Origin of the sequence: Pseudomonas brassicacearum (assembly GCF_918698105.1) — a bacterium.
In the GTDB taxonomy this organism is placed as follows: Bacteria; Pseudomonadota; Gammaproteobacteria; order Pseudomonadales; family Pseudomonadaceae; genus Aquipseudomonas; species Aquipseudomonas brassicacearum_F.
Genome location: NZ_CAKKMI010000047.1, coordinates 1 through 54,000 on the forward strand (window position 1 = coordinate 1; position 54,000 = coordinate 54,000).

42 protein-coding genes are annotated in these 54,000 nt (G+C 60.3%); all 42 read left to right on the plus strand.

Annotated elements, in window-relative coordinates; translation table 11 throughout:
- Positions 1-104: 104 nt before the first annotated feature.
- The 42 genes from LQ215_RS18515 to LQ215_RS18720 all read left to right on the plus strand — a co-directional run bounded on the left by LQ215_RS18515 (position 105) and on the right by LQ215_RS18720 (position 53,912).
- Complete coding sequence (locus LQ215_RS18515; RefSeq protein ID WP_230151970.1) at positions 105-1,667, plus strand: sigma-54-dependent transcriptional regulator; 1,563 nt, start codon at positions 105-107, stop codon at positions 1,665-1,667.
- A 219-nt stretch (positions 1,668-1,886) separates the two neighbouring features.
- Entirely contained in the window at positions 1,887-2,624 is a 738-nt protein-coding gene (locus tag LQ215_RS18520; RefSeq protein WP_060738660.1) for a flagellar basal body rod protein FlgF, read from the plus strand.
- Positions 2,625-2,673: 49 nt separating this feature from the next.
- Positions 2,674-3,459 carry a flagellar basal-body rod protein FlgG gene (gene flgG, locus LQ215_RS18525; RefSeq protein ID WP_003199045.1) on the plus strand — a complete coding sequence of 262 codons (786 nt, stop codon included), beginning with the start codon at positions 2,674-2,676 and terminating at the stop codon, positions 3,457-3,459.
- Positions 3,460-3,531: 72 nt separating this feature from the next.
- Positions 3,532-4,227 (plus strand): flagellar basal body L-ring protein FlgH, encoded by a 696-nt coding sequence (gene flgH / locus LQ215_RS18530; protein WP_230151971.1) that lies wholly within the window; start codon positions 3,532-3,534, stop codon positions 4,225-4,227.
- A gap of 45 nt (positions 4,228-4,272) precedes the next feature.
- Entirely contained in the window at positions 4,273-5,343 is a 1,071-nt protein-coding gene (locus tag LQ215_RS18535; RefSeq protein ID WP_230152013.1) for a flagellar basal body P-ring protein FlgI, read from the plus strand.
- 10 nt (positions 5,344-5,353) lie between these two features.
- The gene (flgJ, locus tag LQ215_RS18540; RefSeq protein WP_003199053.1) at positions 5,354-6,658 is read left to right on the plus strand and encodes a flagellar assembly peptidoglycan hydrolase FlgJ; all 1,305 of its coding nucleotides are present in this window, start codon (positions 5,354-5,356) and stop codon (positions 6,656-6,658) included.
- Positions 6,659-6,668: 10 nt separating this feature from the next.
- A complete protein-coding gene (gene flgK / locus LQ215_RS18545) occupies positions 6,669-8,735 on the plus strand; it encodes a flagellar hook-associated protein FlgK (protein WP_003199056.1) in 2,067 nt (688 codons plus the stop codon).
- Between the two features lie 13 nt (positions 8,736-8,748).
- On the plus strand, positions 8,749-10,314 hold the full coding sequence (locus tag LQ215_RS18550; RefSeq protein WP_230151973.1) for a flagellar hook-associated protein 3: 1,566 nt from the start codon (positions 8,749-8,751) through the stop codon (positions 10,312-10,314).
- Positions 10,315-10,421: 107 nt separating this feature from the next.
- Complete coding sequence (locus LQ215_RS18555; protein ID WP_230151975.1) at positions 10,422-14,000, plus strand: glycosyltransferase; 3,579 nt, start codon at positions 10,422-10,424, stop codon at positions 13,998-14,000.
- A gap of 116 nt (positions 14,001-14,116) precedes the next feature.
- Positions 14,117-17,038 carry a glycosyltransferase family 2 protein gene (locus LQ215_RS18560; protein ID WP_230151977.1) on the plus strand — a complete coding sequence of 974 codons (2,922 nt, stop codon included), beginning with the start codon at positions 14,117-14,119 and terminating at the stop codon, positions 17,036-17,038.
- Positions 17,039-17,449: 411 nt separating this feature from the next.
- Positions 17,450-18,220, plus strand: a complete 771-nt coding sequence (gene rfbF / locus LQ215_RS18565; RefSeq protein ID WP_230151979.1) for a glucose-1-phosphate cytidylyltransferase — start codon at positions 17,450-17,452, stop codon at positions 18,218-18,220.
- On the plus strand, positions 18,202-19,275 hold the full coding sequence (gene rfbG / locus LQ215_RS18570; RefSeq protein WP_230151980.1) for a CDP-glucose 4,6-dehydratase: 1,074 nt from the start codon (positions 18,202-18,204) through the stop codon (positions 19,273-19,275). The genes rfbF and rfbG overlap by 19 nt, the downstream gene beginning before the upstream one ends.
- Positions 19,268-20,587, plus strand: coding sequence for a lipopolysaccharide biosynthesis protein RfbH (gene rfbH, locus LQ215_RS18575; protein ID WP_230151981.1), 1,320 nt, complete (start codon positions 19,268-19,270; stop codon positions 20,585-20,587). The genes rfbG and rfbH overlap by 8 nt, the downstream gene beginning before the upstream one ends.
- Positions 20,587-21,282 (plus strand): sugar phosphate nucleotidyltransferase, encoded by a 696-nt coding sequence (locus tag LQ215_RS18580; protein ID WP_230151982.1) that lies wholly within the window; start codon positions 20,587-20,589, stop codon positions 21,280-21,282. The genes rfbH and LQ215_RS18580 overlap by 1 nt, the downstream gene beginning before the upstream one ends.
- A complete protein-coding gene (locus tag LQ215_RS18585; protein WP_230151983.1) occupies positions 21,279-22,646 on the plus strand; it encodes a GHMP family kinase ATP-binding protein in 1,368 nt (455 codons plus the stop codon). The genes LQ215_RS18580 and LQ215_RS18585 overlap by 4 nt, the downstream gene beginning before the upstream one ends.
- Positions 22,643-24,544 (plus strand): N-acetylneuraminate synthase family protein, encoded by a 1,902-nt coding sequence (locus LQ215_RS18590; protein WP_230151984.1) that lies wholly within the window; start codon positions 22,643-22,645, stop codon positions 24,542-24,544. The genes LQ215_RS18585 and LQ215_RS18590 overlap by 4 nt, the downstream gene beginning before the upstream one ends.
- Positions 24,545-24,576: 32 nt before the next feature.
- Entirely contained in the window at positions 24,577-26,376 is a 1,800-nt protein-coding gene (locus tag LQ215_RS18595) for a thiamine pyrophosphate-binding protein (protein WP_230151985.1), read from the plus strand.
- 1 nt (position 26,377) lies between these two features.
- Entirely contained in the window at positions 26,378-27,139 is a 762-nt protein-coding gene (locus LQ215_RS18600; RefSeq protein ID WP_230151987.1) for a TylF/MycF/NovP-related O-methyltransferase, read from the plus strand.
- Entirely contained in the window at positions 27,132-28,196 is a 1,065-nt protein-coding gene (locus LQ215_RS18605) for an FkbM family methyltransferase (RefSeq protein WP_230151989.1), read from the plus strand. Before LQ215_RS18600 ends, LQ215_RS18605 begins: the two co-directional genes overlap by 8 nt.
- Complete coding sequence (locus LQ215_RS18610; RefSeq protein WP_230151991.1) at positions 28,193-28,825, plus strand: class I SAM-dependent methyltransferase; 633 nt, start codon at positions 28,193-28,195, stop codon at positions 28,823-28,825. Before LQ215_RS18605 ends, LQ215_RS18610 begins: the two co-directional genes overlap by 4 nt.
- A gap of 38 nt (positions 28,826-28,863) precedes the next feature.
- A complete protein-coding gene (locus LQ215_RS18615; RefSeq protein ID WP_230151993.1) occupies positions 28,864-29,784 on the plus strand; it encodes a nucleoside-diphosphate sugar epimerase/dehydratase in 921 nt (306 codons plus the stop codon).
- A gap of 150 nt (positions 29,785-29,934) precedes the next feature.
- Positions 29,935-33,444, plus strand: coding sequence for a glycosyltransferase (locus LQ215_RS18620; RefSeq protein WP_230151995.1), 3,510 nt, complete (start codon positions 29,935-29,937; stop codon positions 33,442-33,444).
- A 2-nt stretch (positions 33,445-33,446) separates the two neighbouring features.
- The gene (locus LQ215_RS18625; protein WP_230151996.1) at positions 33,447-34,493 is read left to right on the plus strand and encodes an NAD-dependent epimerase/dehydratase family protein; all 1,047 of its coding nucleotides are present in this window, start codon (positions 33,447-33,449) and stop codon (positions 34,491-34,493) included.
- Positions 34,494-34,734: 241 nt separating this feature from the next.
- Entirely contained in the window at positions 34,735-35,661 is a 927-nt protein-coding gene (locus LQ215_RS18630; RefSeq protein ID WP_230151997.1) for a ketoacyl-ACP synthase III, read from the plus strand.
- A 275-nt stretch (positions 35,662-35,936) separates the two neighbouring features.
- On the plus strand, positions 35,937-36,785 hold the full coding sequence (locus LQ215_RS18635) for a flagellin domain-containing protein (RefSeq protein WP_230151998.1): 849 nt from the start codon (positions 35,937-35,939) through the stop codon (positions 36,783-36,785).
- 72 nt (positions 36,786-36,857) lie between these two features.
- A complete protein-coding gene (locus LQ215_RS18640; RefSeq protein ID WP_230151999.1) occupies positions 36,858-37,223 on the plus strand; it encodes a flagellar protein FlaG in 366 nt (121 codons plus the stop codon).
- Between the two features lie 82 nt (positions 37,224-37,305).
- Entirely contained in the window at positions 37,306-38,736 is a 1,431-nt protein-coding gene (gene fliD / locus LQ215_RS18645) for a flagellar filament capping protein FliD (RefSeq protein WP_230152000.1), read from the plus strand.
- A 131-nt stretch (positions 38,737-38,867) separates the two neighbouring features.
- Complete coding sequence (gene fliS, locus LQ215_RS18650) at positions 38,868-39,263, plus strand: flagellar export chaperone FliS (protein WP_230152001.1); 396 nt, start codon at positions 38,868-38,870, stop codon at positions 39,261-39,263.
- A 10-nt stretch (positions 39,264-39,273) separates the two neighbouring features.
- Complete coding sequence (locus LQ215_RS18655) at positions 39,274-39,570, plus strand: hypothetical protein (protein WP_063322407.1); 297 nt, start codon at positions 39,274-39,276, stop codon at positions 39,568-39,570.
- Between the two features lie 169 nt (positions 39,571-39,739).
- Positions 39,740-41,215 (plus strand): sigma-54 dependent transcriptional regulator, encoded by a 1,476-nt coding sequence (locus LQ215_RS18660; protein WP_207966020.1) that lies wholly within the window; start codon positions 39,740-39,742, stop codon positions 41,213-41,215.
- A gap of 110 nt (positions 41,216-41,325) precedes the next feature.
- On the plus strand, positions 41,326-42,534 hold the full coding sequence (locus LQ215_RS18665) for a sensor histidine kinase (RefSeq protein WP_436839588.1): 1,209 nt from the start codon (positions 41,326-41,328) through the stop codon (positions 42,532-42,534).
- A 5-nt stretch (positions 42,535-42,539) separates the two neighbouring features.
- Positions 42,540-43,934 carry a sigma-54-dependent response regulator transcription factor FleR gene (gene fleR / locus LQ215_RS18670; protein WP_230152003.1) on the plus strand — a complete coding sequence of 465 codons (1,395 nt, stop codon included), beginning with the start codon at positions 42,540-42,542 and terminating at the stop codon, positions 43,932-43,934.
- 223 nt (positions 43,935-44,157) lie between these two features.
- Positions 44,158-44,484, plus strand: coding sequence for a flagellar hook-basal body complex protein FliE (gene fliE / locus LQ215_RS18675; RefSeq protein WP_003184044.1), 327 nt, complete (start codon positions 44,158-44,160; stop codon positions 44,482-44,484).
- A gap of 16 nt (positions 44,485-44,500) precedes the next feature.
- Positions 44,501-46,285 (plus strand): flagellar basal-body MS-ring/collar protein FliF, encoded by a 1,785-nt coding sequence (gene fliF / locus LQ215_RS18680; RefSeq protein WP_230152004.1) that lies wholly within the window; start codon positions 44,501-44,503, stop codon positions 46,283-46,285.
- Positions 46,278-47,297, plus strand: a complete 1,020-nt coding sequence (fliG, locus tag LQ215_RS18685; RefSeq protein ID WP_003199086.1) for a flagellar motor switch protein FliG — start codon at positions 46,278-46,280, stop codon at positions 47,295-47,297. Before fliF ends, fliG begins: the two co-directional genes overlap by 8 nt.
- Positions 47,298-47,304: 7 nt before the next feature.
- Positions 47,305-48,150, plus strand: a complete 846-nt coding sequence (gene fliH / locus LQ215_RS18690) for a flagellar assembly protein FliH (protein ID WP_230152006.1) — start codon at positions 47,305-47,307, stop codon at positions 48,148-48,150.
- The gene (fliI, locus tag LQ215_RS18695; RefSeq protein ID WP_230152007.1) at positions 48,140-49,498 is read left to right on the plus strand and encodes a flagellar protein export ATPase FliI; all 1,359 of its coding nucleotides are present in this window, start codon (positions 48,140-48,142) and stop codon (positions 49,496-49,498) included. Before fliH ends, fliI begins: the two co-directional genes overlap by 11 nt.
- A 6-nt stretch (positions 49,499-49,504) precedes the next feature.
- Positions 49,505-49,954 carry a flagellar export protein FliJ gene (gene fliJ / locus LQ215_RS18700; protein ID WP_003199091.1) on the plus strand — a complete coding sequence of 150 codons (450 nt, stop codon included), beginning with the start codon at positions 49,505-49,507 and terminating at the stop codon, positions 49,952-49,954.
- Positions 49,955-50,056: 102 nt separating this feature from the next.
- Entirely contained in the window at positions 50,057-50,362 is a 306-nt protein-coding gene (locus tag LQ215_RS18705) for an STAS domain-containing protein (RefSeq protein ID WP_053182985.1), read from the plus strand.
- A gap of 5 nt (positions 50,363-50,367) precedes the next feature.
- A complete protein-coding gene (locus LQ215_RS18710; protein WP_230152009.1) occupies positions 50,368-52,074 on the plus strand; it encodes an ATP-binding SpoIIE family protein phosphatase in 1,707 nt (568 codons plus the stop codon).
- Between the two features lie 31 nt (positions 52,075-52,105).
- Positions 52,106-52,450, plus strand: coding sequence for an Hpt domain-containing protein (locus LQ215_RS18715; RefSeq protein WP_230152011.1), 345 nt, complete (start codon positions 52,106-52,108; stop codon positions 52,448-52,450).
- An 88-nt stretch (positions 52,451-52,538) separates the two neighbouring features.
- The gene (locus LQ215_RS18720; RefSeq protein ID WP_230152012.1) at positions 52,539-53,912 is read left to right on the plus strand and encodes a flagellar hook-length control protein FliK; all 1,374 of its coding nucleotides are present in this window, start codon (positions 52,539-52,541) and stop codon (positions 53,910-53,912) included.
- The last annotated feature ends 88 nt before the right edge of the window (positions 53,913-54,000 follow it).

A 54,000-nucleotide genomic window follows, 5' to 3' on the forward strand; every position in this document is an offset into this window, starting at 1 on the left:
GCCCCAAAAACAGGGCCGCTTCGCGCCCCAGCGGGAGCAAGCTCCCTCGCCACAGGGGACTTGAATGGCGCGCCTTTCTATTCCATACGCACCCGGGCCTTTTCATGCGCATCAAAGTCCATTGCCAGAACCGCATCGGCATCCTGCGGGACATTCTCAACCTGTTGGTGGAGTACGGCATCAACGTCGCCCGGGGGGAGGTCGGTGGTGAGCATGGCAACGCGATCTACCTACACTGCCCGAACCTGATCAACATCCAGTTCCAGGCGTTGCGTCCGAAATTCGAAGGCATTGCCGGGGTATTTGGCGTCAAGCGTGTAGGCCTGATGCCCAGCGAGCGTCGGCACATGGAACTCAACGCCTTGCTCGGCGCCTTGGAATTCCCGGTGCTGTCCATCGACATGGGCGGCTCCATCGTTGCGGCCAACCGGGCGGCGGCGCAGTTGCTCGGGGTGCGTGTCGATGAGGTGCCGGGGATCCCCTTGTCCCGCTACGCCGAGGATTTCGACTTGCCGGAACTGGTGCGCGCCAACCAGTCGCGCATCAACGGCCTGCGGGTCAAGGTCAAGGGTGATGTGTTCCTGGCGGACATCGCGCCACTGCAATCGGAACACGACGACAGCGAAGCCATGGCCGGTGCGGTGCTGACGCTGCACCGGGCCGACCGCGTGGGCGAACGTATCTATAACGTGCGCAAGCAGGAGTTGCGCGGCTTCGACAGTATTTTCCAGAGTTCGAAGGTGATGGCGGCGGTGGTGCGCGAGGCCCGGCGCATGGCCCCGCTGGACGCGCCGCTACTAATAGAAGGCGAAACCGGCACCGGCAAGGAACTGCTGGCCCGCGCCTGTCACTTGGCGAGCCCGCGCGGCCAGTCGCCATTGATGGCACTCAACTGTGCCGGGCTGCCGGAGTCCATGGCCGAGACCGAACTGTTCGGCTATGGCCCGGGGGCCTTCGAAGGGGCTCGGGCCGAAGGCAAGCTCGGCCTGCTGGAACTGACCGCCGGGGGGACGCTGTTCCTCGATGGGGTTGGAGAGATGAGCCCGCGCCTGCAAGTGAAATTGCTGCGCTTCCTGCAGGACGGTTGCTTCCGGCGTGTCGGCAGCGACGAAGAGGTGTACCTGGACGTCAGGGTCATCTGCGCCACCCAGGTCGATTTGTCCGAACTCTGCGCCCGGGGCGAATTCCGTCAGGATCTGTACCACCGCTTGAACGTGCTTTCCTTGCACATCCCCCCGCTGCGCGAATGCCTCGATGGCTTGGCGCCGCTGGTGGAACATTTCCTCGACCAGGCCAGCCGCCAGATCGGCTGCGCCTTGCCCAAGCTGGCCCCGGCGGCGATGGACCGTCTCAGTCACTACCACTGGCCGGGCAACGTCCGGCAGTTGGAAAACGTGCTGTTCCAGGCCGTTTCCCTGTGTGACGGCGGCACGGTGAAGGCCGAGCATATCCGCCTGCCGGATTACGGGGTGCGCCAGCCCCTTGGCGATTTTTCCCTTGAAGGTGGGTTGAACGAGATCGTTGGGCGTTTCGAGAAAGCGGTGCTGGAGCGCTTGTACTCCGAGCACCCCAGCAGCCGGCAATTGGGCAAGCGGCTGGGGGTTTCCCATACGACCATTGCCAACAAGTTGCGCGAATATGAAGTTGGCAAGGAGCCTGGAGCGTAATCAAATGGGGTGCAGTTGCCGGATGGGTAAACCTTTGCCTTGCACCGGCACGACACCGCCGGTTTTTCGTCTTCGATACATTTGCACAATCCCTTCCTGTGTCTCCAAGCCCTTTGTTTACCGGGCCTATCAGCGCCAGAAAAAAGTTGGTCTGCAAATTGCTTGAGGCTGTGCAACACAGCAGTGGGCGGCAAACGTCCGGCATGCAGAGGAACGACAGTGGACAAGTACCTTTATGTGGCAATGACCGGCGCCAGCCAGAACGCACTGGCGCAGCGGGCCCATGCCAACAACCTGGCGAACATCTCCACCAACGGATTTCAGAAAGACCTGGAACAGGCGCGCTCGATGCCGGTATTCGGCGACAGCTTTCCGGCGCGGGCGTTTGCCCTGTCCGAACGGCCTGCCACGGACTTCACTCCGGGTGCACTGGTGGAAACCGGTCGTGACCTCGACGTGGCGGTCAGTGGGCCGGGCTGGATGGCCGTGCAGAACCCCGATGGCGGTGAAAGCTACGTGCGCACCGGTAGCCTCAATGTCGACGCCCTGGGCGTGCTGCGGGCCGGCAACGGCATGCCGGTGATGGGCAACGGCGGTCCGATCGCCGTGCCGCCAGAGCAGAAAATCGAAATCGGCCAGGACGGCACCATCAGCATCCGCGCCATGGGCGAAGGCCCGCGAGTGATGGCTGAAGTGGACCGCATCAAGCTGGTCAACCCGGACCTCAAGAACATGACCAAGGGCCTGGACGGTTCGATCCGGACCAAGGACGGCCAGCCGGCGCCCATCGATGCCAACGTGCAGTTGGTGTCGGGTTTCCAGGAAGCGAGCAACGTCAATGCCGTGGATGAAATGACCTCGGTGCTGGCCCTGGCCAAGCAGTTCGAGCTTCACGTCAAGATGATGAACACCGCCAAAGAAGGCGATGAAGCCATGGCTCGGGTCTTGCAGATCTAACTATTAATTACAGCGCTGCGCCGAAAAACAGGCGTACGAGGAGAATCGAATGCTTCCGGCTCTATGGGTTGCCAAAACAGGTCTGTCCGCCCAGGACACCAACCTGACGACCATTTCCAACAACCTGGCGAACGTTTCGACCACGGGTTTCAAACGTGATCGTGCCGAGTTCCAGGACCTGCTGTATCAAGTAAAACGCCAGCCTGGCGCCCAATCGACCCAGGACAGCGAACTGCCGTCGGGCCTGCAAGTGGGTACCGGTGTGCGCATTGTCGGCACCCAGAAAAACTTCACTGCCGGCAGCCTGCAAACCACCGAGCAGCCGCTGGACATGGCCATCGACGGTCGCGGTTTCTTCCAGATCCTGCAGCCGGACGGCACCACGTCCTACACCCGTGACGGTACGTTCCACCTCGACTCCAACGGCCAGATCGTCAACGCCAGCGGTTTCGCCCTGGAGCCGGCCATCATCATCCCGAACGATGCCCAGACCTTCACCGTGGGCCGCGACGGCACCGTGTCCATCACCGTGGCGGGCAACCCGGCCTCCCAGGTGATCGGCAACCTGCAGACCGCCGACTTCATCAACCCGGCCGGCCTGCAAGCAGTGGGCAATAACCTGTTCCTGGAAACCGCCGCCAGTGGCGCGCCGCAAGTCGGCACTCCCGGCCTGAACGGTTTCGGTACCACGCTGCAGAACACCCTGGAAACGTCGAACGTGAGCACCGTGGAGGAGATGGTCAACATGATCACCACCCAGCGCGCCTACGAGATGAACTCCAAGGTGATCTCCACTGCCGACCAGATGCTCTCGTTCGTTACGCAGAATCTGTAATCACGTCGCAACGTCCGTCATTACGTAGACAGGGCGGCCCCAGGGGCGCCTGCAACACCAAGAGGTAGGGTCATGAAACGCTTCGTATCTATTCTGGCACTGAGTGGGATCACCGCACTCGCGGGCTGTGTCGCGCCGACACCCAGGCCCAATGACCCGTATTACGCCCCGGTGTTGCCGCGCACGCCGTTGCCGGCTGCGGCCAACAATGGCTCGATCTACCAGGCTGGCTTCGAGCAGAACCTGTACAGCGATCGCAAGGCTTTCCGGGTCGGTGACATCATCACCATCACCCTGAACGAGCGGACCCAGGCCAGCAAGAATGCCAACTCGCAACTGGACAAGACCAGCAAGACCAGCGTTGGCCTGACCTCGCTGTTCGGCTCCGGCCTGACCGCCAATAACCCGATCGGTGGCGGCGACTTGAGCCTCAACGCCGGCTATGGCTCCGACCGTGCCACCAAGGGCGACAGCAAATCCGGGCAGAGCAACAGCCTGACCGGCTCGATTACCGTGACCGTCGCCGATGTGCTGCCCAACGGCATCATCGTCGTGCGTGGCGAGAAGTGGCTGACCCTCAACACCGGTGACGAACTGGTGCGCATCGCCGGCATGGTTCGCGCCGATGACATCGCCACCGACAACACGGTTTCCTCGACTCGGGTGGCCGATGCACGCATCACCTACTCGGGCACCGGTGCCTTTGCCGATGCGAGCCAGCCAGGTTGGTTCGACCGTTTCTTCCTCAGCCCGAAGTTCCCTTTCTAGGTGGCCCAGTTGAATCTTAAGCAGCTGTTGCTCGGTGCCCTGGTAATGTCGGCAGCCTTTACCGCTCAAGCCGAGCGTCTGAAGGACATTGCCAGCATTTCCGGCGTGCGTTCCAACCAGTTGATCGGCTACGGCCTGGTCGTGGGCCTGAACGGCACCGGTGACCAGACCACCCAGACCCCGTTCACCTTGCAGACCTTCAACAACATGTTGTCGCAGTTCGGCATCAAGGTGCCGGCCGGTTCCGGCAACGTCCAGTTGAAAAACGTCGCGGCGGTGTCGATCAGTGCCGATCTGCCGGCGTTCGCCAAGCCCGGCCAACTGGTGGATATCACCGTCTCGTCCATTGGTAACTCCAAGAGCCTGCGTGGCGGCACCCTGCTGCTGACGCCGCTCAAGGGTATCGACGGCAATGTCTACGCCATCGCCCAGGGCAACCTGGTGGTGGGCGGTTTCGATGCTGAAGGGCGCGACGGTTCGAAGATCACCGTCAACGTTCCGTCGGCCGGTCGCATCCCTGGCGGTGCGTCGGTGGAACGTGCAGTGCCGAGCGGTTTCAATCAGGGCAACAGCCTGACGCTGAACCTCAACCGTTCCGACTTCACCACCGCCAAGCGTATCGTCGACAAGATCAATGACATGCTCGGCCCAGGCGTGGCCCAGGCCCTCGACGGCGGCTCGATCCGCGTCACCGCGCCACTGGATCCGAGCCAGCGGGTCGATTACCTGTCGATCCTGGAAAACCTCGAGGTCGACCCGGGCCAGGCGGTGGCGAAAGTCATCATCAACTCGCGCACCGGCACTATCGTGATCGGCCAGAACGTCAAGGTGTCTCCGGCCGCCGTGACCCACGGCAGCCTGACCGTGACCATCACCGAAGACCCGATCGTCAGCCAGCCTGGTCCGTTGTCCAACGGCCAGACAGCCGTGGTCCCCCGTTCGCGGGTCAATGCCGAGCAAGAAGCCAAGCCGATGTTCAAGTTCGGCCCGGGCACTACCCTGGATGAAATCGTCCGGGCGGTGAACCAGGTCGGCGCGGCGCCAGGCGACTTGATGGCGATTCTCGAAGCCTTGAAACAGGCCGGCGCGTTGCAAGCCGACCTGATCGTGATTTGAGGACCGGTCCATGGACATGCGCAAGGGCACTTTGATCAGCGGGGATTCGGGCTCCTACTCGGACTTGAACCGACTGAACCAACTCAAGGTTGGCGACAAGAACAGCGACGGCAACCTGCGTAAAGTGGCTCAGGAATTCGAGTCGCTGTTCCTTGGCGAAATGCTCAAGTCCATGCGTTCGGCCACCGATGCGCTGGGCAAGGACAATCCGATGAACACGCCGGAAGCCAAGCAGTACCAGGAAATGTACGACCAGCAGTTGGCCGTCTCCATGTCCCGAGAAGGCGGTGGTATCGGCCTGGCCGATGTGCTGCTGCGCCAGATGTCCAAGAACAAACCGCTGGCGCCAGGCGAGGCGGCAAGCTTGTCGGCCGCCAAGCAGCAAGAGGCGCTGGACAAGGTCGCCAAGGCAGCGGTGCCAACGCCAGTGGCCGCCGGCACGCTGCCCGACGGTCCTCTTTCACGCTCCAACGGCCAGCGTCCGCTGTGGGCTTCCCGGGCGGTGAACGTGCCGCAAGGGGCGGGCGAGGGTACTCATCGCAATGACATGGAGCTGATCAACCAGCGCCGCCTGGCCTTGCCGCCGAAACTGGCTGACCGCCTGCTTGCCGGGCTGGTGCCTTCGGCCGCGGCCAACGCCGATGTGCCTGCACAGAACGTCCTGACGGATCGCGCCATCGCCGCCGTCAAGCCGGCGACTGGCGAATTGGCCAATGGCGACTGGTTGGCCGCACTCAAGGCCGCCGAGCCGAAAGGCGACATGCAGGTCTATGGCCGCGCCGTGGCCCAGCCACCGCTGGCACCGGCACGCAAGGCCTTCCGCGATGCCGACGAATTCGTCAACGCCATGTTGCCAATGGCCAAGGAAGCGGCCGACCGCATCGGTGTCGACCCGCGTTACCTGGTGGCCCAGGCCGCTCTGGAAACCGGTTGGGGCAAATCGGTCATGCGCCAGCCCGATGGCAGCAGCAGTCACAACCTGTTCGGTATCAAGGCCAGCGCCAATTGGAAGGGCGATTCGGCCCGGGCGATCACCAGCGAATTCCGCAATGGCGCGATGGTCAAGGAGACGGCCGAGTTCCGTTCCTACGCCTCGTACCGCGACAGTTTCCACGACTTGGTCAACCTGCTGCAAAGCAACAGTCGCTATCAAGATGTGCTGAAGTCTGCCGATAACCCGGAACAGTTTGTACGCGAGTTGCAAAAGGCCGGTTACGCCACCGATCCGCACTACGCCAGCAAGATTTCGAACATAGCCCGGCAGATGACGAGTTACCAAAACTACGCTTCTGCAGGCGCCACCACGACTTTATAAGGTCTGAACCATGAGTTTGCTCAATATAGGGATGTCGGGTCTGTCAGCAAGCCAGACTGCGTTGGTGACCACGGGCAACAACATCGCCAACGTCGATACCGCCGGTTATTCGCGCCAGCAGACCGTACAGACCACCAAGGCTTCGAACCAGTACGGCAACGTGTTCATTGGTTCCGGCACGACCCTGGCCGATGTGCGCCGGGTGTATAACGCCTTCCTTGAAGCACAACTGAAAACCACCACGTCGCTCAACAGTGACGCGGCGGCCTATCAGGGCCAGATCACTCCGCTCGACTCCCTGTTGTCGGACAGCGGCACCGGTCTCAATGGTGCCCTGACCAAGTTTTTCGCCTCGGTGCAGAACGTCAACGCCAAGCCGGGTGACGATGCATCCCGTCAGTTGCTGCTCAGCGACGCCCAGGCCTTGAGTAACCGTTTCAATTCGGTTGCCAACCAGTTGACGGAGCAGAGCCAGAACATCAACGGCAACCTGTCGAACATGGTCGACCAGGTCAATAACCTGGCGGCTACCGTTGCGCAGTTGAACAAGAAAATCGCCGAAGTCTCCAACGCCGGCGGCGCGCCCAATGACCTGCTCGATGCCCGCAGCGAAACCATTCGCCAACTCTCGACGTTCACTGGCACGCAGGTCGTCGAGAACGGCAGCAGCCTGGACATCTACCTGGGCTCCGGCCAACCGTTGGTGATGGGCAACATCGTCAATACCCTGCAAGCGGTGCCGGACAAGAACGATCCGGGGCGCATAGGTATCCAGCTCAACAGCGGTTCCAGTTCCATGGACCTGACGTCGGTGCTCACCGGCGGCGAGATCGGTGGCCTGATGCGCTACCGCAGCACCGTGCTCGATCCGGCCATGAACGAGCTGGGCCGCGTGGCCCTGGTGGTCGCCGACCAGATGAACAGCATCCAGGCCTCGGGCATCGACATGAACGGGGCCTTCGGCTCCAACCTGTTCACTAACATCAACAGCGCCGCGCAGATCAGCCAGCGCAGCGTTGCGTCGTTGAACAACAGCGCCGGCTCCGGCAACTTCAACATCGCCATCAAAGACTCCGGCAAGCTGACCACCAACGACTACAAGGTAACGTTCACCAGCGGTACGGACTACACCGTCCAGCGCCTGCCCGACGGCACCTCGATGGGCGCGTTCAACACCGCGACCACGCCGCCGCCGGTGATTGACGGTTTCTCGATGACCTTCGCCAACGGCACCGCGGCCGCCGGCGATACATTCAAACTCACGCCGACCCGCAACGAGGCGGCCAATATCAAGACCGAGATGACCGACTCCAAGCGGCTGGCGATTGCCGCGCCGTTGGGTGCCGCCATCGTGCCAGGGGGCAGCGGTACGCTGACCATTCCGGCCAACGGCCAGCCGAGCATGACCACCAAGCTGGACATCTACGACGCCGCCACCACGACCATCGTCCAGAACGGCATCAAGAACTCCATGCCGGTCAAGGTGGTGTTCGGCGCGACGTCCGCCGATGGCACCAGCCAGGCTTATCAGTTGCTCGATGCCAAGGGCGTTCAGATCAGCAATGGCACGATCAAACCTGGGGAAAGCAACACCCTGAGCTTGAGTGTTCCGCTCAAGGATGCCAGTGGCGCCCCGATCATGGATTCGTCCGTGCCACCGGTACAACGCACCGTCACGTTCGACATGTCCATTGCCGGTGCTCCGTCCAACGGAGCGTCCATCAATGTCAGCCTCAGCCAGCCCGGCAGCCTGGACAACCGTAACGGTACTGTCCTGGCCGGCTTGCAGACCGCCAAGACCGTGGACACCGGTTCCTCCAGCAAGGGTATTTCCCTGAACGATGCCTACGGCAAGCTGGTGGAAGGCGTCGGCGCCAAGGCCGCCCAGGGCAAGCTCGACAGTGCCGCCACTGGTGCGATCCTGGACAATGCCAAGACCGCCCGCGATTCGCTGTCGGGCGTGGACCTGGATGAAGAAACCGGCAACCTGGTCAAGTTCCAGCAGTACTACACCGCGTCTTCGCAGATCATCAAGGCGGCGCAGCAAATCTTCAGCACTTTGATCAACAGTCTTTAAGGAGCCGTAGCCCATGCGCATTTCTACTTCTCAGTTTTACGAAAGCACGGCTGCGAACTACCAGAAAAACTTCGCCAAGGTGGTCAAGACCAGCGAAGAAGCCAGCAGCCTGGTACGTGTGAACACCGCCGCCGATGATCCGGTGGGCGCTTCGCGTCTGTTGCAGTTGGGCAACCAGGCTTCGATGCTTTCCCAATATGAAGCCAACGTCACCACCATCAAGGCGACCCTGGGCACGACCGAAGCGGTCATGACCAGCATCGGCAACGTGCTGCAGCGCGCCAAGGAATTGGCCGTCAGTGCCGGCAACGCCGCCTACACCGACGCGGACCGTAAAGCCGTTGCCTCGGAGTTGGGGTCGATCGAAGATCAGTTGCTGAGCCTGATGAACACCAAGGATGAAAACGGCAAATACATCTTTTCCGGTTCCAAGGGCGATGTCGTACCGTTCACCCGCAACGACGATGGTACCTACAGTTACAACGGCGACCAGGTGACCCTGGACCTGCCGATCGGCGACACCATGTCGATGGCCACCAACAGCACTGGCTGGGAAGTGTTCCAGCAAGCCGTCAACACCAGTCGCAGCCAGGTCACCATGACCGCGCCGGCGGTGGATGATGGTCGCGTGGTGTTGACCAACGGCCAAGTGTCGTCCAGCGTGACCTACAACAGCCAGTTCCGCAGTGGCGAGCCGTACACAGTGGAATTTGTCAGCGGCACCCAGTTGAAAATCACCGATTCGGGCGGCAATGATGTGACCGCCGAAGCCAGCAAGGGCGGGGTCATAGACCCCAGCTCCCAGGCAGGGCAGAGCGTGGTCTTTCGCGGCGTCGACCTGACCTTGAACGTGAACCTGAAAACCGGTGACGCGGCGGGCACGGTATTGCCCGGCCATACCTTCACCCTGGCCGCCAAACCCGATACGTTCACTCCGGCTCGTGCACCGGGCAACGCCACCGCGACCCAGATCACCGGTAGCTCAATCACTGATCCAGCGGCCTACCACGCCAGCTTTCCGACGGGCTCGGCGGTGCTGAAATTTACCAATGCCACGGACTTCGACCTGTACGCCGCGCCACTGACCGCTGACAGCAAACCGGTGTCCAGCGGCACCCTGGCGGGCAACGTCGCCACCGCATCGGGGGTCAGTTTCACCCTCAATGGCGCTCCGGCGGCTGACGATCAGTTCAGTATTTCGGTCAACACCCACGAAACCCAGAACATCTTGGACACCATTAATCAGTTGCGGAGCGCGCTGAACCAACCAGTCGATGGCAACGCGATCGCCGGGCAGAAACTGAACGCGGCATTGGCTTCGGGCGTTGGTAACCTGGCCAGCGGCACCGACCAATTGACCAGCGCGTTGAGTTCGGTCGGCGGGCGCGGCCAGTCGCTCGACACCCAGAGCGATACCAACCAGAGCTTTGTCCTGGCCAACTCACAGACTCAGTCGGCCATTCGCGATTCCGATCCAGCCGAGGTGATGACACGTTTGACCCTGCAACAAACGATGTTGCAAGCGTCGCAACTTGCGTTCAGCAAAATCGGTCAATTAGGCCTGTTCAACAAGATCTGATGGGCTTGGGGTTATGTCTGAATGAGGTAACCCCCCAGCCTCTTTTTTTACGGCTCAGGAGGTCGACTCTCGTGTGAGGCGGCACCGGCCAGCCGAGAGTCTTTCGCGTGAAACCAACTCCTCTTGTCAGCATCGTCATCCCCGCGTTCAACCCTCGCTTTTTCCGCGAGGCGCTCAAGAGTGCCCTGGATCAGGATTACGAAAACCTGGAAGTTATCGTGTGCGATGACTGCCTGGGTGACGATATCCGCCAGATCGTCGACTCGTTGCAGGATGATTCGAAGATCACCGTGCGCTATCTGTGCAATCCCCAGCGGCTGGGCTTCCAGCAGAACCTGTTGCGTTGCCTGGAGGAAGCGGGTGGGGAATACATCAAATTCTTGTGTGATGACGATAAGTTGTTCCAATCCTGCGTGCGTCAACAGGCACAGGTCCTCGCAGCGCATGACGACGTTCAGTTGGTCATCAGCAAGCGTCACTTTATCGATGCTGACGGTTACGTGCTGCCGATTCGCCTGGAAAACGTCGGCATCGCCTTGTTCGAAGGGCTATACAAGGGTGAAGACCTGCTGGCGTCCGTCGAGGATACGCCGAGAAATATCTTTGGTGGTTTCAGCGGTGCCCTGATGCGTCGGGCGGACATTGTGTCGTTGCTGCCCGCCTTGGCCCAGGTCGGCCAAGGATTTGTCGCGCTGCTTGATCTTGCATTGTTCATTTGCCTGTTAAGGCGCGGCAACCTGGTGGAGCTGTGCAGCCTTGGCAGCCTTGAACGGTTGTACCCGCAAAGGTTGTCTCACCGTCCCGACATCGTCGATGCCTCGATTGTCGAGTGGACCTGGTTGGCCCAGATGTTGGCCCAGCGCAGTGGCGAGCCGGCACCCGCGTCGGGTTGGGTGCGTTATCTGAACCTGGATCAGGTCAAGCCGAACCAGCCCCACGAGTGGGAAGAGTTGAACCTGTATTCGTTGATGGCCAGTCGGCAAGCCATTGTCGCCTATCAGGTCGGCACCGACGCCGAGAGTTACGACGAAGTCTACCGGCAGTGGCTGGAGTATCGACAGTTCGAAAAGGCGCGCCAACGGGTGGTCCTGCGGCAAGTCGAACTCTGGGCACAACGCCCGGGCATTGTGCCGGTGGTGTTCGACTTCGATGGGGACGCCGAGGCGGTGGCATTGACGCTGGACAGTATTGCCTCGCAGATTTACACCAGCGAACCGGTGGTGCTGTTTTCCAATGGCCGGGGTGCGATCGAAGGCAATGTGATGCGTTTGGCGCTGCAACCCGACTGGGTTCGTGCGCTCAATGAGTTGTTGCCACGTCTGGACGGCGCCCATTGGTTCTATCTGCTGCGTGCCGGTGATCGCTTGAGAACCTCGGCGCTGTTGGTGTTGGCCGAACGAGTCAATGCGATGCCTGGCATTGCCTGTGTCTACAGCGACGAAGGTGCGCTGAAAGACGGCAAATCGCTGGAACCGATCTTCAAGCCTGATTTCAATCTCGACCTGATGCGTGCCTACCCTTATGTGGGCCGGGTCCTGGCCTTCTCGCGCCAGCGCGTGCTGGAACTGGGTGGCTTTGACGCGGACCTGGGCGAACTGGCGCCCCATGATCTGATCTGGCGCCTGGTGGAAACCGATGGCCCGCAGACCATCGAGCACTTGGCGGAGATCCAGGTGGAGTCGACCCAGGCTTTCGCCCAATGGCTTTCGCTACCGCAGGTGATCGAGCAGGGGCCTCGTCTGCTGACGACCCACTTGCAGCGCATTGGTGTGGAGCATCAGTTGCATCCTGGACCGTTGCCGTTGATCCCGCGGATCGAGTACCTGCATCCGGAGCGTCCGCTGGTCTCGATCATCATCAGCGTCAAGGATCAACTGGCAGCGCTGGAAAGTTGCATCAACAGTTTGTTGACCACCACCGACTATGGGCATTACGAAGTCATCATCGTCGACAATGGCAGCGAAACCGATGACATGCGCAACTGGCTGGAGGCCATGGCCGAGTTGGGCAGCGACAAGTTGCGAATAGTGGTCGCTGACGAGCAGGGCAACGAAGCGCAGGTGAGGAATTGCGCGGCCCGGCAGGCTCGCGGTGATTACCTGCTGTTGCTCAGTCCATTTTGTGTGATTCACGACGCGGCCTGGTTGGACGAATTATTGAATCATGCCCAGCGTCCTGAAGTGGCCATCGTTGGCCCGCGAACCCTGAACTTGCAGGGCCAGGTGATCGACACCGGCCTGGTGCTCGGGCTCGATGGCCTGGCCGGTCGGCCGTTTGCCAACGAGCAACCCACTGCCGGCGGCTACATGCAGCGTTTGCAGGTCGTGCAGAATTGGAGCGCGGTGAGTGGTCATTGCCTGCTGGTGCGCAGGGCCGTGTTCGATAGCGTGGGAGGCTTGTCGCCTGCCATCGACACGCCAGGCATCAATGTCCTTGAACTGTGCCTGGAAATTGGCAAGCAAGGTTATCTGGTGGTGACGACCCCCTATGCGAACGTGATCCTGAAGCCTTCCGTCGGGGTTGCCCGCGAGGCGTCCTGGAAGCAGCGCGTGGAGCAGGAGCAAGAGTCGTTTTATCAGCGCTGGTTACCCAAAATCGCCAATGACCCGGCCTACAACCGCAACCTTAGCCTGACCGGTAACAGCTTCATCCTGGCACCGGGCCAGCGCACTGGATGGAACCCCCTCTGCAGCCAGCCGCTGCCGTCCATCCTGGGCCTGGCCCTCAACAGTTCAGCCATCGGCCACTATCGCATCAGCCAGCCGCTGATTGAATTGCATAACGCTGGACGGATCGTCGGACGGGTGTCCTATGAAATGCCATCGATCATCGAAATCGAGCGCGAAGCGCCGGATGTGGTTGTGTTCCAGGGGCGCTACAACAACAGTAAGTTCAATGACCTCGTCCAGGTGAAAACCTATTCGAACGCCATGCGCATCTACGAACTCGATGACTATGTGGCGCGGATCCCCGTAAAGAACGATCACACTCGCAACATGCCGGACAATATCCAGGATCTGTTGGAACGCGGTATCGCCTTGTGCGATCGGGTGGTGGTTTCGACGTTTCCGCTGGCTGACGCGTTGTCGAACCTGCATCACGATATTCGCGTGGTGCCGAACATGCTGGCGCCTCACCTGTGGAACGGCATCTCCAGCCGGCGTCGCACCTCGATCAAGCCTCGGGTCGGTTGGGGCGGCGGCACCAGCCACCGGGGCGATCTGGAAGTCATCGCCGAGGTGGTACGCGAGCTGGCCGACGAAGTCGAATGGGTTTTTTTCGGTATGTGTCCGGATTCGCTCAGGCCCTATGTGCACGAATACCATGGCGGCGTCGCGCTCTCTTCGTACCCGGCCAAGCTGGCGGGCCTGAACCTGGACCTGGCCCTGGCACCGCTGGAGCAGCATATTTTCAATGACTGCAAAAGCAACCTTAGGTTGTTGGAATACGGTGCTTGCGGCTATCCGGTCATTTGTACCGAAACCGAAGCCTACCGCGGTCATCTACCCTGTACCCAGGTGAAGACCAACAGCACGCAGGAGTGGCTGGAGGCGATTCGCATGCATCTGTCAGACCCGCAGGCCAGTTATCGAATGGGTGATCAGCTACGTGAGATGGTGCTGCGCGATTTCATGCTGCGCGGCGATAACCTGCGCTACTGGGCCGATGGCTGGCTGCCGGATTGATTGACAGTATCCGTGCGCGGCCTAGTCTGACCGACAGAACGACGACCGGATTTCGAACCGGGACGCCATGAACATGATGCCGCCGACCAGGCGACTCGCTCGTTATAGGAATTCATATGCAACGCAGTACTGCCAATGATTCATCCGCTCCGTTGAACGAGCGTTTCACCTTGGTGCTTTTGGCCCATGAGCAACCTGAAGCCTTGCGCAGGGCGTTGCGTTACTACGCAGCTTACCCCTGCGCTGTGCTCGTCCTCGATTCGTCTGCCGAACCGGATGCCGACAGTGTGGCAACATTGTCCGGCGTGCGTTATGTGCATCGGCCCGACACCGGTCACTTCGCTGGCAAGCTGCGTCAGGGGCTGGAGCTCGTTGCGACGCCGTACCTGGCCATGGTCGATGTCGATGCCTTCCTGCTGCCCGAAGCGCTTGATCAGTCGTTGGAGTTCCTGGCTGCCCACAGCGATTATTCGGCCTGCCAAGGTTACGCGCTGACCTTCGAGGCCCACGCCGCTCGTGTCGATTATTACCGCCGTGACCGCAAGGGCGTCGAGGATTTTGCCGAGTCTTGTGCCCTGGAACGCTTGGCGACGTACGCCAGCCACTGCCCGTCGTTGATCAATGCTGTCATTCGGACCGAGACCGTGCGGCGCTGGTACGCCGTATTACCTGCGGATTTCGACCTGACCTGGCAAGAGCTTGGTCATGGTTGTGCGCTGATGGCAGCCGCGAAGGTGCGTATCCTGCCGATTCCTTACGCGGTACACGCGTTGCAAATCCCTTCGACACTTGAAGCAGGCCAACTGGCGGCCATGCTGAGCTATCGCGATGCGACCACAGCGGGGATCCGTGAGCGCCTTGTGGCGATGCTGGGTTCGATTTTCGAGATGGATCAGGACGAGTCATCGCAGGCCGTCGAGAGCCTGGTGGGGATGGGCGATTATTTGAGTCAGCGCGCCGCTTTCGCTCGGGCCAAGCTGTTCGAGTCGGGCTGGCTTTCGCAGTTGGAAGGACCGGTCTGCCGTTTCGAGCCGACGCAGTTTGTCGAGTTGCCGTTTTATAATCAGCCGTTTTTCGAATGCCTGTCCAGGCTCGAGTTCCTGATGCATGCGATGCCTGCCGGACGCGTGCAACTGCAAGAGCTGGAAGCGGTGCTGCTCAAGCAAAAAGAACTGACGCGACCACAGCGCAACACCGGCGCCGAACCGCTTAACGAACGCTTGCTCAAGGCTTTCGAACTCAACGCTTTCAACCTCGATGTGGTGCAACAGTTGGCCGCCATCCTCGAAGAAGGCGGTGCCGAAGCAGTGAGCCTGAAGTTGAAGGAATGGGCGCAGCGTCTCCAGGACGTCATGGTGCAAGATCATGCCAGTCTTTTCGAAACCATGCGGTCCGGCCAGTTGCTACGCTGGCTGGATGGGCGTGAGCCGAGCGCGGGCCAGGTCAAGGACATCACCCGCTACCTGGCTCGCCATCAGGGCGGACCGACGTTCGGCCTCCTGTTGCTGGACCTGGAGGCGGATTTCACCCGCCTGCAGACCACCTTCGACAGTGTGATCAACGGGGCTTGCAGGGCATTCAAGATCATTGTGTTCACGACCGGTGACCTGCCGGCCGAAACGACCCTCCAGAACACCCTGCATTTCGTCAAGGTCAATGAAAGCAACTATGTGGATCGGATCAACCAGGTCATCAGCCAGAGCGATTGCGACTGGGTGGTCCTGGCCGAGGCGGGAGATGAGCTGACGCCATCCGGTCTGTTGCATGCCAGCCTGGAACTGCTTGACGCACCGCAATGCCGGGCGGTGGCCATGGATGAATTCCAGCGCCAGCCCGATGAAACCCTGAGCGATGTGTTCCGTCCCGGCTTCAATCTCGATTTGTTGTTGAGCGTACCTTCGTTGATGGCGCGACACTGGTTGGTACGGCGAGAGGTGCTGGTGCAGGCCGGGGGGTATTCGCGCGATTTCAAGGACGCCTTGGAGTTCGAATTGCTCCTGCGGTTGATCGAACAGGGTGGCATGGGCGGCCTGGCGCATCTGGACGAACCGCTGCTGATTTGCCAGGCGCAGTCGGACAGCGACAACGCCGACGAGCGCAAGGCCCTGCTTCGTCACCTCGCGGCACGGGGCTACAAGGCTGACGTCAGTTCGGCGGTACCGGGTGTCTACAAGATCGACTACCGCTTTATCGAACGTCCGCTGGTGTCGATTATCCTGCATGGCGACGGCGACCTGGTCACCCTGCAGCGATGCATCATCAACGTGCTGCAGCGTACCCGCTACCAGCGCTTCGAACTGCTGGTGGCCGAACATCCGGTCCACGGCGCAGCATTGAAGGACTGGCTCCGCAGCCAGGGTCATCAGGCCAGTCGTGTGCGGTTCATCGATGTCGAGCCGGGGCTTGCCACGGCGGTCCTGATCAACCAGGCCAGCCAGCAGGCCAAGGGTGAGTATCTGCTCACCTTGGCGGTGGACAGCGAAGTGGTGAACGTCAACTGGATCGAACTCCTGCTCAACCAGGCCCAACGTCCGGAAGTCGGCGTGGTCGGTGCCAGATTGATCGACCGTCAGGGACGTACGACCCAGGCGGGCCTGATGCTTGGGTTCAACGGCGTGGTGGGCTCGGCGTTCGTCGGTGAGGCGGCGGATGCGCGGGGCTACATGAACCGCCTGGTGGCCGAACAGGATTGCTCTGCGGTGTCCTTTGCTTGCCTGATGGTCTCCGCGCAGCTGTTCCAGGCGGCGGATGGCGTGGATGACGCCTTGTTCGCCAAGGGGCTGGGTGACGTGGACCTGTGCCTGCGAATCGCACAGGCCGGTTATCTCACGGTGTGGACGCCGTACGTTCAGGTCGTCAATCCGGGCATCCTGTCGTCTTCGGACGAAGCCCGCCAGGCCCTGGTCGGGAAATGGCAGGACGCGCTGTCCCATGATCCGAACTACAACGCCAACCTGGCGACGACCGGTCCCGGTTTTATCCTTGGACCGGTGGTACCGGTGCCGTGGTCGAAGCTCATTGGCCGGGCAGGCGCGTAGGAGCCCAGGCTTATCGCTGAACCACCGCTAGCGCGAGCAAGTCCGCTCGCGATAGCGGTGGTTCAGCTCATGGGGAAGGTGACTATGTTGCCGTCATCGCGAGCAAGCTTGCTCCCCCGCTTATTCTCCCCTGCGGACGCAACATCCGCGCTTGTTACCCTCTCTGTACACATCAGCCAATCCTGAAATCCTAGCGAAACGAAGCCCAAAAAAACGGCGCTTTCTCTCTCCAGAGCGAGCGTCGTTTTTTCTTCAAGGCCCAGTAAATACAGGCTTCCAGCCAGTGGCACCATAATTGCTTTCTAGGTATCAGCGCCTGTATTACCGGCGGGGACGCCGAATAATTGGCGTCTCTTGTGAGTAGTCCGAGCGTCTTTGACGCTGATGCGGTTCACCTTTTGAGAGAGATATATGAAGGCAGTAATTCTGGCTGGAGGATTGGGCACTCGCATCAGTGAGGAGTCGCATCTCAAGCCCAAGCCGATGATTGAAATTGGTGGCAAGCCCATCATCTGGCACATCATGAAAATCTACTCTCACTATGGCATCAACGACTTCGTGATCTGCCTTGGCTACAAGGGCTACGTCATCAAAGAGTATTTCGCCAACTACTTCCTGCACATGTCGGATGTCACGTTCGACCTGGCTGAAAACAGCATGCATATCCATCAGGGCAAGGCCGAGCCATGGCGCGTGACCCTGGTGGACACGGGTGAAGTCACCGGCACCGGTGGACGACTCAAGCGCGTGCGCAACTACCTGGGCGACGAGACGTTCTGCCTGACCTATGGCGATGGCGTGTCCAACGTCAACATCCGTGAGCTGGTGGCCTTCCATCAACAGCACGGCAAGCTGGCGACGGTCACGAGCGTCCAGCCACCGGGCCGCTTTGGCGCGATGGAACTCGAAGGCGCTTGCGTCAGGGGGTTTCAAGAAAAACCCCAAGGCGATGGCGGTTGGATCAACGGTGGCTTTTTCGTGCTGGAGCCCGCGGCGCTCGATGGCATTGAAGATGACACGACGACCTGGGAATACGAGCCGATGCGCAACCTGGCCCGGCAAGGTCAATTGATGAGCCACTTGCACCATGGCTTCTGGCAACCGATGGACACGCTACGTGACCGTGTATTGCTCGAAGAGCGCTGGAGCAGCGGCCAAGCCGAATGGAAACTCTGGTCGTGAATGCATTCTGGGCGGGTAAAAAAGTTTTCCTGACTGGCCATACCGGCTTCAAGGGCGGCTGGCTGGCGTTGTGGTTGCGTCAGTTGGGGGCCGAGGTCCGTGGCTTTGCCTTGCCGGCCGACACCACGCCAGCCTTCTGGTCTGTCGCTGGGCTGGAGGGCCTGGTTCCGGGGGATCTGGCGGACATTTGCGACGGTGCGGCGTTGTCCTCGGCGCTCCAGGCATTCCAGCCGGACGTGGTCCTGCACCTGGCCGCACAGGCGTTGGTTCGCGAGGCCTACCGCAACCCTGCCCAGACCTATGCCACCAACGTCATGGGGACCGTCAATCTGCTTGAAGCCGTTCGTCATTGCCCTGGCGTGCGGGCAGTGGTGGTGGTGACGACCGATAAGTGCTACGAGAACCGCGAATGGGTCTTGCCTTATCGCGAGTATGACGCCCTGGGCGGGTTCGACCCCTATAGCAACAGCAAGGCCTGTGTCGAGTTGCTCTGTGCTTCTTACCGCAACTCGTTCCTGAACGAGTCTGGCGTGGCACTGGCGACCGCTCGGGCAGGCAATGTCATCGGTGGCGGCGACTGGTCGCCGGAGCGCCTTGTGCCGGATATTTTTCGCGCCTGGCAACACAACGAAGAAGTGGTCCTGCGTTATCCCCAGGCGACCCGTCCATGGCAACACGCGCTCGAGCCGTTGATGGGCTACCTGATGCTGGCCCGGGCGCTGGTGGAAGAGGGCGAACGTCACGTCGGCGCCTGGAACTTCGGCCCTGAGAGCGGCAACGTCGCTTCGGTGGAAACCATCGTCGGCCTGCTCGCCGAGCAATGGCCGGTACCGGTGCGCTGGTCGGTGGATCCGCAAGCGCAACCCCACGAGGCTGGTTTATTGGCACTCGATTCCAATAAGGCACGCGAAGAGCTTGGCTGGAGGCCGCGCTGGTCGCTGGCAACCAGCCTTGAACGCACGCTGGCCTGGCACCTGGCCTGGCAGAACGGCCAGGACATGCACACCTTTACCCGCAACCAGATCGCGGATTACCAAGGCGATATCCATGAGTGAAAGTACTACGCAGTTGCGCCAACAAATTGTCGAGCTGGTGGGGCGCTACGCGCAGTCGGCGCTCGCTCCGCAGGTATTCGTTGCCGGCCAGAGCAGCGTACCGCCGGCTGGCAAGGTAATCGGCGCCGCTGAGTTGCAATCGATGACCGAGGCGGTGCTGGACGGTTGGTTGACCACCGGACGGTTCAACGAGGCCTTTGAAAAACGCCTGGGCAAGTACTTGGGGCGGCGCTGTGTGCTGACCACCAATTCGGGGTCGTCGGCCAACCTGCTGGCATTTTCTGCCTTGACCTCCCCGCGCCTGGGCGATCGCGCGATCAAGCCCGGCGATGAAGTGATCGGTGTTGCCGCTGGCTTCCCGACCACCGTCAATCCGATCCTGCAGTTCGGCGCCGTCCCGGTGTTCGTCGACGTCCAGATGGGCACCTACAACATCGACCCGGCCAAGATCGAAGCGGCGATCGGGCCGAAGACCAAGGCCATCATGTTGGCGCACACCCTGGGCAACCCCTATGACCTGGGTGTCGTGCGAGCGCTGTGCGACAAATACAAGCTGTGGCTGATCGAAGACTGCTGCGATGCCCTGGGCTCGACCTACAAGGGCCAGATGGTCGGCACGTTCGGCGACATCGGCACCCTGAGCTTTTACCCGGCGCACCACATCACCATGGGCGAGGGCGGGGCGGTGTTCACCGACAGCCCGCTGCTCAAGCGCATCATGGAGTCCTTCCGTGACTGGGGCCGCGATTGCTACTGCGAGCCTGGCCAGGACAACACCTGCAAGCAGCGCTTTTGCAAGCAGATGGGCGAACTGCCTGAGGGTTACGACCACAAGTACACCTATTCGCACTTGGGCTATAACCTGAAGATTACCGACATGCAGGCTGCCTGTGCCCTGGCGCAGATGGACCGTGTGGAAGACTTCACGGTTGCGCGCAAGCGCAACTTCCGCTGGCTCAGCGAGCGCCTGGCCAATTGCGCCGATTTCCTCATCCTGCCCGAGGCGACTGCGGACAGCGACCCCTCGTGGTTTGGTTTTCCCGTGACCCTGCGCGACGGCTGCGGCATCCAGCGTGTCGAGCTGTTGCGTTACCTGGATAGCCAGAACGTTGGCACCCGCTTGCTGTTCGCCGGCAACCTGGTGCGTCAACCCTACATGCTGGGCCGCAACTTCCGCATCAGTGGCGAGTTGACGGTCACCGACAAGATCATGAACGACACCTTCTGGATCGGCGTCTGGCCGGGCCTGGGTGAAGAGCACCTGGGCCACGCGGCACGTTGCCTGGAACACTTTTTCGGGCTGGATCGCTGATGCGCGCCTATGTCCTCTGTGGAGGTTTCGGTACTCGCCTGAGTGCCGTGCTTCAAGGCTCGCAGAAAGCCGTCGTGGATATTCACGGCCGGCCATTCCTGGCGCTGGTGCTGGCTGAGCTCAAGCAGGCGGGCATCACGCAGGCGGTTTTGTGCGCACATTATCGGGCCGATCAATTGGCCGAGCTGCTGCCGTCGCTGATGGCCGAAACCGGGCTGGACCTGCAGATTGTGGTGGAAAAACAACCCATGGGCACCGGTGGCGCGGTCCTGCACGCCTTGCATCAAATGCCCCCCGAAGGTCGCTTCCTGGTACTCAACGCCGATACCTGGCTCGACCGCCAGGCCTATCGGTTGGCCATGGCCGCCACCGGCGACGTGCTGGTGGGGGTGCAGGTGGAGGATCGTTCCCGCTACGGCAGCCTGGACTGCTCCGAGGATCTGCGATTGCTGGCGCTCAACGAAAAGGGGCTGAGCGGACCAGGCCGGGTCAATGCTGGTGTCTATGCCTTCGCCGCCGACTCTTTGCAGGCATGCACCGTCCAGGCCTGCTCGATGGAGCAGGACATCCTGCCGATGCTTATCCGCCGGCAGTCACTCAAGGTCTGTGCCTACACCGGGCCCTTTATCGATATTGGAACGCCTGACGCCTTGAGCGCATTCAAGTCGGGGTTCAAGGAGGCCGTCAACTCATGAATCAATTGGCCAGAACACAAACGGTCTACCTGAACCAGACCATTCTCGATGCCGTCGAGTGCATCGAGACGGGCGATTTGCAAATCGTCTTCGTGGTCAACGAGCAGTGGCGCCTGGAAGGCGTGTTGACCAACGGCGACTTGCGTCGTTACCTGCTCCAGGGCGGGGCGACGAACGTGCCGGTCACCGAGTGCATGAACACCGCTTACCGTTCGGTAAAAGTGGGTGCATCGCGCGAAGAAATGCTCAAGATCTTCGACCTGAGCTACAACGCCATTCCGGTCGTGGACGATTCCGGCTGCCTGGTGGATGTCGTCACGCCCGCACGGCTGGCGGCCAACCAGGAAGTGCCGGTGCTGGCCCGGGCGCGGGCGCCGGTGCGCATGAGCTTCAGTGGCGGTGGTTCGGACCTGACCTATTACTTCGTGGAAAACCCGGCCGCTGTGCTCAGTTGCACGGTCGGGCTGTATTCCCACGCGACGTTGATCCCGCGTACCGACAATGTGATCCGGATTTTCTCCGAAGACCTGTGCACCCGCGAGTCCTATGAGTCCTTGGATGACCTCATGGACCATGCCGACAAGGGGCTGCTGGCGACCATCGTTTCGGTCATCCAACCCAACTACGGGCTGGATCTGTACATGCGTTCCGATTTTCCGGTGGGCTCTGGGCTGGGTGGCTCGTCGGCGGTCGCCACGGCGATCATTGCCGCGTTCAATGAACTGCGCCGCGATCGCTGGAGCACCTATGAGGTCGCGGAGCTGGCATTCCAGGCCGAGCGCCTGTGCTTTGGCATCGCCGGTGGCTGGCAGGACCAGTACGCTTCGGCGTTCGGTGGTTTCAACCTGATCGAGTTCAAGGAAGGTCGCAACCTGGTGCACCCGATCCGCCTTGAAGATTCGATTTGCAACGAGCTGGAAGAGTGCCTGGTGCTCTGCGATACCCGCATCTCCCATGACTCCGGCAAGCTCCACGTCCAGCAACGCGAAGAAATGAGCAGCAAGGGCCAGCAAAGCCTGCTGCTGACAGAAAGCGTGTCGCTGTGCCGCCGCATGCACCATCACTTGATCCGGGGCGAGCTGCATGATTTCGGGCGCTGCCTGCACGACGGCTGGATGCTCAAGAAACAGTTTTCCCAAGCCGTGAGCGATGGCGTGCTCGACCAGATCTATGAGTGCGCCCTTAACGCGGGCGCCCTGGGTGGCAAGTTGCTGGGCGCCGGTGGCGGTGGTTTCTTCCTGTTTTTCGTACAACCCCAGCACCGTCAAGCCGTGACCGAAAAGGTCAGAGCGCTTGGCTGCCGAACCACCGATTTCCGTTTTGAATCCAGCGGTGTCACTTCCTGGCGGACCAAAATTCAATGAGCAAGCAGATATTCAGCATCGATGGGATCACCATTGGTGAGGACCACACTTTTGTCATCGCGGAAGTGGGCAACAACCATAACGGCTCGGTGGAGCTGGCCCGGCAACTGGTGGACGCCTCCATCGAGGCGGGCGCCGACTGCGTGAAGTTCCAGCTGCGCAACCGCGAAGCCCTGTACCGGCGCAAGGCCGATGGCTCGCGCGCTGAAGACTTGGGTGTGGAATACATTCAAGACCTGTTGGATAAAGTCGAACTGAGCGTGGATGAACATCGGCTGATTCGCGACTACTGCGCGCAAAAGGGCATCAGTTATATCTGCACCCCTTGGGACGAGCCGAGTGTGGACGTGCTGGCCGGTTTCGACGTGCCAGCGCTGAAAATCGCCTCCGCCGACCTCTGCAACCCTTACCTGATCGCCAAGGCCGCGTCCCTGGGCAAGCCGTTGATCCTGTCGACCGGCATGTCCCTGGAGCATGAGATCGAGCGCGCCATCGAGCAGTTGAACGGTTTGGGCGTACCGTTCGCATTGCTGCATTGCAACAGCACCTACCCGGCACCGGAAACCGATATCCAACTCGGTTACCTGGCACGTCTGCGCGAGCTGCACGGCCTGATCGGTTACTCCGGTCACGAACGTGGCACTGCCATCAGCATCGCGGCCGTGGCGCTGGGCGCCAAGCTGATCGAGCGCCACATCACCCTCGATCGCGGCATGGAAGGTCCGGACCACCTCGCCAGCCTGGAACCCGAAGAATTCCGTCAACTGGTCGAAGGCATCCGCCAGGTCGAGAAAGCGTTGCCGTGGACCGGACCGGGGCGCCACGCCAGCCAGGGCGAATTGCTCAACCGCGAAAACCTCGGCAAAAGCGTGATCGCCGCCCGCGCCATCGAGCCTGGCGAAACGTTCACCCAGGACATGCTGCGTGTCGCCAGTCCGGGCCAGGGCCTGCCGCCGTATCGATTGGCCGATCTGCTGGGCAAGCAAGCCGGACGGGCCATTGCCCAGGGCGATTTCCTGTTCGACAGCGACCTGCTTGCCCAGCAAGTGATCCGTCGCGAATACGCCATGCCGATTCTCTGGGGCGTGCCGGTTCGTTATCACGACTTTTTGCAATACGACCAGTGGATCAAGCCCGACCTGTTCGAATTCCATTTGTCCTACCGCGACCTCAGTATGGCGCCACACGCGTACCTGCGAACCGTGGAATGCTCGCGCCTGGTGGTCCATGCGCCCGAGTTGTTCGAAAACAGCGAACTGCTGGACCTGGTGGCCGATGACCTGGAATACCGTCAGCGCTCCATTGCCAACCTGCAACGGGTGGTGGATGCGACCTTGCAGATCGCCGAGTTCTTTCCCAGCGCCGATTCGCTGCTGATCGTGGCGAACATCGGTGGCTTCTCGGCTGACGAACCCTTCCCGGTCAGTCATCGGGCCGAGCTGTATCGACGCTTTCGCGAGTCCTGCGCCCAGATCGATTTTGGCCGTACCGAACTGATCCCGCAAAACATGGCGCCGTTCCCGTGGCACTTCGGCGGGCAGCGCCACCAGAACATTTTCATGATGCCGCAGGAGCTGGCCGAGCAGGCCAAGGCCATGAACATGCGCCTGTGCCTGGACCTCTCGCATCTGCAAATGGCCTGTTTCCACTTCGGCCTGGACTTCCAGGCGGCGCTGGCCCTGTTGCTGCCGCATTCGGCGCACCTGCATGTGGCGGATGCCAAGGGCAGTAACGGCGAAGGTGTCCTGATGGGCACCGGGGACGTGGACTGGCCGGCCACTTGGGCGCAGCTCAAGGATTATCCACAGGTGAGTTTTATTCCCGAAGTGTGGCAAGGCCACAAGGACCACGGTGCCGGATTCTGGTCGGCGCTTGAATTCCTGAACGAATTGAATTGAGCCGAGCGCTCGGCGAACTGAGGTTTTGAACGATGAGTACCAAAATGCGTGTAGCTGACTACATCATGAATCGACTGGCGGGACTGGGCATCAAGCAGGTGTATTTTCTGCCAGGTGGCGGCGCCATGCATTTGAACGATGCCCTGGGACGTCATCCCGACCTGGAGCCGATCCTCTGCCTGCATGAGCAGGCCGCCGGCATCGCCGCCGAAGCGGCGGGCAAGCTGACCGGGGGGCCGAGTGCCTGCATGACCACGTGCGGTCCGGGCGCTACCAACGCGGTCACCGCGACCCTGGGCGCCTGGCTCGACTCCACGCCGGTATTTTTTATCTCCGGCCAGGTCAAGACCGCCGACTTGAAGGCCGGCACCGGCTTGCGCATGTTGGGCGTGCAGGAGGCCGACATCGTCTCCATCGTTTCCTCGATTACCAAGGGCGCCGTGACCCTGACCGACCCACTGGCGGTCGCTGAAGTGTTCGATGAACTTGAACATGCCGCGCTGACTGGCCGTCGAGGTCCGGTCTGGCTCGACGTACCGCTGGATGTACAAGCGGTCCAGATCGATCCTGCTCAATTGCGCCGTGCCAAATTGCCACCGGTTGCCGCCGCCGTCGACGTCAGCGAGTCGGTGAACCGCACGCTAGAGTTGCTCAAGACCGCCAAACGTCCGGGCATCATTGCCGGCAGCGGTATTCGCATGGCCGGCGCGGTCGAGGCCTTCAACGCACTGATCGAGAGTGCGGGCGTCCCCGTCATGCCGACGTGGTTGTCCATGGACCTGATCGAAGATGATCACCCACTCTTCGGCGGTCGTCCTGGCTCGATCGCGCCGCGCTGGGCGAACTTCACCCTGCAGAATTGCGACCTGTTGATTGTGTTGGGCTCGCGCCTGGACATGGCGCTCACTGCCTACAATCATGCGCATTTCGCACCCTATGCCAGGAAGGTCGTGGTCGATATCGACCCGGCGGAAATCGCCAAGCTGCAAATGCCGGTTGAAGTCAAAGTCGTGGCTGACGTCAAGCCGTTCATCGAAGGGCTCGTGGCGGGCATCAAGGCCGCCGCACTGCCCGATTATTCCGCCTGGCGTTCCCAGATCGCGGCCTGGCGCGAGCGTTATCCATTGCTGCAACCTGAGCACGCCGACGACAGCGAAGGCGTGAGCATGTATCACTTTACCGATCGCCTGTCGGACCTGCTGAGCGAAGGCGATGTGATCGCCCCGGGCAGTTCCGGTTTCGCCTCGGAATTGTTCCTGCTCAATCTGCGCTTGAAGAAGGATCAGCGCTGCTTCCACAACCGCGGCACCGGCTCGATGGGCTTCGGCGTGCCGTCGGCTATCGGTGCGTGTCTTGCCTCAGGTCGCAAGCAGACGATCTGTGTGGAAGGCGATGGCGGCGTGCAGCTCAATATCCAGGAGTTGGCAACGCTGGCCGCGCAGAACCTGCCGATCAAGTGCTTCGTGATCAACAACCAGGGCTACGCCTCCATCCGTACGTCGCAGAACATGCACTTCAAACTGCTGGTCGGCGCCGATGACACCAGCGGCCTGAAACTTCCCGACCTGCAGCAATTGTCCGCCGCCTATGGCGTGGGCTATGCACGCATTGACGCCCATGAGGGGCTGGACGCCGCGTTGAGTGAAGTACTCGCGCGCAGTGGTCCGGTGATCTGCGAGGTGCTGGTCCAGGTCGAAGAGGCCCGGGTGCCGCGTGTGATGACCCGTATCAACGAACAGGGCAAGCCGGAGACCGGCGCGCTGGAAGACCTTTACCCATTCCTGCCGCGCGACGAATTCAATGCGCAGATGGCGATTTCGGAGCGCAACTGAAATGGCCTGGCTGAAGAAAAAATTGACCGGTCTCAGCTACCGCTATCTGCGCGGTACGGTTTCCTGGGCGCATGCCAAGTCACCTGAAATTCGCCATGAGCGGTTGTTGCCGTATTCGAGCTATGCGCCGTGGTGCCAGGACCCATCATTCGAGCAGGCCCTGGGCCTGGTCGAGCGCAACACGCTGGTGGATAAATACCGGCTGTTCGAACTTTGGTCCCTGGCTCGGCAACTGGATGACCTGGAAGGCGACTTTCTGGAAGTGGGGGTCTGGCGCGGTGGTTCGGGCTGCTTGTTGGCACTGGCAAGTCAACGATCTGGACGCAAAGTGTTTTTGGCCGATACGTTCACCGGTGTGGTGAAAGCCAGCCATCTGGATACCGGCTACAGCGGCGGTGAGCACAGCGACACCGATATCCAGCGAGTCCAGGCGTTGGCTGAGCGCTGTGGCGTAGTCGACAGCGTGCACATACTCCAGGGCATGTTCCCCGAGCATAATGCAGAGCACGTCAGCCAGCGGCTGGCGCTGTTGCACATCGACGTGGATGTTTACGAGTCGGCCCGCAGTGTCTTGCATTGGGCGTTGCCACGCTTGGCGATAGGCGCCGTGGTGGTGTTTGACGATTATGGTTTTTATGGTTGCGAAGGCGTGACCCGACTGGTCAACGAGTTCATGGTGGACAACCGGGACTTCCGTTTTGTGCACAACCTCAATGGTCACGCCGTATTGATACGGGTGGCCTCGGGAGACCAGCATGTTTGAGGGCCAGCGCTTCGATCATGTGCTGGTCTACGGTGCACGGTTGGCCGGCCAGCGGGTCCAGGCTTACCTGGAGGATCAAGAGATCAGGGTCAGCGCCTTTTTGGACCGTGATACGTCCCTGAATCAGGTCGATGGCATCTCTGTCGCCAGTGCCCAGGACTGGGCGACCCGCCATGATCCGGCAACTGCTTGCGTGGTCATTGGGCTGTTCAACAATTATGTGGATGTCGGCGAAGTCGTGACCCAGTTGCAGCAATTGGGTTATGGCTATGTGGTCAGCCTTGTCGAGTTCGTTCGTCATTTTCCCGAAGGGCAGCCGTTTCGTTACTGGTTGGTGGACCCGCGTTATTACGAGGCGAATGCTGATCGGATAGCCCACCTGCGTGAAAACCTTGCCGATGAAACCAGTCGGGAGCTGCTGGATCGCATCGTTGATTTTCGGATCTCGGGTGATTATTCGCGGTTGCCTGCGCCTTCGCCCCGACAGTATTTTCCTGAAGACCTGCCGACCTGGCCGCAGCCGCTGCGTTTTGTCGACTGCGGTGCCTATACGGGAGACACCGTGCAGGAGATGCGCGCTGCAGGACTGGCGTTCGAAGCCGTAGCCACCTTTGAACCCAACCTTGAGAACTACGCCGTACTTGTCCCCACCCTGAGTGATCTTCACGCGGTGAATTTCCCTTGTGGCGTTTCCGACGGCAATCGGCGAATAGGATTCGATGGCGCGCTGGGCGCAGGCGGTCACCTCGTCGAGTCGGGAGGGGACACAGTGACCTGCGTGCGCCTGGATGATGCCTTGCCAGGCTTCGCCCCGAACCTGATCAAAATGGACATCGAAGGCGAAGAGCCCGCGGCGTTGGAAGGTGCCAGGAACATGCTGAGTCAATACAGGCCGAACCTGGCCATCAGCATCTATCACCGGGCAGAGCATCTATGGAGCATCTTCGAGCAGTTGCAAGGTTATGGCCTGCCATACCGCTACTACCTGCGCTGCCATGCCCACAGCAGCTTCGACACCGTGTTGTACGCCGTGAACAGCCTTGAGGTCACACCATGAGCCAAGCAGAAACATCGAGCTACTGGGATTCGTTCTATAGCAGCCGAAAAAAAGGTGCGCCGGCTTATCCGTCGCAATTCGCGGCCTTCGCCGTCAACGAGTTGACCGATGTAGACGGTGTGATCGAGTTCGGTTGTGGCAATGGCCGCGACAGTGAGTTTTTCGCGACCTGCGGGTTCGATCTCCTGGGACTCGATGCGTCGGTAGAAGCGATCGAATTGTGTCGCTCCAGAAGTGCCCATGAACACACTCGTTATGTGCAATGCCTCGCTGGTGCGGCCAAAGACGAGATCAAGGGGTTCCTGGTCAACAAGCGCAAGGTAGCCGTCTATGCGCGGTTTTTCCTGCATGCAATCGATGAAAACGAAGCCAATGCATTCCTGGACTTGCTCAGCGTGCTATTGCCGCCGCAGAGCCAGGTGTTTTTCGAATACCGCACGATCGATGATGCCGACCAGGACAAAACCTTCGGAACCGACCATTACCGGCGATATGTGAACCATCAGGACATGCTGGCGAACATCGAGCGTGCCGGCTTTCGCGTGACCTACCAGATCGAGGGCCGTGGTCTGGCGAAATTTCGTGACGAAGACGCCAAGGTCGGCCGCTGCGTCGCATTGAAAAATTAGAATCGTTGATGCGCATGGGCGCGTCCGGGGAAGGCATCATGCAGGATCTGCAAGGCAAAAAACTCGTGCTGTTCGGCGCAGGCAAGAGCGGGGGGCTGTTTATCGAACAAAACCGCGACCTGAACATTCTCGCTATCGTGGATAACGACCCGCAAAAGCAGGGGCAGGCATTCTTTGGTTATCCGGTTATCGCTGCCGATCAGATCGTCGCCAGTGGGTGTGAGGTGATCGTCATCACCAGCGTCTGGTCGCAAAGCATCCTGGCTCAGCTTGAAACGCTGGGCTTGGGAGACATACCTACCGTCATTCCGGGTAAGCGTGAGATGAAGGGCATGCGCGATGTGCACCCGTTCTCCCATCCGCAAACCAAGGCAGTTGCCCGCGAGTTGGTCGTGACGCTGGGCGCGCTGACGGACGCTGCCGGGATTGACCTCTACCTCGACTTCGGTACATTGCTGGGTGCGCTACGTGAAGGTGACTTCATTCCTTGGGATGACGACATTGACTTCTCAGTGAACGATGCTCAATTCGAGGCCCTTGTTGCGCTGGTACGTAGCAACAAGCACCGCCTGCCGCAACGCGACGGCGTGGTGTGGAATGTCGAACTGATCGCCACCCATGGGTTTGATTTTGCCATCAGGATTACTTGCGAGAACGCCGAAGGGGTCGACCAGATCATTCCGTTCGAAACCGACATTGCCCGTCGTGTCCGGCGTGATGGATCGGCGGTAGTGATTGGCGCCATGCCTGAATGGTTTTGCCCGCAAGCGCATTTCGAAGGCTTCGACGACCTCCAATTGTTCGGCGCGTCGTTGAAAGCGCCCAATGATGCTTTCGGCTATCTCGACTTCGTGTATGGCGATTGGCGTGTGCCCAAAAAAGACATGTCGTTTGCCGACTACAACCACTCCGGAGAAGTGGTATTCGAGCACTACGACAACTCCATCAGACAGCTCTGATGGCCGCCGTGGAGTGACGTGTCGGTCCTGCCGACGTCACGACAAATGTTCAGGCTGGACAGGATTAGATTGTCGACGGTGTCGTTGCTGATAAGCGACCGGACAATTGCATTGGTTTTGATGTGGCACCAGGAAGTCAGGAGCGCTTAGATGCATCGTTCATTGTTTGCCGAGAGGCCGAGTCCCTACTACATCATGTCGCCGGATTACCGGCGCAACTCAGCGGGTATTCGTGTTCTGCACATGTTGTGCGATGCATTGGTTCGTTCGGGTTATGAAGCCTATATTTCGTCCGCGGTCCTGAACCCGCGACTGATGACGCCGCGCCTGACCAACGACGTGACGGCATTGCACAAGGCGCAAAAGGTGGAGCCGATCGTCATCTATCCCGAGGTGGTGGACGGCAACCCATTGGGCGCCAATGTGGTTGTGCGCTACCTACTCAATCAACCCGGTTTTCTTCGGGCGATCAGTCCGTTCGAAGAAGACGACATCCTGTTTTCCTATACCCGAGAGTTGCTGCAACCGGGCATGACGCAAGACCGCGTGCTGTACATGCCCGCCGTCGATGTCAGCATTTTCTGTCCGCCGGCGGATCCCACGCAACGCATCCCGGGAAAAGTCTGTTATTACCAGGGGCGACAGGGCAAGGCCCTCATCGCCCCGGCATTGTTGGCGGCGGACTCGATCGAAATCACCCCGGGAAGTCCGGGTTCCTGGGAGGAGCTGGCGGCAGTTTTCCAGCAGTGCGAATTCTTCTATTGCTCGGAGCCTTCGGGGCTGGCTGCCGAAGCCGCCTTATGCGGTTGCGTTGCGGTGGTGATTCCCAGTCAATACGCCCCCCGGCCGTTGTCCAATCATGAAAACAATAGTTATGGCGTAGCGTGGGGCAATACACCGCAGGCCATCGAGACGGCTCGCCAGACGGCACCGCTTCTGCGTCAAAGCCTGTTGAAGCATCAGGAAAACTTCTGGACCTCGCTCGATTACTTTATCGAGGTAACACAGACCGCCGCGTTAGCCTATGCCGCCCGTCCCATCAAGTGCCACGACGCCCATTGGCTCGCGGCTCGCCAGCTAAATGAGGTGCAACGCAGGTTGGTTGACCGGCATCTGGAGCACGCCCAGACACCTGTTTTCGGCATTTTTATCCTGGATCCGGACGGTGCGCTCCTGCGGCTGAACGAAACCCTTGAAAGCCTTGCCCAACACGATGGCTTGCCGGTGACATTCCAGCCCGTCGTATTGACCACTGCCGATATTGCCTGCGACAACAAGCGGGTTTTCAGGTTCGACCCGCTTGAAACGGTCGAAACCTTGAATCGGGTCATCGGTGAACAGGCATGCGATGTATTCATCATTGTCCATGCCGGTGAAACGTTTACGGCCAGCGGTCTGCTGAGCGCAGCACTGGAGATGACGGCTACGCCTGATTGCCGGGCGATTTATGCCGATGAAGTTATGCGTTTTGAAAACGGCAACCTGAGCTTGGCATTGCGTCCGGATATCAATCTCGATCTGCTGCTCAGTTTCCCGGCCAGTATGGCGCGACATTGGCTGTTGCGCCGCGATGTCTGGCTGAAAATGGCTGGCTTCACGACAGCGTTTCCCGATGCTTTTGAGCTCGAATTCATCCTGCGGATGATTGAGGCATCCGGGTTCGAGGGGTTGGGCCACATGAGCGAGCCGCTGATCGTCGGTGACGTTTTGCTGCTTGAGGATAATGTTCAGGAGCGGCAAGTCATCGAGCGCCATCTGCGTGCGCGCGGTTTCGAAGCGTCGCAAGTTGGCTCTCGATTGCCCGGACGCTACGAAGTGGATTATGGACACTCGGCCGCGCCTGCGGTGAGTATCCTGATTGTGGCGGACGGACAACTTGCGCATCTTCAGCGTTGCGTGGACAGCTTGCTGGAGAACACCGGCTACGGTAACTACGAGCTGCTGCTATTGGATCGCGGCAATGAAGACGCGACCATCTGTAGCTGGTTGTCGGGTATCGAACAGCTGGGTATTGGCCATTTACGGGTGCTGCGATTCCCTGCGGCCTTTTCGCCTGAAGTCATTCGAAACCAGGCGGTGAGTGACGCGCGCGGTGAGTTCCTGTTGTTTCTGGATGCCAGTATCGGAGTCATTGCCAATGGCTGGCTGGAGCAGTTACTTAACCATGCCATGCGCCCTGAAGTGGGGGGCGTTGGCGCCAAGCTGATTGCCGGAGACGGCACTATCCGCCATGCCGGCCTGGTGCTAGGGGTGGGTGGGACGGTTTCGAGCCCTTTCGCCCGGATGCCGGGCGACTCGGATGGCTACATGCAGCGTCTGCAGGTCGACCAGAATTATTCGGCGCTCAGTGGCCAGTGCCTGATGGTGCGCCAAGCGCTGTTTGCCGAGGTGGGTGGTTTCGATGAGGAGCTGGCTCCTTGGGCGGATGTCGATCTTTGCCTGAGGCTCCAGCAAGCCGGTTATCTGAACGTATGGACGCCTCGTGTACAAATGCTCGTCGGTGAGTCTGGAGCGGTTGATGTGACACCGGCCCAGTTGGACCGCCTCTACCAGCGCTGGTTGCCAGCGCTGGCCCGGGATCGCGCCTACAATCCAAATTTTTCCCTGGCGAACGAACGCACGTTCCACGTTGGGGAGTCGTCGCTGTCCTGGCAGCCTTTGTCGACGTTTGCCTCGATCCCCACCGTTCTGGCGCATCCGGCGGGCGAGCCTGACAGCGTCCGGCATCGAATCGTCCAACCATTCAATGCCATGCGTGATGCCGGTGCTCTGGAAGGTGCTCTGTCCAACCAGGTGCTGTCAGTGGTGGATGTGGAGCGCTACAACCCGGACGTGGTGGTGTTTCAACAATACGTACGTGCCGAGCATCTGGAAACCATGCGCCAGGTGAAGGCTTTTACCCGGTCCTTCAAGGTTTTTGACCTGGATCTCTATCTGCCCAACCTGTCGGCCAAGAGTCCTCACTATCGCCAACTGCCGCCGGATGTACTCGGTGCCTTGCGCCAAGGTCTTTCGTATATGGACCGGCTGGTGGTCTCCACTGATTTCATAGCCCAGGTATTCGATGGCTTCAATGCCGACATCAAAATTGTAAAGACGCGGCTCGATCCCCTTGATTGGAAGGCGCTGCAAGGGGGGCGTCGTCGTGCTGACAAGCCCAGGGTGGGCTGGGTCGGAACATTACACAGCATTGGTGAGCTGGAAATGCTCTCCAATGTCATCAAGGAGCTTGCCGGTGAAGTCGACTGGGTGATTCTAGGGGCCTGCCCGGTGCATCTGCGTTCGTTTATTCATGAATACCATGACGCGGTGGCCATCGATGAATACCCAACGAAACTGGCTTCGCTGAACCTCGATCTGGCTCTCGCTCCGCTTGAGGACAATTTGTTCAATCGATGCAAGGGGAATATCCGCCTGCTTGAGTTCGGAGCGTGCGGTGTGCCGGTTATTTGCTCCGATATCGAGGCTTATCGCGGTGACTTGCCCGCCAAGAGGGTCGAAAATCGTTTCGAGGCTTGGGTAGACGCCATCCGTGCCCACATACAGGATCTTGACGCCGCGGCAGCGCTCGGAGACGTGTTGCAGGCCCGTGTCCGCCAGGACTGGATGCTTGAGGGCGCAGCGCTTGCCGCGTGGCGTGACAGCTGGTTGGTTCATTGAGCATGAAAGTGAGCCTGGGATCCCCTGTCGTCGCTGCCGATATCCAGCGAATCGCCCGTCATCTGCAGCCGCATGATCTACTGGCGGGCCAGCGCATCCTGCTCACTGGCTGCACGGGTTTTTTCGGCAAATGGATACTTGCCACGATTGCCCATCTGAATCTTGGGGGAGCGTGTATCGACGTGACGGCGATTTCGCGATCGCCTCGGGCTTTTTTGTCTGAGTACCCCGAGTACGGCGATCCGGGCTGGATCACCTGGTTGCAACATGATGTCCAGTCGTCTCTGGATTTCATACAGGGGCGTCATTTCGACCTTGTATTGCATGCGGCTACCGACACTCTGGCGGGGGCTCAAGCTGATCCCTTGCAAATCTTCGACACAATCCTGAATGGGGCCCGTCATGTACTCGATCTGGCTGTACGGACGGGAGTACGGCGCGTTCTATTTACTGGAACGGGGGCGCAATACGGGCCTCTCGAATTTGATCGGCCGGTTCCGGAAGACAGTCCGTCGTCCTGCGCCAGCCATCTGGCCAGCAGTGCATATGCCGGGGCCAAGCGTGCCCAGGAGACCTTGGCGGTCATTTACGGTCAACGCTACGGACTGGAAGTCATCCTGGCGCGTTGTTTTGCTTTTTCCGGGCCGGGAATTGCGCTGGATGCGCATTTTGCAATTGGTAATTTCGTCAGGGATGCGTTGTGGAAGGATGAGTTGTTGCTTCAGTCAAGTGGCCGGGCAGTGCGAAGCTATCTTCATGGGGCTGACCTGGCGGGTTGGTTGTTGACGTTGTTGGCGCGGGGGGCTGCGGCCAACGCTTACAACGTTGGGTCCGACAAAGGGCTGACGATCGCTGAACTGGCTCACAAGGTCGTCGACCGCGTCTCACCGGGTAAAACGGTGAGGATACTGGGTGTCGACGATGCGGCCCAGGCGCGTTCATATTATGTGCCTGATATTGAAAAGGCCCGAGCGTTGGGGCTGGATGATTGGACATCGTTGGATCAATCCATCGATAGCATGGCCCGATGGATCCGGGAAAATCCCTGAAATACTCGGGTTTTCCTCCCGCTGCGATACGAGCCCACGCAGCTTGATAAATCACTTGATGAACAAAACGGCGTGACGCATAGGTCATAAAGTGCATCTTCAATGTATTGTGTTCTCCGGACCGGAGGCGCGTTCAGGTCATCGAACGTCGCGTCCGGGTCCGCGGTTCAATCGTTGGAAGCACCCCCACGGCGTTTTTTGGGGTACATATTCAGTAGCTATTTATGATCGGGAAGCCATGATGATTGGCATAAAAAGCATAGCGAGTTACGTGCCGACCGCTGGTGTGGATAACTACGCTCAGGGTGCCAAATTCGAGAAGGATGAAGAATTCATCCTTGGAAAGATCGGTTCAGCCTTCCTGCCGCGCAAAAGCGCCGAGCAGGAAACTTCGGACCTGTGTGTCGAAGCGGTGAACGCCTTGTTCGCCAATAATCCGGATCTGAAGCGTGAGTCCATCGATGCGCTGATCGTCGTCACTCAAAACGGCGATGAAGAAGGGCTGCCTCATACCGCGGCTATCGTTCAGGACAAATTGGGCCTGCCGACTCATGTCGCGGCGTTTGATATCTCCCTGGGCTGCTCGGGCTACGTCTATGGCATTTATGCCCTGAAAGGCTTCATGGAGGCGGCGGGCCTGAAGAACGGCCTGCTGGTGACGGCCGATCCCTATTCGAAAATCGTCGACCCTGAAGATCGCAACACCACCATGCTGTTTGGCGATGCCGCCACGGCTACGTGGATGGCCGAGGGTGCCACTTGGCAACTGGGCAAGGCCAAGTTCGGCACCGACGGTTCCGGCGCGCCGCACCTGAAGGTCAGCGACGGTGTGTTCTTCATGAATGGTCGCCAGGTGTTCAATTTCGCCTTGCTGAAGGTGCCGGCTCATTTGCATGAGCTGCTGGACGAGTCGTCGCTGCAGGCCAGCGATATTGATGCGTTCTGCATTCACCAAGGCAGCGCGGCGATTGTCGATGCCGTGGCGCGTCGTTTCGAAGGCGAGCCGGAGAAGTTCATCAAGGACATGGTCGAGACGGGGAATACCGTGTCGTCGAGCATCCCACTGCTGCTGGAAAAACACGTCCTGGATGCCGACTGGAAACGCGTGGCCATCAGCGGTTTCGGTGTTGGCCTGTCGTGGGGCTCCGCCATTCTCTATCGCGACTGATCGAAACCCCCTCCTGACATAGCGCTTCGGGTTTGCCCGGCAGCGCTATTTTTTTGTCGGCAGTTTCCCCAGCGGTTTCTTGACGTCACTTTTCGGGCTTTTGCCTGCGGCTAAACCCTTGTTTCACAAGGGGTGGCAGTCTGCTAGCAAATTTTTTGAAAAAAGCCCTCAAGCAAGTTCCCAATCCGACGATAACTATTACGAAGGTTCTCTAGGCCACACCCGGCGGTTGCCAGGGCCGGAAGCCGCAGTACCCAACCAACGAGGAATTCGTCATGGCTTTAACAGTAAACACTAACGTCACATCGTTGAACGTTCAGAAGAACCTGAACAAGGCTTCCGATGCTCTGTCCACTTCGATGACCCGTCTGTCTTCCGGCCTGAAAATCAACAGCGCCAAAGACGACGCCGCCGGCCTGCAGATCGCTACCCGCATGACCTCGCAAATCCGCGGTCAGACCATGGCGATCAAGAACGCCAACGACGGTATTTCGATGGCGCAGACCGCTGAAGGCGCGATGCAGGAACAAACCAACATCCTGCAACGTATGCGTGAACTGGCTGTTCAGTCCCGCAACGACAGCAACAGCTCAACCGATCGCGACGCTCTGAACAAAGAGTTCTCGCAGATGAGCGCCGAGCTGACTCGTATTGCCAACAGCACCAACCTGAACGGCAAGAACCTGCTTGACGGTACCGCCAGCACCATGACCTTCCAGGTCGGCTCCAACTCGGGTACCTCCAACCAGATCACGCTGACGCTGAGCGCCAGCTTCGATGCTGACACCATGGGCGTAGGTTCGGCAATCACCATCGCTGGTTCCACCAGCGCCATTGCTGAAACCAACTTCTCGGCTGCCATCACCGCTATCGACACGGCACTGGCAACCATCAACAGCTCCCGTGCTGACCTCGGTGCTGCACAAAACCGTTTCGCCAGCACCATCTCCAACCTGCAGAACATCAACGAAAACGCCAGTGCTGCACTGGGTCGCGTACAAGATACCGACTTCGCTGCTGAAACTGCACAACTGACCAAGCAGCAGACTCTGCAGCAAGCGTCTACCTCGATCCTGGCCCAGGCCAACCAACTGCCGTCCGCTGTACTGAAGCTGCTTCAGTAACAGCCGGATGAGTTTTAGCGGGGGAGTGCGCTTGCGTGCTCTCTCGCTTTTTCCGTTCAAGAGGTGATGGACATGGATATGAGCGTGAAGCTGAACTTGTCTTATCCAACGGCTAAGCCGGTACCTACAGTGCTCGAAAGGCCAGCGGAGAAGCCTCAAACCGAGGTGACTGCCGTGCCTGCGGTCAAGCAAACGCCTAAAGACGCTGCCGCCGAGCAGGACAAACTCAAGAAGGCCGTTCAGGAAATCGAGAAGTTCGTTCAGTCGGTCAAGCGCAACCTGGAGTTCTCTATTGACGAGCCTTCAGGCAAAGTAGTGGTCAAAGTGATTGCCAGTGGTTCCGGTGAAGTGATTCGCCAGATCCCGAACGAAGAAGTTCTGAAACTGGCGAACAGTTTGAATGATGCAAACAGCTTGTTGTTCAGCGCTGAAGCCTGACAACCGGCACGAATTTTGTTGTTATGTTCTTTTGGGCGTTGTAAAGGTCAAAAGGCCGGCGACACACTGAAGGGAGTCCCACATGGCAAGTCCAATCCTACCTGGCTTGGGTCTAGGCTCCGGCCTTGATACCGGCGCTATCGTCAAGGCGCTGGTCGATTCCGACAAGGCGGCCAAGCAAGGTCAGATCACCCGAGCGACGACGACGACTACCAACAGCATTTCCGGGATCGGGTCCTTGAAGTCACTGTTGGCAGCTTTCAATACCGCCTTGAAGGACTTGGGGAGCATCACCAACCCGCAATTCGCGGGTTTTGCTGCGACCTCCTCCTCAGCCAGTGTCCTCACGGCCACCGCCAGCAACTCTGCGGTGGGCGGTACCTATGCGATCAAGGTCGATAACATCGCAACGTCTTCCAAGGTCACCACGGCGGCCTTTGCCGGCGGTGCCAGCAGTGCCATCCCGAGCGGAACGCTGACCATCGCGCAGAACGGTGTCAACTACAACCTCAATGTGGGGGCCGGCGCGACCCTGCAATCGGTTCGTGACTCGATCAATGCTGACTCGGCGATGAAGGCGGCGGGCTTCAGTGCCAACATCGTGACCGACTCCTTTGGTTCGCGTCTGGTGCTGGGTTCGACGACTACGGGCGCCGGTTCCGACATCTCGGTCAGCGGTATTGCCGGACTTGAGATTGACGGGACGAACGTTGTGGGCGCTGGCGGCGCCGCGCTGACGGCGACTTCGGCGGGGGCGATCGGTGCCTTGGCGCAGGATGCCAAGTTCTCCATCGACGGCATGGCGCTGACCAGCAAAAGCAATACTGTAAGCACGGCTATTTCCGGGCTGACGTTGAATTTGCTTAGCGGGGGCCCTAGCTCTACTTCAACCATCACCGTTGCGCCGAACAACGATGGCCTGAAAGCTTCCATCCAGAAATTCGTCGACGCCTATAACGCCATCGCCAATAGCATCACCGCCTTGACCAAGCCGTCGAACGATGCTGACGGTAACCCGACCGTGCCAGCAAAGCTGACCGGTGACGCGTTGCCTCGTTCGCTGCTGGCGTCGATTCGCGGTCCGCTGTCGGAAACAGGCTCCGGCGACAAGCTCACCGTACTGGCGCAACTGGGTATCACCACCAACCAGAAGACCGGTGCCTTGGACTTCAACGCTACCAAGTTCACCACGGCAATGAACGACAAGAAGCTCAGCGGTGAAGTCCAGACGTTGTTCACCGGGACCAACGGGCTGCTGGAACGCATGGGCAAGGCTATCGAACCCTACTCCCAGACCGGCGGCATCCTGGACCAGCGGACCACGGCGTTGAACAAGACCCAGGCCCGCCTGACGAACGATCAGGCGGCCCTGGATCGCCGGGTCGTGACCCTGACCGCCACTCTGACCAAAAAGTACAACGACATGGATACCCTGGTCGGCAAATTGAAGGCTACCGCCAGCAACATCACATCCATGTTTGAAGCGATGACGGCGCGGCAGAAAAACAGCTGATTTTCGACCGATGTAAAAAGCCCGGCAACGTTTTGACAACGTTCCGGGCTTTCGGCTTTTCGGTCTAAAGTTTTTTGACGCAGCGTCGATACGCTGTTTATACGAACCGAAGTTTTTTGATGAGGTAGAACATGAATCCGATGTTAGCCCTTCGCCAATACCAGAAGATTGGCGCCCAGGCGCAAACCTCCGAAGCAAGTCCCCATCGTCTTGTGCAAATGCTCATGGAGGGTGGGCTGGACCGTATCGCCCAGGCCAAGGGCGCGATGGAGCGCAAGGACATTGCCAACAAAGGCATATTCATCAGCAAGGCCATCGGCATCGTCGGCGGTCTGCGTGAAGGCCTGGATCTGGAAAACCAGGCCGAGTCCGTAGCCGAGTTGGATGCTCTCTACACCTACATGACGAAACGCCTGGCCGAAGCCAACGCCAAGACCGATCCGAAGATCCTCGACGAAGTCGCCGATCTGCTCCGCACGGTCAAGGAGGGCTGGGATGCCATTGTCACGCCTGGTCCGCAATTCTAGGAGTACTCCCATGAGTCTTGTCCTGCAGCGAATCGAACAAACCCGTGATGCCTTGGTTGATGCCCTGGCCGAGCGAAACTGGGAGGCCATCGGTCAGTTGGACCTGGCTTGCCGTTCCTGCATGGAAGACGTCCTGGGCGAGCCCCAGGTGGATGAGGCGGCGTTGCGGATCAATCTTGAGGAGTTGCTAGGGGTATATCGGCAATTGCTGGAGGCGGCGACGGGAGAGCGTCAGGCGATCGTCGACGAGATGCAACAGATCCATCAAGCACAGAACGCGGCAAAGGTTTACCATCTGTTCGGTTAATGCTCAGTTAATCCGAGCCCGTTGCGCCATAAATTTGACTGTGCGCGGTTTTTTGACTTAACTAGTAGCTGTTTACAGATTTAAGGCGTCTACAGGCATGACAAGTCTGCAAGCGTCTAGCTTGCCCCCTAATTTCGGGCATTGGGTTGACTAGGGAAGTTGCTATTGCATGTGGCGTGAAACCAAAATTCTCCTGATCGATGACGATAGCGTCCGCCGCCGTGACCTGGCGGTGATCCTGAATTTTCTTGGCGAAGAAAATTTACCCTGCGGAAGCCATGACTGGCAGCAGGCTGTCGGCTCATTGTCGTCCAGTCGTGAAGTCATCTGTGTCCTTATCGGGACCGTAAATGCTCCCGCAGCGCTTTTGGGCTTGCTAAAGACACTCTCAACCTGGGATGAGTTCCTTCCGGTTTTGTTAATGGGCGAAAATTCTTCCCTTGACTTGCCTGAAGACCAGCGCCGCCGAGTACTTTCCACGCTCGAAATGCCGCCCAGCTACAGCAAGCTGCTTGATTCGCTGCACCGCGCGCAGGTTTATCGCGAGATGTACGACCAGGCCCGTGAGCGCGGCAGGCATCGCGAACCCAACCTGTTCCGCAGCCTCGTCGGCACCAGCCGGGCGATCCAGCATGTGCGCCAGATGATGCAGCAGGTGGCCGATACCGACGCCAGCGTACTGATCCTGGGCGAGTCGGGCACCGGCAAGGAAGTGGTCGCGCGCAACCTGCATTACCACTCCAAGCGCCGCGAAGCGCCGTTCGTGCCGGTCAACTGTGGCGCGATTCCGGCCGAGTTGCTGGAAAGCGAACTGTTTGGCCATGAGAAGGGCGCCTTTACCGGTGCGATCACCAGCCGCGCCGGGCGTTTCGAACTGGCCAACGGCGGTACGCTGTTTCTCGACGAAATCGGCGACATGCCGCTGCCGATGCAAGTCAAGCTGTTGCGGGTCCTGCAAGAGCGCACCTTCGAGCGCGTGGGCAGCAACAAGACCCAGAGCGTCGATGTGCGGATCATTGCCGCCACGCACAAGAACCTTGAGAGCATGATCGAGGTCGGCAGTTTCCGCGAAGACCTCTATTACCGCCTCAACGTTTTCCCGATCGAAATGGCGCCGCTGCGTGAGCGCGTCGAAGACATTCCGTTGCTGATGAACGAGCTGATCTCGCGCATGGAGCACGAAAAGCGCGGTTCGATCCGCTTCAACTCGGCGGCGATCATGTCCTTGTGCCGCCATGGCTGGCCGGGCAACGTCCGTGAACTGGCCAACCTGGTGGAGCGCATGGCGATCATGCATCCGTACGGGGTGATCGGCGTGAACGAACTGCCGAAGAAATTCCGCTACGTCGACGACGAAGACGAGCAAATGGTCGACAGCCTGCGCAGTGACCTGGAGGAACGGGTGGCAATCAACGGCCACACGCCGGATTTCACCGCCAACGCCCTGTTGCCGCCTGAAGGCCTGGATCTCAAGGATTACCTGGGCGGCCTGGAACAAGGGCTGATCCAGCAGGCGCTGGACGATGCCAACGGTATCGTGGCCCGCGCGGCAGAACGCCTGCGCATCCGTCGCACCACCCTGGTGGAGAAGATGCGCAAGTACGGCATGAGCCGTCGCGAAGGAGATGAACAGGCGGATGATTGACGCCGGTTTTCCAACCGCCTGATTTTCAGGCGGTTTTTTTTCGGCACGGGTATTGCTATAGCCCTCGCAACGTTCCGTTTAACTGACGGTCAGCCAAGCGAGAGAGCACGATGACCCAAGCCGCCCAGATGTCTCCTGTCCCCGAGCCGGGACACATGCCGTCCGCCGAGCAGGCAAGCCGGCTTGGACTTGAGCAGGCATTTTCGCTGTTCAACCAGATGTCCAGTCAGCTGACTGATTCCTACAGCCTGCTCGAAGCCCGGGTCACCGAGCTCAAGGGTGAGCTGGCCGTGGTCAGCGCCCAGCGCATGCAGGAGCTGGCGGAAAAGGAACGCCTGGCCAATCGTCTGCAAAACCTCCTCGACCTGTTGCCCGGTGGCGTTATCGTCATCGACGCCCATGGGCGTGTGCGCGAAGCCAACCCGGCGGCCTGCGAGCTGCTCGGCCTGCCGTTGGAAGGCGAGCTGTGGCGGCATGTCATCGCTCGCTGCTTTGCGCCCCGGGAAGACGACGGCCATGAAGTGTCTCTCAAGGATGGTCGGCGCCTATCCATCTCGACGCGCTCGCTGGATGCCGAGCCGGGGCAGTTGGTACTGCTCAATGACTTGACTGAAACCCGTCACCTGCAAGACCAGTTGGCTCGCCATGAGCGCCTGTCCTCCCTAGGGCGGATGGTGGCGTCGTTGGCTCATCAGATTCGTACACCGCTTTCTGCCGCGCTGCTCTATGCCAGTCATCTGACGGAACAGCAATTGCCGATGGAAACCCAGCAACGCTTCGCCGGTCGCTTGAAAGAGCGCCTGCACGAACTGGAGCACCAGGTGCGCGACATGCTGGTATTCGCTCGCGGCGAGCTGCCGTTGACCGACCGTGTCAGCCCCAAGGCCTTGCTGCAATCACTGCAGGCCGCGGCGTTGACCCATGTACAGGAGCTGCCGATCCGCTGGCAGTGCGACAGCCACGTCGGTGAAGTGTTGTGTAACCGCGACACGTTGGTGGGCGCGGTGTTGAACCTTATCGAAAACGCGATCCAGGCCAGCGGCGGCGACGTCCGGCTGAAAGTGCACTTATACACGCGCGACAACACTTTGCGCCTGTGTGTCAGCGACAGCGGCAGCGGTATCGAACCGGCCGTGCTGGCGCGCCTGGGCGAGCCATTTTTCACCACCAAGACCACTGGCACCGGCCTGGGCCTGACGGTGGTCAAGGCTGTGGCGCGTGCCCATCAGGGAGAATTGCAACTGCGCTCGCGGCTGGGCCGTGGCACTTGTGCAACGGTGTGCTTGCCGCTGTTTTCCAATGCGCCAGGGGTGGAGTGAAAGCAATGGCGATCAAGGTGTTGCTGGTTGAGGATGACCGGGCCCTGCGCGAAGCGCTGGCTGATACGCTGGTGCTGGCCGGGCACGACTTTGCCGCCGTCGGTTCGGCGGAGGAGGCGCTACAGGCGGTGGGCCGCGAAGCATTCAGCCTGGTGGTCAGTGACGTCAATATGCCGGGCATGGACGGCCATCAATTGCTCGGCCTGTTGCGCGCCCGTCAGCCGCAACTGCCGGTCCTGCTGATGACCGCTCACGGCGCCGTCGAGCGAGCGGTGGATGCCATGCGCCAGGGCGCAGCAGATTACCTGGTCAAGCCGTTCGAGCCCAAAGCACTGCTGGACCTGGTCGCGCGGCATGCCTTGGGCAGTCTCGCGGTCGAGGGTGAAGGCCCGGTGGCCATCGAGCCGGCCAGTGCGCAACTGCTGGAATTGGCCGCGCGGGTGGCTCGCAGCGATTCAACCGTGTTGATTTCCGGCGAGTCCGGTACCGGCAAGGAAGTACTGGCGCGCTATATCCATCAACAGTCCCGGCGCGCCAACGAACCGTTCATTGCCATCAATTGCGCGGCGATTCCCGACAACATGCTCGAGGCGACACTTTTCGGTCATGAAAAGGGCTCGTTCACGGGCGCTATCGCAGCCCAGGCCGGCAAGTTCGAACAGGCCGACGGCGGCACGATCCTGCTCGATGAAATTTCCGAAATGCCGATGGGCCTGCAGGCCAAGTTGCTGCGGGTATTGCAGGAGCGCGAAGTGGAGCGGGTCGGTGCGCGCAAGCCCATCAGCCTGGATATCCGTGTGGTGGCAACCACCAACCGCGACCTGGCCGGCGAAGTGGCGGCGGGGCGGTTTCGTGAGGACCTCTATTACCGCCTGTCGGTGTTCCCGCTGGCCTGGCGTCCGTTGCGTGAGCGCACCGCCGATATCCTGCCGCTGGCCGAGCGCCTGTTGAACAAACACGTCAATAAAATGAAGCATGCGGCCGCCCGGCTTTCAGCCGCGGCCCGGGCCTGTCTGGTTGCCTATCCGTGGCCGGGCAATGTCCGAGAGCTGGATAACGCCATCCAGCGGGCCTTGATTCTGCAGCAGGGCGGCTTGATCCAGCCGGAGGATTTCTGCCTGGCGGGCCCGGTGGCCTGCGCGCCATTGCCTGCTCTGTCGCCAGTACCAGCAGCGGCCTTTGCGCCTGCGGTGGAAGTGGAGGGCGAGTCGGCCGGCGCCTTGGGCGACGACCTGCGTCGTCGCGAGTTCCAGATGATCATCGACACCCTGCGCGCCGAACGCGGTCGTCGCAAGGAGGCGGCCGAACGCCTGGGGATCAGCCCGCGCACCCTGCGCTACAAGCTGGCGCAAATGCGCGACGCCGGGATGGATGTCGAGGCTTACCTGTTCGCCAGTTGAACAAGCACCAAAAATCCCTGTGGGAGCGAGCTTGCTCGCGATAGCGGTAGATCAGTCGCATTGATATTGGATGTGACTGAGTCATCGCGAGCAAGCTCGCTCCCACATGGGCTTGTGCGCGCATTTGTTTTCTATCGCCATGGAGCTGGCACCCTTGTTGCTAATACCTGAATACCCGCTGAGTAAGTGTCAAAAAAATGCGGGCCGCCAGAGAGAGTAGACCATGAGCCAAGGTATTGAATTTAATCGGTTGATGTTGGACATGCGGTCCATGCAAATGGACGCCATGGCCCAGCCTAAATCGGTCGCGGTCCCCCAGGTGGGTGGCAGCAGCTTTTCCGACATGCTCGGTCAGGCCGTCAATAAAGTGAACGATACCCAGCAGGCGTCGAACCAGTTGGCCAGTGCTTTCGAGATTGGCAAAAGTGGCGTCGACCTGACGGACGTAATGATCTCCTCGCAGAAAGCCAGTGTCTCGTTTCAGGCGTTGACCCAGGTTCGTAACAAACTGGTTCAAGCCTACCAAGACATCATGCAGATGCCGGTTTAAAGGAAATTATTGAGTCATGGCAGAAGCAGCCGTTGATAACGTTCCGGCCAAGGCCACTCCGGTAGACGGCAAACCGCCGCTGTTCGGTCTGTCCTTCCTGGAAAATCTCTCCGAGATGACCATGCTGCGTCAGGTCGGCCTGTTGGTCGGCCTGGCTGCCAGCGTGGCGATTGGTTTTGCCGTGGTGCTGTGGTCCCAGCAACCGGACTACCGTCCATTGTATGGCAGCCTGGCGGGCATGGACGCCAAGCAAGTCATGGAAACCCTGGCTTCCGCCGACATCCCTTACACCGTCGAACCCAATTCCGGCGCGTTGCTGGTCAAGGCCGATGACGTTGCCCGTGCGCGCCTCAAGCTCGCGGCGGCTGGCGTGACGCCTACCGATGGCAACATCGGTTTCGAGATCCTCGACAAGGACCAGGGCCTGGGCACCAGCCAGTTCATGGAAGCGACCCGTTATCGTCGCGGCCTGGAAGGTGAGCTGGCGCGGACCATTTCCAGCCTGAACAACGTCAAGGGCGCCCGTGTGCACCTGGCGATTCCGAAAAGCTCGGTGTTTGTGCGCGATGAACGCAAGCCCAGCGCTTCGGTATTGGTCGAGCTGTATTCGGGCCGTTCCCTGGAGCCAGGCCAAGTGCTTGCCATCATCAATCTGGTGGCGACCAGCGTACCTGAGCTGAGCAAATCGCAGATCACGGTGGTCGACCAGAAAGGCAACCTGCTCTCCGATCAGGCGGAAAACTCCGAACTGACCATGGCCGGCAAGCAATTCGATTACAGCCGCCGCATGGAAGGCATGCTGACCCAGCGGGTGCACAACATCCTGCAACCGATCCTGGGTAACGATCGCTATAAAGCCGAAGTGTCGGCCGATGTCGACTTCAGTGCCGTCGAGTCCACTTCCGAGCAGTTCAACCCCGACCAGCCGGCGTTGCGCAGCGAGCAGTCGGTCAATGAACAACGTACCGCCAGCAATGGCCCGCAAGGCGTACCAGGTGCCCTGAGCAACCAGCCGCCGTCGCCAGCCAGCGCGCCGCAGACCACCGGTGGAGCCACGGCGGCCGCCGGCATGGTGCAGCCAGGCCAGCCGCTGATCGATGCCAATGGCCAGCAGATCATGGACCCGGCCACCGGCCAGCCGATGCTGGCGCCGTACCCGGCCGACAAGCGTCAACAGTCGACCAAGAACTTCGAACTCGACCGTTCCATCAGCCACACCAAGCAGCAACAGGGCCGTTTGAATCGCCTGTCGGTCGCGGTGGTGGTGGACGATCAGGTCAAGGTCAACGCGGCCAACGGCGAAACCAGTCGTGCGCCGTGGAGCGCCGACGAATTGGCGCGCTTTACTCGCCTGGTGCAGGACGCCGTCGGTTTCGACGCCAGCCGCGGCGACAGCGTCAGCGTGATCAACGTGCCGTTCTCCCAGGAACGCGGTGAAGTGGTCGCCGATATTCCGTTTTATTCGCAACCCTGGTTCTGGGATGTGGTCAAGCAAGTACTGGGTGTGCTGTTTATCCTGGTGCTGGTGTTTGGCGTGCTGCGTCCGGTGCTCAACAACATCACCGGTGGCGGCAAGAACAAGCAATTGGCAGGCCTGGGTGATGTCGAGCTGGGAGGCATGGGCGGCCTGGATGGCGAATTGGCCAACGATCGCGTCAGCCTCGGCGGGCCGCAGAGCATTCTGCTGCCAAGCCCGAGCGAAGGCTATGACGCTCAGTTGAACGCCATCAAGAGTCTGGTGGCAGAAGATCCGGGTCGTGTGGCCCAGGTCGTGAAAGAGTGGATTAACGCAGATGAGTGATAATCGAGCCGCTGTTGCCAAATTGTCCCGGGTCGACAAAGCCGCGATCCTGCTGCTGTCCCTGGGTTCGACCGACGCTGCCCAGGTGCTGCGCCACATGGGGCCCAAGGAGGTCCAGCGTGTGGGCGTGGCCATGGCACAAATGGGCAACGTGCACCGTGAGCAGGTCGAGCAGGTGATGAGTGAGTTCGTCGACATCGTCGGCGATCAGACCAGCCTGGGCGTCGGTTCCGACGACTACGTGCGCAAGATGCTCACCCAGGCACTGGGCGAGGACAAGGCCAACGGCCTGATCGACCGAATCCTGTTGGGCGGCAACACCAGTGGCCTGGACAGCCTCAAGTGGATGGAGCCGCGCGCCGTTGCCGACGTGATCCGTTACGAGCACCCGCAGATCCAGGCGATCGTGGTGGCTTACCTCGACCCGGACCAGGCCGGTGAAGTGCTGGGCAACTTCGACCACAAGGTGCGCCTGGACATCATCCTGCGCGTTTCTTCGCTCAATACCGTGCAGCCGGCGGCCCTGAAAGAATTGAACCAGATTCTCGAGAAGCAGTTCTCGGGCAACTCCAATGCCTCGCGCACCACCCTGGGTGGCATCAAGCGCGCGGCGGACATCATGAACTTCCTCGACAGTTCGATCGAAGGTCAGTTGATGGACTCGATCCGCGAATTCGACGAAGACCTGTCCGGTCAGATCGAAGACCTCATGTTCGTGTTCAACAACCTGTCCGATGTCGACGATCGTGGCATCCAGGCGCTGTTGCGCGAAGTGTCGTCCGACGTGCTGGTACTGGCTCTCAAGGGTTCGGACGAAGGCGTCAAGGAAAAGATCTTCAAGAACATGTCCAAACGGGCGGCCGAACTGTTGCGCGACGACCTCGAGGCCAAGGGCCCGGTGCGCGTCAGCGACGTGGAAACCGCACAGAAGGAAATCCTCACCATCGCCCGCCGCATGGCCGAAGCCGGGGAGATCGTTCTCGGTGGCAAGGGCGGCGAAGAGATGATCTAAGGTCGTTATGTCTGCCAAGAGTGATGAAGCACCCAGCGACCTGATCCGCGGCCGAGACGTCGGTGGTTTCGACGTTTGGTCGCTGCCCAGCTTCGACCCGCACGTGCCTGAGCCTGAGCCGGAGCCGGTGGAAGAGCTGCCGGAAATGGAGGAGGTGCCGCTGGAGGAAGTCCAGCCACTGACCCTCGAGGAAGTCGAGAGCATTCGCCAGGAAGCCTACAACGAAGGCTTCGCCGTGGGTGAAAAGGAAGGTTTCCACAGCACGACGCTCAAGGTCCGCCAGGAAGCCGATGTGGCGCTGACGGCCAAGCTCCGTGCCTTGGAATCGCTGATGCTCAACCTGTTCGACCCTATCGCTGAGCAGGACACCCAGATCGAGAAATCCCTGGTGGGGCTGGTGCAACACATTGCCCGGCAAGTGATCCAGCGCGAACTGGCCATCGATTCGACCCAGATCGAACATGTCATGCGCGAAGCACTGAAATTGTTGCCATTGGGCGTGGGCAACGTGCGGCTGTACATCAATCCCCAGGACTTCGAACTGGTCAAGGCCCTGCGCGAGCGCCATGAAGAAACCTGGCGCATCGTCGAGGACGCTTCGCTGCTGCCCGGCGGTTGCCGTGTGGAAACCGAACACAGCCGCATCGACGCCACCGTTGAAACCCGCATCAGCCAGATCATGGCCAAATTGTTCGACCAGTTGCACGAACAGGCCCTGCACCCGGCCGCTCCCGACCTGAGCCTGGAGTTGCCCGACGAACCCCTGATCAGCGCTGAGGCCGCGCCGGCCGATACTGGGTTGGATGTGCCCGAGTTGGACGCTTCTGCACTGGACAGCCGCGATGCGCCTTGAGCGAACCAGTTTCGGCAAGCGCCTGGGCAGCTACGCCGAGGCCAGCGAGCTGGCCGGCCAACCGATCCTGGAAGGCCGCCTGCTGCGCATGGTCGGCCTGACCCTCGAAGCCGAAGGCCTGCGGGCTGCCATGGGCAGCCGCTGCATGGTGATCAACGACGACAGCTATCACCCGGTGCAAGTCGAAGCCGAAGTCATGGGCTTCTCCGGCAGCAAGGTTTTCTTGATGCCGGTGGGCAGCGTCGCTGGCATCGCCCCGGGTGCGCGCGTGGTGCCCCTGGCCGACACTGGTCGCCTGCCCATGGGCATGAGCATGCTCGGGCGCGTGCTGGACGGGGCCGGACGGGCCTTGGACGGCAAGGGTGGCATGAAGGCGGAAGACTGGGTGCCGATGGACGGCCCGACGATCAACCCCCTCAAACGCGACCCCATCAGCGTACCGCTGGACGTGGGCATCCGCTGCATCAACGGTTTATTGACGGTCGGTCGCGGCCAGCGCCTGGGCCTGTTTGCCGGTACCGGGGTGGGCAAGAGTGTGCTGCTGGGCATGATGACCCGCTTCACCGAAGCCGACATCATCGTGGTGGGGCTGATCGGCGAGCGGGGGCGCGAGGTGAAGGAATTCATCGAGCACATTCTCGGCGAGGAAGGGCTCAAGCGTTCGGTGGTGGTGGCTTCGCCGGCGGACGATGCACCCTTGATGCGCCTGCGGGCAGCCATGTACTGCACGCGCATTGCCGAGTACTTCCGCGACAAGGGCAAGAACGTCCTGTTGCTGATGGATTCGCTGACCCGGTTCGCCCAGGCCCAGCGGGAAATTGCCCTGGCCATCGGTGAGCCGCCGGCCACCAAGGGTTATCCGCCTTCGGTATTCGCCAAGCTGCCGAAACTGGTGGAGCGTGCCGGCAACGCGGAAAAGGGCGGCGGTTCGATCACAGCGTTCTATACCGTGCTGTCCGAAGGCGATGACCAGCAAGACCCCATCGCCGACTCGGCCCGGGGCGTACTCGACGGCCACATCGTGCTGTCCAGGCGCCTGGCCGAAGAAGGGCATTACCCGGCGATCGACATCGAGGCGTCCATCAGTCGGGTCATGCCGTCGGTGATCACTGCCGAACACATGAAGCGCGCCCAGCAGTTCAAGCAGTACTGGTCGCGCTACCAGCAAAGCCGCGACCTGATCAGCGTCGGCGCCTATGTCCCCGGTGGTGACCGCGAGACCGACACGGCGATCAGTCTTTACCCGGCCATGGCCGTTTACCTGCGCCAAAGTCTGAACGACAACATCGGCATGGGTGCCAGCGAAGCGCACTTGCAGACTATTTTCGCCCCGGTCTCAGGCACGTAACCGGCCATGGCCACGAGTCGTGCGGCGCGCCTGGCGCCAGTGGTGGACATGGCCGAAAAGGCCGAGAAGACCGCTGTCCAGCGACTGGCCTATTTCCAGGGCCAGGTCAAAGTCGCCGAAAGCAAACTGGCCGATCTCGAAAACTTTCGACTCGAATACCAGGAGCAGTGGATCGCCCGTGGCGCCCACGGGGTTTCCGGGCAGTGGTTGTTGGGTTACCAAGGATTCCTCGCGCAGTTGGGTACCGCTATCGACCAGCAGCGCCAGAGCCTGGTCTGGCACCAGAACAACCTGGAGAAGGCCCGTCAGAGCTGGCAAGAGGCATTTGCCCGGGTCGAAGGGCTGCGCAAACTGGTGCAGCGTTATATTGATGAGGCGCGACAACTGGAAGACAAGCGCGAACAGAAACTGCTCGATGAGTTGTCCCAGCGCTTGCCGCGTCAGAATCCCTATTGATGAGAAGCCAGGATTTTGTCGGATGATCGAGGCAAAACCTTGCTCAGACCTTTACCAGATGCTACACCTTGTACACGTATGTCCATGACAGGGAAGCTGAACATGTCAGTCGTTACAGAAGTATCCCAAGATGGGAAGAAGTTGACGATTTCGATCGAAGGTCGATTTGATTTCGGACGGCACCAGGAGTTTCGCGAGTCTTACGAGAGACTTAATAACAAGCCCGAGTCTATTGTGGTGGATTTGAAGAAGGCCACTTATCTCGACAGTTCCGCCTTGGGCATGCTCTTGTTGTTACGTGATCATGCCGGTGGCGACGAGTCGGACATCCGGGTCGTCAACAGCAGCAGCGACGTCAAGAAAATCCTTGCGATCTCCAATTTCGACAAGCTGTTCGACATCAGTTGATCGCCATGCAATCGTCGTCGGAGCCACTGACGGTCCTGATTGCCGAAGACAGTGCCGCTGATCGACTGCTGTTGTCGACCATCGTCCGTCGCCAGGGGCATCATGTGCTCACTGCGGCCGATGGCGCCGAAGCGGTTGACGTCTATCTGGAGCAGCGTCCTCACCTGGTGTTGATGGACGCGATGATGCCGGTGATGGACGGCTTCGAAGCCGCGCGGAAGATCAAGCAGTTGGCCGGGGACCAGTTGGTCCCGATCATTTTCCTCACCTCGTTGACTGAAGGCGAAGCCTTGGCCCGTTGCGTGGAGGCGGGTGGCGACGATTTTTTGGCCAAGCCCTACAACCAAGTGATCCTGGCGGCCAAGATCAAGGCGATGGACCGCTTGCGTCGGTTGCAGGCCACGGTGGTGGAGCAGCGTGACCAGATTGCCCGGCACCACGACTACCTGCTCAACGAGCAACGGGTCGCCAAGGCCGTGTTCGACAAGATCGCCCACTCCGGCTGCCTGAGCGCGCCGAACATCCGCTACTTGCAATCGCCTTATGCCTTGTTCAACGGTGACCTGCTGTTGGCCGCGTTCAATCCGGCCGGCGACATGCACGTCCTGCTGGGCGATTTCACCGGCCACGGTTTGCCCGCGGCGGTCGGCGCGATGCCGCTGGCCGAAGTGTTCTACGGGATGACCGCCAAGGGCTACGGCCTGGCGCAGATCCTGCGAGAGATGAATGCCAAGCTCAAACGCATCTTGCCCGTGGACATGTTCTGTTGCGCGACCTTGTTATGCCTGAGCTTTCAGCGTTGCACGGTAGAGATCTGGAACGGCGGCATGCCTGATGGGTACCTGCATGACAGCCTCAGCGGCGTGCGTACGCCATTGCCGGCGCGGCACCTGCCGTTGGGCGTGCTCAGCCCTCATTTATTCGATGACCGCACCGAAGTGCATCCGATGTCGTTGGGGGATCGGGTATTCCTGTTGTCTGACGGCGTGATCGATACCACCGACGAAGACGAGCAGCTGTTTGGTGTGGAGCGGCTGCAACAGGTGTTCGCAGACAACCGTGAACCCGACCGGCTGTTTGAAGATATCCAGCAGGCCCTGCGAGATTTTCGCGGTGAGTCGCGGGATGACTTCAGCATGGTCGAGTTGCGACTGGTCGCACCAACGCAACTCAACCCGCCGCCACCGGTCTATTCCGATAGCGGCCAGTCCAGCCCGCTGGATTGGTCGGTGAGCTTCGAGTTCCGGGCGCAGACGCTCAAGCGCTTCAATCCGATGCCCTACTTGCTACAATTGCTGCTTGAGGTCCATGGGCTCAGGGCGCAGAGTGGCGCCCTTTATAGCGTCATGTCGGAGTTGTATTCCAATGCCCTGGATCATGGGGTACTGGGGCTCGACTCGAGCCTCAAGCGTGACGCGGCGGGTTTTGCCCGCTATTACCGGGAGCGCAATACGCGCCTGGATGAACTGAATGACGGCTACGTGCGGGTGCACTTGCAGGTCTCGCCAAGCGGCGAGGGCGGTCGCCTGGCCATTGAGGTCGAGGACAGTGGCGAGGGCTTTGATGTTGTCAGGGTGCTGGCGCGGCCTGTGGACAGTGATCGGTTGTCGGGGCGCGGCGTTAACCTGGTACGCCAGTTGAGCCACCAGGCCAGTTGGTCAGACGATGGTCGTAGTGCGCGTGTGGAGTTTTTTTGGGAGGCTCCGGCATAATCGGTGCCATTCTTGATCAGGGAGCGAACAAGTGAACGTGATTCATCTGGACCGCGACGTGCTCAGCACGTTGAAGGAAGTCATGGAGGACGGGTATCTGGAGTTGCTGAATACGTTTCTCAACGACTCGGAGGTTCGCCTGCGCGAGCTGCATCAGGTACAGGACGCTGATAAGCTGAGCGCCACGGCTCACAGCTTCAAGGGCAGCAGCAGCAACATGGGCGCTAAGCGCTTGGCCGAGCTGTGTGGCGAACTGGAACAGCGTGCCAAGCAGCCGTCATTGGCCGGTATCGAGAAACTGGTCAACGAAATCGACAGCGAATTTGATTATGTACGCAAGCTTTGCGATGAAGAGCGCCAAGACTTTCGCTGCTGAGATTTGACGCTCGGGCAAATGTTGGCCCGTGCCTTGCATTGCCTAGTCTCGACTGTACCTATGATTCCAGTGCAGCGGAGACCTTTTTATGCCCGTTACCCCCAATACACTGCTTCAGGCCTCTGTCCAGGCCAAGCCCCAGGCCGCCGTCAATTCACCGGCAGCGGCCCCGGATCGCGGGGATAGAGCCTCCAGCTTCGCTCAAGTCTTTGCCAAGCAGGCGCCTGCCAAGGCAGCGTCAGCCCCCGAGCCTGCGGTGAAATCGGCGCGCGACAACGCTTCCAACGACACCGTCAAAAAAGATACCGGCAACGAAACGCCTGCCGCTTCGGAGCCGACGGTTGCCGATAGCGGCAAACCCTTGCCCGCGGACAAACCGGCCAGCGCCGACGACAAGACCGCCAGCGACGAAAAGGCCGACTCGGCTGAATCGCCTGTGGCGGATGCTGCACCTGCCGATCCGAGCCTTGATCCTGGGTTGTTGCCGGACATGACGGTATCGGTCGCGACAGTCCCAGCGGAACCGGCCCCTGCGGCGGCAGCGGCTGAGGCTCAGCCAGCCACTGCGGTGGCGGCCCCCGTTGCATCGCTGGCGACACCGGCCCAGGCTGCGGCCCCGGTGGACGATCCGGCCTTCGACCCTCAAGCCGACCCACTCGACGCATTGCCAGCGTTGCGCTTGGCGATGGAGCAGAGCGGTCATGTTTCCGCCAGCAGCCAGGCCCAGTCCAAGGGCGCTGCCCCAACGTCGCCCGACGGTGAGCCGACTTCGGCGCAGACCTTCGCCGCCGGCATGGCGAGCATGCTTACCGTGCAGGCCGACCAGAACAGTACCGAGTCCGGCAGCCAGGGTGGCGATAAGGCATTCGGTGGCTTGATCAGCGAAGGTCTCAAGGACCTGAGCGCCGCCTCCAGTGATACTCGCGTGGATGATTTCGCCAACCGCCTGGCCGCACTGACCCAGGCTGCTACGCCCAAGACCGCCAACGCGGTGCCGGTCAATCAACCTATCGCAATGAATCAGAGCGGTTGGACCGAAGAGGTGGTCAACCGGGTGATGTACCTGTCCAGCGTCAATCTCAAGGCGGCCGACATCCAGTTGCAACCCGCCGAACTCGGACGCCTGGATATCCGGGTGAACATGGTGCCGGACCAGCAGACCCAGGTCACGTTCATGAGCGCCCACTCCGGCGTTCGCGAAGCCCTCGAAGGCCAGTTGCATCGCCTGCGGGACAGTTTTGCCCAGCAGGGCATGGGCCAGGTCGACGTCAGCGTATCCGATCAGTCCCGGGGTTCGCAGAACCAGGAGCAGCAGGCACAGCAGCAAGCCCGGGCCGGGCGTACCACGTCTTCAGGCGGACGGGTGGATTCAGCCGATGAAGCTGGCCCGGCCGGCATCGCTGAAGTGGCCGCCAGCACGACCAGCGTCATCGGCAGCAGCGCGGTCGACTACTACGCCTGATCCAACGATGCTCGTCCCCTGTGGGAGCGAGCTTGCTCGCGATAGCGGATTGTCAGTCACCCTTACCGGGGCTGGTCCACCGCTATCG

Excerpts from the sequence above, each read along its gene's own strand:
- LQ215_RS18595 (WP_230151985.1), top strand. The coding sequence starts at position 24,577 with ATGAGTACCAAAATGCGTGTAGCTGACTACATCATGAATCGACTGGCG.
- fliS (WP_230152001.1), top strand. The coding sequence starts at position 38,868 with ATGAATCCGATGTTAGCCCTTCGCCAATACCAGAAGATTGGCGCCCAG.
- fliG (WP_003199086.1), top strand. The coding sequence starts at position 46,278 with ATGAGTGATAATCGAGCCGCTGTTGCCAAATTGTCCCGGGTCGACAAA.
- LQ215_RS18610 (WP_230151991.1), top strand. The coding sequence starts at position 28,193 with ATGAGCCAAGCAGAAACATCGAGCTACTGGGATTCGTTCTATAGCAGC.
- LQ215_RS18640 (WP_230151999.1), top strand. The coding sequence starts at position 36,858 with ATGGATATGAGCGTGAAGCTGAACTTGTCTTATCCAACGGCTAAGCCG.
- rfbH (WP_230151981.1), top strand. The coding sequence starts at position 19,268 with ATGAGTGAAAGTACTACGCAGTTGCGCCAACAAATTGTCGAGCTGGTG.
- fliD (WP_230152000.1), top strand. The coding sequence starts at position 37,306 with ATGGCAAGTCCAATCCTACCTGGCTTGGGTCTAGGCTCCGGCCTTGAT.
- LQ215_RS18615 (WP_230151993.1), top strand. The coding sequence starts at position 28,864 with ATGCAGGATCTGCAAGGCAAAAAACTCGTGCTGTTCGGCGCAGGCAAG.
- LQ215_RS18635 (WP_230151998.1), top strand. The coding sequence starts at position 35,937 with ATGGCTTTAACAGTAAACACTAACGTCACATCGTTGAACGTTCAGAAG.
- fliE (WP_003184044.1), top strand. The coding sequence starts at position 44,158 with ATGAGCCAAGGTATTGAATTTAATCGGTTGATGTTGGACATGCGGTCC.
- fliF (WP_230152004.1), top strand. The coding sequence starts at position 44,501 with ATGGCAGAAGCAGCCGTTGATAACGTTCCGGCCAAGGCCACTCCGGTA.
- LQ215_RS18515 (WP_230151970.1), top strand. The coding sequence starts at position 105 with ATGCGCATCAAAGTCCATTGCCAGAACCGCATCGGCATCCTGCGGGAC.
- LQ215_RS18665 (WP_436839588.1), top strand. The coding sequence starts at position 41,326 with ATGACCCAAGCCGCCCAGATGTCTCCTGTCCCCGAGCCGGGACACATG.
- LQ215_RS18705 (WP_053182985.1), top strand. The coding sequence starts at position 50,057 with ATGTCAGTCGTTACAGAAGTATCCCAAGATGGGAAGAAGTTGACGATT.
- fliH (WP_230152006.1), top strand. The coding sequence starts at position 47,305 with ATGTCTGCCAAGAGTGATGAAGCACCCAGCGACCTGATCCGCGGCCGA.
- LQ215_RS18655 (WP_063322407.1), top strand. The coding sequence starts at position 39,274 with ATGAGTCTTGTCCTGCAGCGAATCGAACAAACCCGTGATGCCTTGGTT.
- LQ215_RS18535 (WP_230152013.1), top strand. The coding sequence starts at position 4,273 with ATGTCGGCAGCCTTTACCGCTCAAGCCGAGCGTCTGAAGGACATTGCC.
- flgG (WP_003199045.1), top strand. The coding sequence starts at position 2,674 with ATGCTTCCGGCTCTATGGGTTGCCAAAACAGGTCTGTCCGCCCAGGAC.
- fleR (WP_230152003.1), top strand. The coding sequence starts at position 42,540 with ATGGCGATCAAGGTGTTGCTGGTTGAGGATGACCGGGCCCTGCGCGAA.
- LQ215_RS18620 (WP_230151995.1), top strand. The coding sequence starts at position 29,935 with ATGCATCGTTCATTGTTTGCCGAGAGGCCGAGTCCCTACTACATCATG.
- LQ215_RS18580 (WP_230151982.1), top strand. The coding sequence starts at position 20,587 with ATGCGCGCCTATGTCCTCTGTGGAGGTTTCGGTACTCGCCTGAGTGCC.
- LQ215_RS18720 (WP_230152012.1), top strand. The coding sequence starts at position 52,539 with ATGCCCGTTACCCCCAATACACTGCTTCAGGCCTCTGTCCAGGCCAAG.
- fliJ (WP_003199091.1), top strand. The coding sequence starts at position 49,505 with ATGGCCACGAGTCGTGCGGCGCGCCTGGCGCCAGTGGTGGACATGGCC.
- LQ215_RS18560 (WP_230151977.1), top strand. The coding sequence starts at position 14,117 with ATGCAACGCAGTACTGCCAATGATTCATCCGCTCCGTTGAACGAGCGT.
- LQ215_RS18630 (WP_230151997.1), top strand. The coding sequence starts at position 34,735 with ATGATTGGCATAAAAAGCATAGCGAGTTACGTGCCGACCGCTGGTGTG.
- LQ215_RS18590 (WP_230151984.1), top strand. The coding sequence starts at position 22,643 with ATGAGCAAGCAGATATTCAGCATCGATGGGATCACCATTGGTGAGGAC.
- LQ215_RS18605 (WP_230151989.1), top strand. The coding sequence starts at position 27,132 with ATGTTTGAGGGCCAGCGCTTCGATCATGTGCTGGTCTACGGTGCACGG.
- LQ215_RS18710 (WP_230152009.1), top strand. The coding sequence starts at position 50,368 with ATGCAATCGTCGTCGGAGCCACTGACGGTCCTGATTGCCGAAGACAGT.
- LQ215_RS18585 (WP_230151983.1), top strand. The coding sequence starts at position 21,279 with ATGAATCAATTGGCCAGAACACAAACGGTCTACCTGAACCAGACCATT.
- LQ215_RS18625 (WP_230151996.1), top strand. The coding sequence starts at position 33,447 with ATGAAAGTGAGCCTGGGATCCCCTGTCGTCGCTGCCGATATCCAGCGA.
- flgJ (WP_003199053.1), top strand. The coding sequence starts at position 5,354 with ATGGACATGCGCAAGGGCACTTTGATCAGCGGGGATTCGGGCTCCTAC.
- fliI (WP_230152007.1), top strand. The coding sequence starts at position 48,140 with ATGCGCCTTGAGCGAACCAGTTTCGGCAAGCGCCTGGGCAGCTACGCC.
- LQ215_RS18550 (WP_230151973.1), top strand. The coding sequence starts at position 8,749 with ATGCGCATTTCTACTTCTCAGTTTTACGAAAGCACGGCTGCGAACTAC.
- flgK (WP_003199056.1), top strand. The coding sequence starts at position 6,669 with ATGAGTTTGCTCAATATAGGGATGTCGGGTCTGTCAGCAAGCCAGACT.
- rfbF (WP_230151979.1), top strand. The coding sequence starts at position 17,450 with ATGAAGGCAGTAATTCTGGCTGGAGGATTGGGCACTCGCATCAGTGAG.
- flgH (WP_230151971.1), top strand. The coding sequence starts at position 3,532 with ATGAAACGCTTCGTATCTATTCTGGCACTGAGTGGGATCACCGCACTC.
- rfbG (WP_230151980.1), top strand. The coding sequence starts at position 18,202 with ATGGAAACTCTGGTCGTGAATGCATTCTGGGCGGGTAAAAAAGTTTTC.
- LQ215_RS18600 (WP_230151987.1), top strand. The coding sequence starts at position 26,378 with ATGGCCTGGCTGAAGAAAAAATTGACCGGTCTCAGCTACCGCTATCTG.
- LQ215_RS18660 (WP_207966020.1), top strand. The coding sequence starts at position 39,740 with ATGTGGCGTGAAACCAAAATTCTCCTGATCGATGACGATAGCGTCCGC.